Source organism: Bartonella vinsonii subsp. arupensis OK-94-513 (genome assembly GCF_000278235.1).
GTDB lineage: Bacteria > Pseudomonadota > Alphaproteobacteria > Rhizobiales > Rhizobiaceae > Bartonella > Bartonella arupensis.
The window spans coordinates 80,130-137,800 of the sequence record NZ_JH725039.1; the positions used below are offsets into that span (position 1 = coordinate 80,130).

Sequence of the window (57,671 nt, forward strand, 5' to 3'; positions counted from 1 at the left end):
GCATTAATCAACGCGCGCAATCCAGTATTTCAGTACTGAACCTTAATGATAGTTCTATCATATTTCATGAACCCAATGCGCTCACCCAATACCGTTATCAAACCTTGCATGTAGGAAAACAACCAAAAGCTGAAGAGCCTCAACCGCTGGAAAATCAAGGTTCTAATGGGGGATCTAATGGGGCAGCAGTCTACACTGCAACAGGAAAGGCAGAGATCCATTTGAATAGCAAATGGAGTGATGGAGAAGAAACTGCTGATCAAAAAACTGACCGTCTTCTCGTTCATGGTAATGTATCAGGCACGACAACAATCCATTTTAACAGCCTTTTAAACAGTCGAAATACACAAACTGAAGGTTCCATTCCCTTAAACACACGTGGACTCTCGCTCGTTCAAGTTTCTGGTAAAGCAGAAGAAAGTTCCTTCAAACTTGCAAATGGCTACACTACAATGGGGGGCATGCCTTACAAATATACGCTAAATGCCTATGGACCAACAGCAAGCCGTGGAAAGGCAAATAGCGCACAAAACCTCTTAGGAGAAAATGAGAATTTTTGGGATTTCCGTTTGCAGAGTGCTACCCTTGATCCTGAAGCAAAAATCAGGGCTCTCGTACCACAAGTGGCAAACTATTTGGTCATGCCTAGCGCTCTCTTCTCCGCTGGGTTCGCTGATGTGAACAATCAAAATATATTGTTAGACAATATGCGAACATCAGCAGTCGAACTAGAAATGAGTAAAAATAAAGGTATCTTCTTCTCTTCTTATGGCAAAAAGAGCACATTCTCTTCTAGCCGCAAGCCATTGCAATATGGTTATGGAGCTAATATTCGCTATGCTGCCTTGCAAACAGGCGTAACATTAGCAGCAATAGAAGAGCAAGATATCGTTACAAATTTTGGTCTTTTGGGCACATATGGAAAACTTGGCTTTACTCCAAAGGATATGGAAGGCTCTAAAGAAAGTACACTGGATAAATTTTCCCTTGCCGCCTATGGGAGCCTCCACCATGACAGTGGCATATATGTCAATGCACTCTTCTCCTATGGAGCTCTGAAGGGAAATATTACCACAGCTCTCATTGGAAACACTGCAAACATAGATCATACAAAAACATGGGGCGCATCTGCTACCATTGGACAGAGATTGGCAACCGGTGTTGAAGGACTGGTCTTTGAACCACAAGCACAGCTTGTTTATCAACGTCTCATGCTTGGTAGTTTCTCAGATGTCGACGGCTTTGAGGTGAATATGGGCAATCCTCATCAATGGTTAGGACGTGTCGGTGGACGTTTAACACAAATGCTAATACCTGCTGACAAAGACTATGCTCTCTCGCTCTATGGGAAACTGAATGTCATGAAAGCTTTTGGGGATAAGGGCAAAATACAAATTGGTGATACTTTCCATCTAGATTCTACAGAATCTTCCATTGAAGGTGGATTTGGTGTGAATGCACAATTGTCTCAAAATATCGCTCTTCATGGCGATGTGAGTTATCAACAAAAACTCCAAAGAGCTGGACTCTCTGGAATAAATGTTTCCGGTGGAATTCGTTATAGTTTTTAAAAATCTTTGATTTCTATTTTTAAAACATATAAGCGGCGCTGAAAAACAAACAGCGCCGCTTAGCTTTTCTGAATTACAAAAAATGTAAGGTATAACAGACACTTTCAATGTAAAGGTGGCGCATTGCACTAGCTTTACATGTTAAAATCTGAATTTCTTCATCAAAACTTTCTTGCCTCTTTTATCAATAAAAAAGAAAAGCAGTAAAAAAGCTTGGAGCAGTAATGGACAACCCAATCCTAATGTTAAACGTGTAGAGAACACCACTTCCTCTACACCAAAAGTAACCCCTAACACATCACCAGAAGCACAGGTAAATTTACCCTCAAAAATTGATACGACGAGCCAAACTTCCGCTGATAGTAAAAAACCATCTAAACTTACGGATAATAAAAAAATGTAACTCTCTCTCATGCCCCTATTAATCCTGAAGAAAAAACCAAAATGCTCATGCCACAAATGGCAAGCTTTTTACTATCTTTTTGCTGTTGGATTTTCTGATATAAACAATCAAAACATAGTATTAGACAATATGCATATAACAATGTTTGAACCAAAAGAGTATTCGATAAATGGTCACTCACAGCATATGGAAACGTCCAACATGATAGTGGAATATACGCAAATATGTTCCTCTCTTACGGAATTTTCAAAGAAAATATCAGCACCACTCTCATAAGAAATACTAACAATAACCCAAAAACAGTAAGTGCCTCTGCCACCGTTGGTCAGAAATTACCCCTCAATTTTGAAGGGCTCATCCTTGAACCCCAAGCACAACTTTCCTATCAATATATCATGCTTGGCATCCTCCCAGATACCGATAGCTTCAAAACTAATATGAGCAATCTTCATCAAGGAATGCAGCGTATTGGTGGTCGTTTAACACAAAACAAAGGTCATGCTGTTTCCTTCTACAGCAAATTATACGTTGTCGAGACTTTTGGTCATAAGAGTGCCATAGAAATGGGTAAGAGTTTCCAATTTGCTTCTATGGGAACTGCAATTGAAGGTGGTTTTGGCGTTCATGCACACTTATCACAAAAAATTGCGCTTCATGGTGATGTTAGTTATCAACATAAACTCAGAAAAGCTGAACTCTCTGGAATGAACGTTTCCGCGGGAATGCGCTACCGTTTTTAAAATAATTTAATTCACATCTTGAAATATAGACAGCGCTACATATGTTTCTTTTTGTAATTTAAAAAAGAAACATAATGAGTTAAAAAATTTATTTTTTTAAGAGAGGGGGGAGCAGATATTTAGGAATATATCTCATGAAAAAAAGCTTCTTGCTCTGCACACTTTCTGGAATTCTTTTTTGCTCTTCCAGCCTAACCTATGCCCTCTCTGTAACGACTTCACCATCAATTGTAAGATATCTTTCTACATACTCTCCTTCTAATAGCTCAATCACTCCATCTGAAGTGGATGGATATCCAATCACAACACCTTCAATGACAAAACCTGCAGTTACTATTACAACTACTGTAATACCTAACCCTACAGGAACCGGAACTTCAAGGAATGGACCAGCAGAATTAGGGCACAGTACAATATCTACATATGGAGGAGAAACAACAAATCCTCCAACTTTACCAAACACATCTGAAACGCTTACAAACTCTGAACCATCCGCAGTTTCTTCTAGAGGGCGTGGAAGGATTTCACCTCAAGATCATAAAGAAGAAACCTCACCTAAAAATACAGAAACTGATAGGGCTCCTAGCACTGGACCAGAGCTTCAATTTGCTCGGATAGGTACAGAAAGTTCAAATACTGAATCTAACTCCAGAGAAAATGTAGAACACTATCCACCTGAAAATCCTGTACTCTCAGGAAATGAGAGAGAAACTGCAGAGGCAGGACCAGCGAAATCTAGAAGACGCCAAGGTGCCTCTTCTTCTTCCACAGGTCCTGTCACTGGAGAGAAACCACCAAGTCCTTCTATGCCTCCACAATCAAGACCTGAAGAACCAGTGCTTGCACAGCCAGAATCTGCAAAACCAGCACCCGAGAAACCGATATCTGCACAGGAAATGCCTAAAAAACCTGAGCTTGAAAAACCAGTACAAGGTGAGGATAAACGATCTGGTATTGTGGTTGAAGATGGTGAAACTGTAACTCTGCGTGATGTTAACGTTTATGATAAATATTTTGCTGTCTATGTAACGGGGGAAAATTCAGTAGCTGAAATACGAGGAGGAACAGTTACAGCAGATTTTGTTGCACTGAGTACAACAGATGGGGGAACTATTGATGCTTCCAATATTGTTGCGACAGCAGAAACAGCTGGTTTGGTAAGCAGCGATGGTACAATAAAGCTTAAAGATTCGACCGTATATGTTACGGGACTTTATAAAGCTAATGGTATCGTTCTCAAAGATACTCTCTCTTACGTGTTAGAAAACCAAGATATACGCAATGTTGAAGGAAAAGCTGATGCTGCCCCAAAAGAGCAAAACATTGCGAACAGAATAATATTGGATAATACGAAGCTTTCCGTTGAAAATGGCATTGGCATTGGTGTTTATGGGACACACATAAACAACGAAATCGACCTCAAAAATTCAGAAATTCGTGCTGATGTTTTACTAAAAAGTGAAACTGCCACTTCCCTTCTGTTAACGGCAAATCATTCTCTTTTAGAAGGGCGGGTAAGAATATCAGAAGAGAGCAAAATAGTTTTTGATCTCACAAACGGCTCAAAATGGCTTTTAAAAGCGAATAAAAACGCGATGAATGATGATAAAGAGCCTGCTGATTATGCACAGTTTGGCAGTGATAGAAAGTCACACTCTAACCTTTCTACACTCAAGCTCACAGACAGTATGGTTGTGTTTGAAAAGCCAACAGAGGGAAAATACCAGACTTTGTTGATAGGTTCTCTCCCGCAACAAGGAGATGAAGATTCCAATGCACCAGTAGTTTATAGTGCAAAAGGTGTTCCAGAGATTTATTTGAACTCTGAATGGAGTAATTCTTCTCCAATAGCAGAACAAAAAACTGATCGCGTTATAATTCATGGTGATGTTGAGGGGAATACCATGGTTCATATTAACCTTTTGAAAAAGGAGAAAAAAATAACCGAGAGCAGTTCTGCTTGGGGAGAACACATGGTTTCTCTTCCTTTAGAGACGCATGGGGTTTCACTCATTCAAGTTTCGGGGAAAGCGGATGAAAACTCCTTTAAGTTAGCGGGGGACTATATGACGATGGATGGTTTGCCTTATAAGTACGTACTCACTGCCTATGCACCAGGAACGTCTCATGAGAACCAAAATCTTTTGGGGAAGAATGATCGGAATTTCTGGGATTTCCGATTGCAGAATGCCTACCTTGATAAGGATAAGAAAGTGAGGGCACTTTTACCACAGGTAGCAAATTATTTGGTCATGCCCAATGCGTTGTTTTCTGCTGGATTTGCTGATGTAAATAATCAAAATGTGCTGTTAGATAATATGCGTACAGCAGTGTTTGAAGAAGAGAAGAATAAAAAGAACGGCATCTTCTTGTCCTCCTATGGTGAAAAAGTAACCTTATCTTCCAACCGTGATCCCCTACACTATGGCTATGGTGCTGATGTAAACTATACTGGGCTGCAACTCGGTGTAGTATTGGCCACACTAGAAGGTGAAGATATCAGTACGCATTTTGGACTTTTAGGAACATACGGAAAACTTGCCTTTACTCCAAAGGATATGGAAGATTCTGAAAAGACAACACTGGATAAATGGTCACTCACGGCTTATAGCGGCATCCAACACAGCAATGGTCTCTATGTAAATGCACTTCTTTCCTACGGAACACTAAAAGGAAATATTACCACAGCTCTTGTGGGAAATGCTGCGAAATTGGATGGTACTGAAACATTAAACATATCTGCTACCGTTGGTCAAAAAATAACAACCGGTACAAAGGGGCTAATGTTTGAGCCACAAGCGCAATTCATTTATCAAAATCTTATCTTCGATGTCCTGTCAGATGCCAATGGTTTAAAAGTTGATATGGGCAATCCACGTCAATGGTTGCTCCGTATGGGTGGACGTTTGACACAAACTCTCACCAGCGAAGAAGAAGCCAATGCTTTTTCCGTTTATGGCAAGTTGAACATACTCAAAGCTTTTGCTGATGCTGAAACGATAAAAATTGCTGACACATTCTATCTTGATCCTACCGGCTCTGCAATTGAAGGAGGTATTGGTGTGAATGCCACCCTCTCCCAAAATATTGCACTCCATGGTGATATTAGCTATCGGCATAAACTCCAAAAAGCTGGTGTCTCTGGAACCAATTTTTCTGGTGGAATAAGTTATCGTTTTTAAACAAAACGAGTGTTAATTTAAAAAAGGCAGCACACTGTGCTGCTTTTTTTTGATTAAATTCTCTTTTTCAAAAAAATCTTATAAAAATCAGGGGGAAATCCTCAAACAACAAAAATGAAATTACACACTCTCTCTGTAAAATCATTCTTTCAATAGACAAGATATTGATTTACAGTGATAATTTATTGTTTTATCTGTTGAATGAGAATCCAAAACACTGTAAGATTCTCTCCTTTCAATCATGTTTATGTTAAATCAATCAACACACCATCCAGCTTGCGCGTTACAATCGGAAATAGCGTGTGAATAAGAATTATAAAAAAGAGTAAAAATGCTTCTTATGAATTGTCTAAACGCAAGTGCTTCCCCAACATTGAGTACTAGGAAAGAGAGTAAAGAATAGGTTTTTTATATTGGACCAATCCCAAAATACATCAATTCCCAATTGCATCAATTATTGTGAAAATAAAAGAAACCGAATGTAAAATACCTAATAAAGATTAAAACATACACCTGCTTAACAAAAGCATACATCACATCATTATTTTAACCACCCTAAATCTATGGAATTGATTAAAACTCGATCAAGGGGTTTCTTTTGTACGAGCAGCACCCCCCTGCATAGATTGCGAAAGATCGTTGACTGCATCCAAATGCGTTTGAAGCAATTCGCTATTACGATGTAATTTTTCCTGCAAATCCGACAACAAGCTTTCAACCTCATTCTCAATATCTTCATTCATGTAGCGTTTTATATCGCTTATAGCTTTATTAAGGTCACGCAAGCCACGTATTTTACATAAATTTATTTCTTCATAATCTGGAACACTACTGCTCTCTAGCATATTGCTTTCATAATCGACCACTTGTGCCAATCCTTTAACAGCAGCTACAAATTTTGTCATCGCCCAATCACGATCAATAAGATTATTATCAAAGACGTTTGCTCTTGATGCAAAACTATCATCACCATATTGCACTACAGACATTCTTATATTCCCCTTCAATCATATTGTTCAATCTTGCTCACAAATAAGGGAGATTAAACAGCTTTTCTTTAACGCTGATACACTCAATTGAGTTCATTGTGCAAAATTTCTCCGACAAAAAGCACGATAATCCTTAAAAGCGCATACCACTTCAATTTTCAACGCATTCTACGAAATGTTTTTTCTTTGCTCCAAAACCACCATTAGCACGATATCAATTTGTTAAAACACTGCACATCCTCAACCAAATTGGTGAATATCAGAAGTCTCTAAATTTATTGCACCTTTTTTTGATGAACAACGACAATGCCTTAATATAGACAAAATTTGGTGTATATAATGAAATGAGATATTTGAAAATTTCAATATTTTATCCTCCATAGTCTTTGACTTTGCTGAGGTGTTATGCTTTTTATTTTTACATAAAATTAGCACACATTTGCCCAGCAAAGATTTAATTTTTACGTGCTGTGCTACTCATACCCACAGCATCTTGCACAAAATGCAAGAAAAACACCTTCTGAACATAACCATGCGATAATATCAAAAAGATAACTTACAATAATCAATGATTACCCTTTTTTAATTATCATTCGCTTTTCTTTGCTGTAAGTGACTATATAGGATTTTCTTAACCCTTTCAAGAGTTTCTAAAACGCACCATTTTATAATCTTTTAACCCCAACACCCCCTTAAAATAGCCCTATACTGACACTTTCAGTATTTTATTTACAATGCTCTTTCTTGTAAATCATTTCGCTCAATAACACATTGCGTGCTTATGTACACCACTGCTGTACACTCACTTAATACCTAAAAGAAAAAGCATAGATTCCCTTTGCAAAATAAAGATTCTGCTGTGAACTCTCCATTTATTCTCGACACTTAAGATGAAACTATATTGTTGTTCTTCTCTTTTACTGATCATATTTGATCTTTTCTTCATAAAAAGCAGCTTTAGCTGATCTCGTTACGGTGCAACATCACTCACAAAGCTTGTATAAAAGAGTTTTTGCCACACGAAACCAGCACATAAAAAAACAAATGAATACACAACAAAGAAACATTGTTTCACGCCTCACGGTGCTAGAACACCTCAAATGCTTATAAAACATAAGAAGACTTTTATCATCTTCCACTCTTGTTTAAAGAGCAGAACACTCTCCTAAACTTTGTTGACTTTTAATGAGGTGTATGCGTGTAAGGAGCTTGTACTGATATTTCAAATGCAAAGCGGTTTTCTTGTATAAGAACTATCCTCTTACATCTCAAAGAAAGAAAACCTCCGCAAAAGTAGGAGGTTTTCCATTTATTGAAATAAACGTTCTTTGTGTTCAAGCCCAAATTTACTCTTTCTTGAAAGAGAGCAAAAAATACGATTGTCACAATTGCTTTTGTTTATGCACTGCTTTCCTGTACTTTTTCTAACTTAAGAGATCTTAAACAAGAGTCTTTTAACCTCCCAAAAGAAGCTGTCTCCCCGCTCTTACTGCATTCTCACAATTTTGAGATGTATGCATAGATGTCCCACCTAAGTAACACTTCTTTTCCCATTCGAGGCGTAATTTTTTATCTTTCTTAAATTCTTTTTCTCTACAGTTCTCCGCTACCAAAACTAATAAGACCGGTACAAAGAAGAAAGTTACCATACATAAATATTTTTTTATAATTTAATTATTCTTTTGTTGTTTCTGAGCTTCATCATCCTTTTTAATATTTTCACGAAGTTCTTTTGCAAGATTTTTATAATGTTCTTGAAAAAGTTCCATATCGGCTTGCACAACGTTTTGACAATTTTTGGATGTCTCTAGAGAAGATAGTCCCATCTTCTCACATTTTTTCCCCCATTCTTCCATCAATTTTTTATCTTTTTTAAATTCTGCTACGCTATAGGTTTTTTCGCAACCAGCAGCAACAATTCCAGTACAAAGAAGCAATGCTGTTATAACGGCTTTTTTCATAAATAATTTCCCCTTCTGTTTTTCAGATTTAAAAAATTTGAGTACTGTTTTGAGTACCTCATTAAAAGTTCCCTAAGAACTTGTTCAGTGTTTTTACAATTTTGAAAATGAATTTTATGGATTTCCCCCTGCTTGGCGCATAATTTTCCATCTTTCTTCAATTCCAGCTATAGTTTCTTCACCACCAGAAACAATAAGTCTAGCGCTAAGAGTGATGCTATTATAATGGCTTTGTGAGAGAATAAATTTTGGAAAATAGGCTTCCCATAAACGGATTGCTTATTTTTAGCACGGAAATTCCCCCCTATATTTTATTCAATTTCATAGAATAAATCCGCTACATAGCTGAAAAAAAACATACGCGCTAGTGTTTAATTGCAATATTTTCTTTTTTTAGAGTGAAATAAACAAAAATAATCTCTTACTTAAGATCCTTATCAACAAAATTCTATAAAGCAAATCGGTCTACCTGTTCAGGTGCTATACAACGAACAAGCCGTGCTCCTTTAAAAAAGTATAACAACTTTAGAGAAATGCTGGAGAAGAACACGATTCATATCCAATTGTATAATATTGAACCCTGTAAAACAGGGCAATTTGTCTCACGTAATGAAATAAATCTTGCAAATCAAAGGAGAAAGATCAATCAAAGCAAAAGAAACGTATTATCGTATATCATTTTTTACATTTTTCCGTATTTCTGTGAAAGCAATTCACGCACCTCGTCTGCTATTTTTGTTCCACGACTTGCACAACTCATCTTGATCGAACGATGCAGACTTTCCGGCACATCAATAGTGAGACGTTTCATACCTTCCTCCATGCTTCCTTTGCGGCTTTCTACCCATGCATCAGCTGTTAAAGGAATTGATTGATTGGTTGGTTTTGTGCCAATCTTAATTTTTTTATTCCCAGTCTTAATTATTTCGTTCATTTTGCTAACTCCTTGACTTCCGCTGCAACAGCTTCAATCTCTGCTGCTGCGGGTCCTTGCTTATCGACTTCATAAACGGCCTTTCCCTGTGCCACGGCTTCTGCAAAAATCACACGCTGCGCAACGCTAGAAGAAAGGACATGCACTGGATACCCTCCAAGGGCTTCGCCCACATCACGCCCTATCGCTGTGTTGACTATCCTACGATTAATAACAAAAGCAGATTTCAGATTTTCTTTATAGACGCGTGCTTCATCAATAAGCTTTACAATTCCATCAGCCGCCCAAATATCATATGGACTAGGCTGCACCGGAATAAGCACAAAATCTGAAGCCATAAGAGCACTACGAGCAAGATCAGTTACACGTGGAGGACCATCGATAACAATATGATCATAAGTATGACCAATCTGTGTAATCTCCTTGTGAATCGTTGCACGCGGCAAACCGACTACTGAAAACAAAGGGGCATCTTCACGAGCAGCCGCCCAATCCAATGCACTCCCTTGTGGATCACCATCAATAAGCAATACACGTGCTCCAGCTCGTGCAAAACTAGCCGCAAGATTCACGCTTAACGTAGTTTTTCCAACCCCACCCTTTTGATTCAAGAGTCCAATGATCATTATTTACGCCTTTCAGCTTTAACGTTTTCACGATTATACAGAAAGTAACAAAGCAGGCAAGTATCTGGCACATTTAAAACATTCCCCTCTTCTCTTTTGCAGCTATAAAAGCGACAGCCATATACCAAAAATTTACAGCACTCTTACCCTTTTCCATACCACTCCTATTGATCAAAAAGAAAAAGAGAATATTTGCTTGAGAATCTATAGTTTTAAATCCACGGCACCGCATTGTTCAAAAATACCGTTCATGGAAAACCTAGCTGCTATAGCACAATCCCAAAAAGTTGAAAAAAACTTTAGCGCCCCTTCTTTTGTTTCAACAAGAGCATCAGAAAAATCCATTTTTCCCAAAAAACAGTCCTCCTCAAAGAGGATTATGCAACAGGTCAACACCATAATCAGAACAAAAGATCCATCATAAAAGCAATGAATATATTCTTAAAGATAGAGATGTCTTGCAAACTTAAGTCATTTTTTCTAGCGAGGTCTATTTTTCTCGACAGCAGCAGCATTTCTGTTAAGTATTGACTCAAAAAATCTCATCCTCATCATGCCCTTTTGGAAATCAAACATGAGAACATCATGAAAATACCTGATCGGAGATAAACAAAGATGAATTTGCAAGAAATTGAAAACTTACAGCAAATTGCCCCTGATATTTTTATCAGCGCCCAAATCACTATTGAAAACATTAAAACATTAGTACAAGCTGGTTTTAAAACGATTATTTGTAATCGCCCCGATCAAGAAGACCCCAATCAACCTGATTTTTCCATCATTAAAGCAGCAGCACACCAATATGGTATAAAAGCCTATCATATTCCTATCGTGCCACCGACCATAAAAAAATCAGAGATTGAAACCATGAAAACAATCTTAAAGACGGACTCTACACCTCTTCTCGCCTATTGCCGCCATGGAACACGTTCCATACATCTTTATCGTTTAGCCTGTCTCTCATCATGAGTCTTAACGGATCATAAAGAAATAAGCAGTATTTTTTGAATGATAAAGCCATTTTAATTTTATAAGCTTACGAAAAAGACAATGCTTAAATCCGATCATCAGATATTTGATTCTCCCTCCCAACAACGAAAAATGCATATATTCCATGATGTCTTAGAGTATATTTTTTTAATCACAGTCAGTTTAAGTGCCACTTTTGCTGCTCTCCTATCCTTTTCAGATAAACTTAGAGCGTATTTTTAAAAGTCAGTATCTTGTCTAACTGCGAACATGGTTGTACTGCCGCTAAAATTTCTTTTGCTGCTTTTTCATCACGTTGCATTTGTGCAATCAAAGCTTCAAGTCCATCAAATTTCTCTTGCCCTCGCAAGAACTTTACGAAAGAAACAGTGCAGCTTTCTCCATAAAGGTCACCGTTAAAATCAAACAAATAAGTTTCCAGAAGCGGCGCGCCATTTTTCACAACTGTTGGGCGACAACCAAAGCTTGCAACTCCGTCATACAAAACACCATTAGCACGACGCAATCGTACCGCATAAACACCATGCGCCAAACCGGCTTGAGGAGGTAAGATCTGATTAGCGGTAGGAAAGCCCAAAAGGCGGCCAAGTTTTTCACCCTCAACAATATTGGAGCGCACCCGATAATGATAGCCTAACAAATGGGCTGCCATTTCCACCTGACCTTGTGAAAGCAGGTTACGAATAGCGCTAGAGGAAATAATCAACTGTTGTTGATCTTGTCTGCTAGAGATGCAAGGAATTTGCACAACCTCAAATCCGTATTTTTTTCCCCTTTGACAAAGAAGGTGTGAATTTCCACTTTTCTGATGACCAAATTGAAAATTTTCGCCCGTTACCACGACCGAAACATCAAAGGCTTGTTTTAAAATCACATGAATAAATTCATCTGCTAAAAGAGCAGAAAAATCTGCATCAAACGGTTGTTCAATCACCCCATTAAAGCCAAGGATTTTAAAAATTTCAGCTTTTTCATGAGCTTCTGTCAAACGATCAACGGGAGCAGAAGGGCAAAAAAAACTCCTTGGATGCGGTTCAAAGGTTAAAACAACAGCGGGTTTATTTTTTACACGCGCCAAATCAAGCGCTTTTTGGAGCACGACCTGATGTCCACAATGAACACCATCAAAATTTCCAAGTGCCAATACGGCTCCCCGCCAAGCCAAAGGAAACATATTTGTCCCCTGAAGACGCAAAAAATCAGACATTACTGAAGAGCCCACATAATTGCTTGTGGCTGATAGCCATGACGTTCAATAAAAGAGTGCAAAGCCTGTTTATCCACCATACCGTTTTGCATATAGTCATAACGGTGAATACCGCCCATGATATAAAGCACATCAAGACCAAAATGGACAGCACCTTTAACATCGGTCAAAAGACCGTCGCCAATAGCTAAAATCTGACTTTTTTTCATTGTTCCACGTATTTTTTGAAGTTTTTCAAAGGCACATTCATAAATGGGCGCATGGGGTTTTCCGGCAATACGTACCTCCCCTCCCAATTGTTGATAAAGACGTGCCAATGCACCAGCGCACCAAAATTCCTGATTTCCATAATGGACAATCACATCAGGATTGGCACAAATGAAAGGCAAATTCCGCGCACGCATACGATGAAGCATCTCCTCATAAGCAGAAGGTTCTTCCTCAAGATCCTCAAGAAAGCCACTGCAAACCACAGCAGAAGCTTCCCATTCTTCAACGAGTTCACAGTCTAATCCTTCAAATAACACCGCATCGCGTTGTTGACCAATAAAAAAAATTTTACGTGGTGCAGCACGAATAAGATCGCGTGTCACATCTCCTGAAGTAATAATGGCATCATAATAATCGCTATGAACATTCATGCTTTGCAATTGAGCAACAACATCTTCCCACCGTCGAGGTGAATTGGTCAAAAGAATGACATTTTTTCCCATCTGTCGAATTTTGTGCAACACTTTCAATGCTGGTTCAAATGCGTGCACACCATTGTGCACAACACCCCAAACATCGCAAAAAACAGCATCGTAACGCGCTATAATAGTATCAATATGGGTAAGTTCGTTCATGTCGCACCTGCTTATACGTTTGTCATTTATCAAACTGTCTTTTACTTAAAAACGACTTATCGAAAAACTATTCTTCTGTCATCTGCTTTCTCAACACTGTATTTTTCCCACATTAAACTTTGCATCGCATCTATAGATCATGAGAAATGATAAAATAAAGAACTTATCGTTAAATGATGCAAAATTCTTAAAATTTCTCAGCATAAAAGACTATAGTTCTACTACACTCTTTCTTTGAGTAAAAACTTGAATTCTAAAAATTATTCTATTGATACAGTTTCTTCTCTGAAACACGCGAGTTTTTAAAAATGAACAAAGAAATATTGGAATGAAAAAACTGTTCAAAAGAAAAAGTTCCACATCTCTAAGTGCAAACACACTTAAGCGCACACCGAACAGACAATATATGTCATTGCTTATAATACGTCATTGCTTATACAATGCGTGGGCTTTAAAGCCTAAAAGCATGCTATAGATTGCATGGAAAGCATTTCATATTTTAGGTTTCATGATATTCTTATGAAATAGCCAAAAATGTTTAAAGCACAAATCTTTCTTTGTATTTTAAAGAGTTGAGGCCTCGTTTGCTTTCTTAGTTTTTTCATAATCTTTAAAAATCAAGTGGATTATGAACGCCCTTTTTTCTTCTCCACTCTTGTGAGAAATCAAATTGGTGAAATTACAATCTTCGTTTTACTTTTTGGCTTGCAAATTGTAAGTTTGTGTAATCTGCTAAAGAAAAAGAACGCAAATAAAGCATCCCCTGCTCTTCATTGTACTCCTTCACTAAAAAATAACAGTTGCATGTTTTGTTTTTGTTATATAGTTGAAAACGTGCTTTCATATCAAAAAACTATGCACATTGCGTTGAGGAATGAGGGGGGGGGAACGAATGGGTGACTTAATTGCTCATCGTGATAATGAAGAAAAAATTTCAAATGAAGCACAAGAAACCCTACCCACTACGCGCACTCAAAAATATGGAGTATTGAAATACGGGCTCTTCATTTTTCTGTTGGATATTCGTGGTCTGGTTAAAGGCATATTAAGAATCATAAAAAAAATAAGTTTTTTCATGCTATTTTGGGGCCTTATAGTTTACTTAGCATTCTTTCCCCCAGAGTTTAAAGTATTAGAAGCTAAAATAGCGTTCACAATCTTATCAATTATATGGACCATTCTAGGTTTTGGCGCTATGTTTCTCAGTTTTTTTTATGACAGACTCTTACTGCATTTAGCACCACCTGATATTGACCTGACGCTCTTTGAGTAATGTTCGCAAGAGAGTGCCCATCTCCACAGAGCTTATGCATAACACGGTTAACTAAAAAGCGGTTAGCCATGTTGACATTTCACTTGCTTTCTTGATTTTCTCATAATCTTTAAGGATCAAGTGGATTATGAACACCCTTTTTTCTCCACTCTTGTGAGAAATCAAATTGGTGAGATTACAGTCTACGTAAAATAAATTGCCATGTTTTACCGGACACAACAATCTATAAGCGGATATTCTGAACAATCTTCTTTCTTGTATCCCCCCAACTATGGGGATGTGATCATTTTAAAAACACGATCCTCTTGTTCTCCACAGCTGAATAGACTGGTTTTCCTCATAGATTTGTGTCAACAATGGCTCTTTGTTTCAACAATAGCCCTAGAAATAATTCTAAACGCAAAGTTGTTTTGAGAATGGAAATATCTTGAAAGGGATATGCAATCCGTTTACCTCTCTGAAAAACAGAGATAAAAATTCACATACCTTCTTTCTATTTGCCCTTTGATTCATTTCAATTCGCTTTATAAAATTCTCGAGACAAATATCAGGGTAATATCTTCATAAATCTAATCAAAAGTTAGCAAAGGGATTGTAAGATCCATTGTCCCGCCTCCATTGTGAAGGTTCGGTGAATTCACTCGACCAAAGTCCAATTTTGTTATTGCGTGCTGTTTCTTCAGCAATACGATACTGTATAGGAAGGGGATTCTTATTCTCTTTTGAAAGCACAAACATACCCTCTGCAAGACCTACTTCAGCGAGATCAACTCCTTCGATAAAACATTGTGCATAAGAAATACTATTGTGCATAAGAGCCTGCTTACAGGATAAATTCTGACCAAGTGTTTTAGTGACCAGCCAAGCTGTTGTAACTGCACCACAAGGCCATTCTTGATCGTTCAATTTTGCTTTTTGACGCGGTGCACAAGTATCCACACCATATAAGTGAACAATACGCGTGATATGTTTACGCCAAGACTGTGCAACAGGAGTGAACAACTTAAATGTAACACCACTGGTAACCAACACCTTACCCTGAAAAACAGCCCCATTGTTTAGTAGAACATTCTTTTGCAAATGAAGAGCCGGTTCACTTTTTGTTAAATGCTGCTTGTTGAGAGCTTCCATCGGTTTTTTTTCTTCCAAATGCGCATCAACAATATCTTGCCCAGATATTACTGGACCAGTAATATCTGACCCAGTAATATCTGACATTGTAAATATTTTGAGAATGCTCAAATCTACTTTATCTTTATATTGATTTATCCCCCATAATAGAGAACCGATAATGTAAACAACAACGATGAATTGAAAGCGCACGCGCTTAATATACTCGCTCAAAAAATTCATCATTTCTCTGCCCTTTCATACTTTTACCAATAACCTTCTTCATTCTTGAATGAGAAATTTTAAAGAAGGCCTGTTGCAAATTAACTATGCCAAGATATGCAACTTAAAATTGCCATTTTTATGTAGAACAATCTTAAGATGAAAATATCTCTTAAGAAAAGCATGTTGAGAGTGTGTAGGAACCACTTTCAAAGCTTTTAGAAAGGAGGAGCGAAGTGATTGAGGTTGTCAGCCGTAAAATAATGAGGCTCTTCGGAAGAGATGGAAGTCTGTAGATAAAGAATTCTTTTAAAGAGAGGCAAAATGACAAACAATATATCCAAGAACATAGTGTTTATCGCCATTATGGTGCTCTTAACAGCGCTCGTTGTAACAAATCCTGCTTATGCCGCTACTGCGAGCGGTCTAGGAAAACTTGAGGGTGTTTTAGATGCTATTGTTACGATGATGACGGGAAAAACAGCAAAGCTTATTGCCATTATATGTGTTGCTGCTGTGGGCATTGGTTGGATGTACGGCTTTATTGATTTGCGTAAAGCAGCTTATTGTATTCTCGGCATTGGGATTGTTTTTGGGGCGCCCGCTCTCGTTGGTCAATTAACGGGCATAACCAATTAACAGGTACAACAGAAATGAACGAAGATACTCTTTTCCTTGCCTGTACACGCCCCGCTATGTTTGCAGGTGTCACAATGGAAGCGATGGCTCTCAATATCATGGCGACAACTATTCTCTTCATTTTGACGAGTAGTTTTTCCATGATGGGTCTAGGTTTTGGAATGCATTTTGTTTTGCGTGAAGTAACAAAATATGACCACAACCAATTTCGCGTATTATTTTCTTGGTTGAATACCCGAGGGAAACAAAAAAACCTTAAAAGATGGGGAGGAGGATCGACTTCCCCCTTGCGCCTTATCCGTACTTATAAGGAACTCATGCAGTGAAACAGACGTCAATCATGAAACGGGAAACTTTTGTTGAAGACTATATTCCCTATATACGCCATGTTAACCAGTATGTCATTGCATTAAATTCGCGTTGTTTAATGACAGTGATCGCTGTTGAGGGGGTAAATTTTGACACTGTAGATATTGATCAATTAAATTCCTTACATAATCAATTAAACACGCTCTTAAAAAATATTGCCGACGAACGTGTTGCTTTGTATTCTCACATCATTCGTCGTCGCGAAACGATCTATCCAAAAGGTCACTTTCTTTCATCTTTTGCAGCAACATTAGATGAAAAATACAAAAAGAAAATGGTTTCGCAAGAGCTTTATAGAAATGATCTGTTTGTTTCACTGCTCTGGAATCCGGCATCAGATAAGACAGAACAATTGTCTTCATTTTTCCAGCGCTTGAGCAAAGCGAAGAAAACACAATCTGAACCGGATGAGGAAGCCATTCGTAAAATCGAAGAATTAAGTCAAGATTTTATACAAGGTTTGGAAATTTACGGCGCACGCCTTTTGTCAATTTATGAACATGAGGGCATTTTATTTTCTGAACAAAGTGAATTTCTACACCAGCTGGTGGGAGGAAGACGTGAACGTATCCCTCTCACATTTGGGACCATTGCCTCAACGATTTACTCAGATCGTGTGATTTTTGGGAGAGAAATTATCGAAATTCGCCATGAAAGTAATGAGCGCTTTGTTGGCATATTTGGGTGGAAAGAATATCCCTCTAAAACACGTCCTGGTATGACCGATGAATTGCTTACAGCACCATTCGAATTCATATTAACACAATCCTTTGTCTTTAAGAGTAAAGCGGCAGCCGGTACCATTATGAGCCGCAAACAAAATCAAATGATTAATGCAGCAGATCGTGCTAGCTCACAAATTGATGCCCTTGATGAAGCACTTGATGACTTAGAGTCAAATCGTTTTGTTTTAGGTGAGCATCATCTCTCTCTCGCTGTTTTTGCCGATCATCCTAAAATATTATCTGACAATCTTTCAAAAGCCCGTTCGCTTTTAACCAATGGTGGTGCAGTAATTGCCAGAGAAGATTTAGGATTGGAAGCGGCATGGTGGGCACAATTGCCCGGAAATTTTAGCTATCGTGCACGTTCTGGAGCCATTACCAGTAGAAATTTTGCAGCTTTATCGCCCTTCCATTCCTTTCCGATTGGTAAACGTGAAGGCAATGTTTGGGGATCTGCTGTCGCATTGTTAAAAACGCAAGCCAGTTCCCCCTATTATTTTAATTTTCATTATGGTGACCTTGGCAACACCTTCGTTTGTGGTCCATCGGGATCTGGTAAAACGGTCATTGTTAATTTTCTTCTCGCCCAATTACAAAAACACAATCCCACCATGGTCTTTTTCGACAAAGATCAGGGCGCAGAGATTTTTGTGCGGGCTGGAGGTGGAAAATATAAACCTTTAAAAAATGGATCCCCTACTGGCATTTCTCCTTTAAAAGGCATGGAATACACTGAAAAAAATAAAGTCTTTCTTCGTAATTGGGTCTTGAAGCTTGTTACAACTGAAGGGCAAAGTGTGACAGAACAAGAGCGACAAGATATTGCCAAAGCCATTGATTCCTTAGAAAGTTTGCCCCTTGCACAACGCTCTCTTGGCGCTCTTCAACTGTTTTTTGATAACACATCAAAAGAGGGGATTGCCATACGCCTACAACCTTGGATTAAAGGCAATGCCTTAGGCTGGGTTTTTGATAATGATCAAGATGATCTTAATTTAGACGCACAATTTATTGGTTATGACATGACCGATTTCTTAGACAATGAAGAAATTCGGCGTCCCTTGATGATGTATCTTTTTCACCGCATTCTTGATCTGATTGATGGACGGCGCATTATTATTGTCATTGATGAATTCTGGAAAGCGTTGGAAGACGATTCATTCAAAGCGTTTGCGCAAGACCGTCTCAAAACAATCCGGAAACAAAATGGCATGATGCTGTTCGCAACACAAAGTCCGAAAGATGCTTTAAACTCAACAATCGCACATACGATTATTGAGCAATGCCCTACCCAAATATTTTTTCCAAATCAAAAAGCAAATTACAACGATTATGTTGAAGATTTCAAACTAACTGAACGAGAATTTGAACTGATACAATCGGAATTAAGCAGAGAATCCCGTCGTTTTCTTATCAAACAAGGACAAAATTCTGTTGTTACAGAACTTAACTTACGTGGAATGGACGATGAGATCGCCGTCTTAAGCGGCACCACCAAGAATATTGAACTCATGAACCAAATTATCAACGAATATGGAACAGACCCCGATACGTGGCTGCCCATCTTTTATCAAAGGAGAGAAAATCAATGAAAAAATATAGCCTCGTCACATTGTTATCTTTGTCTTTTATCTCTCATGCAATGGCAGAAACTGTAGATGCTGTAGATACTGTAGATGCTGATGAATATTATAAACAAGCATTAGAGAGCACACAAAAATTAAACACTGTCAGATCAGAAACAGCCGGAACTATTCTTGATCATGCAACGAAAACTACAAAAAAAATTCAGGAAATAAATAATAAACTTACACAAGAAAAAGAAAAAGAAAAACCTGATCCAGAAAAATTGCAAACTCTTCAAATAGAATTAACTATGCTTCAGGCACAACTTCAAGCGGACTCTTTAAAACTCCAATCCTTGAACATGATTCAAGCAAAAGATAGCAAAACACAAGACGAAGTCCGTGAAGAACAGATAAAAAAGGAGCACGAAGAAATTGCAAAAAAATTAAAAGAACAACTTGGGAAATCTAATGTCCCATCATTACTTGGAACGCTTAATGACTGATTTTAGTTCTGCCCCCTTTGAAAGTGTTTCTGGATATATTTTAAAACCACTCAACCAGGCAATGGACATGACCGTGGATAATTTGTCTGCTGCTATTTCAGCACCGCTGAATCTTGCCTCGATCATTTTCATCTTTCTCTATGGCTATAATGTCATGACGGGTCGTGTTGCCCTTTCCACGCATAGTCTTCTCAACAATGTGGTTAAAATTGTCATTGTAACGACAATGGCAACGAATGCAAATACATTTAATATCTATGTTAAAGATATTTTTTTCGATAATTTAGCAAACGCCATTGGCAATGCATTCAACGACAATAAGACTGGCTCTAATGTCTTTGATTATATTTTGTTACAAGCAGCTTCTCGTTATCAAGAAGTCTTAGCTAAAGCGTGGTTCCTCGAGAAAATTTTGGTTGGCATTCTTGGCTTTTTAATGATTTGCGCTGTTATTGTCTTTTGTATAGGCGGTTTCATTGTCCAAATGTTTGCAAAAGTTGCACTTGTGATGATTATAGGTCTCGGGCCACTCTTTATTAGTTTGTATTTATTCAATGCAACCCGAAAATTTACCGATGCATGGATTACAACGCTCGTTAATTTTACCATTTTGCAAGTTCTGGTGATCATGTTGGGAACGATTATGTGCAAAATTATTGTGCACGTTCTCAGTGGATCCTATGCTTCCATCTATATTCTTTTTCCCCCTGTCGTTGTCATCTCGATAATAGGTGCCATTCTCTTCCGCGCACTTCCTGGTATTGCCTCTGCACTTGCTTCTGGAGGCCCATACTTTAACGCTGGGATGTCGTCAGGTGGTCAGATTATCACAATGCTTTCCGGTGGAGCGAAAGCTGGTGGGAATGCTGCTAAAAGTGCTGCTTCAAAACTCTCTGGTGCAGCAAATGTAGCAAGTGCAGCAGCCAAAACCGCAAGAACGGGAGTTCAAGGCCGTGGTCGATTTTAACGTGAGACACTTTTTAAAAAGAACAAAAAATTTTATTTTTACCTTGCGCGCGTATCGAAGCGCGCGCACGCCACGCATATTGCGTAAAAACTCTAACCTTAGTTGCACAAAACCAACAAAAACTTTTCAGCGCATGCTTTTGTGAGAATGTTCAGAGTAAGAGCGTCAGAGCGTCCATGCGTTGTCTTGCCAAATATTTACGAGTTTAAGAAATGAAACGAAAAATAACTTTTTTTCTAATCTTAACCATTGCCCTTAGCGGCTGTGCTTCTCTGAGTGGTCCTAAAAAACCTCCACGCTGTAATGGGAAACACACCCGCGCTTTAAATAGAGATAAGTGGGATTGGGACAATAAAAGCACACAGCAAGAAAAAATCGTCAAGTCTGTTACCACACCTATCATCCTTAATACCTTGGAAAGTGAAAAAGCAACAGCGGATATCACACCGAATACAGCTTCATTTAATCCCATAAAACATGAACCGCTCTTTGATCAAACTGTGGAGGTTGCGCGTGAACAATGAAGCACTCAAAGAATATATAAAAGAAGCACGCTCATTTGATATTGATCGCATGCATGGTATGCGGGTGCGGATGAAAATTGCCATAGCTCTCACAGTGCTTTTTGGATTAATGACGATCGCCTTAGCTTTGGCTGTAGCAGCATTAACACCCTTAAAAACTGTAGAACCTTTTGTTATTCGTGTTGATAATTCAACAGGCATTGTTGATACGGTAAGTGCACTAAAAGACTCTCCCAACAACTATGACGAAGCAATAACACGTTATTTTGCAGCTAAATATGTCCGTGCACGCGAAGGATTCCAAGCATCCGAAGCAGAAAACAATTTCAGCCTAGTCTCTCTTTTATCTTCCCCAGCAGAACAAAACCGTTTTGCAACATGGTATGCGGGAAACAATCCAGAAAGTCCACAAAACATCTACCAAAATATGATTGTTACGGTCACAATCAAATCAATTTCCTTTTTAAGCAAAGATCTTATTCAAGTGCGTTACTACAAAACGCTTAGAGAACTGAATGGTAAAGAAAATATTTCCCATTGGGTTTCGATCTTAAACTTTTCGTACATTAATGCGCAGATTTCCACGACAGATCGCTTAATCAATCCCCTTGGCTTTCAAGTATCGGAATATAGAACCGATCCAGAGGTGATACAATGAGCCAATTTCCAAAAATAATCTTTTTAGCTTTCGCCATCGCAATAAACTGCTATACAGCCTCCTTATTTGCGGAGACAGCACCCGTGAGTGCGCGCAAAGACAATCGCATTCGATTTGTCAATTATGATCCATACAATGTCACACAAATCATTGGTTCTATTCGTTCTTCGGTCCAACTTGAATTTGCCGATGATGAAGAAGTGACCTATGTGGGAATTGGCAATTCCGTTGCTTGGCAAGTTGCACCAGCTGGTCACTTTGTTTTTCTAAAACCGCGCGAAGTGCAACCCGTCACCAATTTACAAATTGTCACAAGCCGCCAAGACGGAACAAAACGTTCTTATCAGTTTGAACTCCAAGTGCGTGAAGGCGATGTTTCAGCGGGAAATGATACTTATTTCCTAGTAAAGTTTCGCTATCCAGAAGATGAAGCCTTGCGTAAAAAACTAGCCGAAGCAGCAAAAGCCGAACAGCGCGAGGAAGATTTTGTCAATGATGTTTTAAATACCCATGAAGATTTTGGACCGCGCAATTGGGCTTATGAAGCACAAGGTTCCCACCTCATTGAACCAAGCTCTGTCTATGACAACGGAAAAACAACAACTTTCACATTTTTGGGAAATAGCGAAATTCCTGCCATTTATCTTGTATCGCGTGATGGACAAGAATCTCTCGTTCCAAAATCGATTAAAGGCAACAAAGTCATTGTTCATGCGACAGCTGCGCAATTTACTCTGCGCCGTGGCAATGACGTACTTTGTATCTTCAATACAAGGTTCGTGCCGGAAGGGATCAACCCTGAAACTGGGACAACATCACCATCTGTACAACGTAAAGTGCACATAGGAAACAGCCATGAATGACGCAATGGATGAAAAAGGCATCAATGATCGCGATACAATAAAAGACGCTCGAGGTAAAAACCAACATAGCAATATAGGCAAGGCAGTAACTCTTGTTATTCTTTTCAGTGTCTGTCTTTATTTAGCCTATTCAACGCTTGCCACAGACAAAAAGCAACCTGTTGAAGGTCCCAAAGAAGGGGTTATTAAGCAAACAGAACTTTTTCGCCCAGCAGAACCAAAGCCTCTACCTCTTCAACCAACCAGCCCAAATGATACTCCATTGCCAAAGGTTGAACTACCAACGCCGACAATAAATCAAGTAGCATCCGATGATAAACTTCTAGAAGCGGCACAACGTGCTCCTGTGTTAGCTTATGCGAATACACAGCAAGACAAAGCCCTAACAAATAATGACTTGTTGTTGAATCAACTTGAAAACAAGCCTGATGAAACAGCACAACACTTTAACAATCTTCTCAAGCCAACAACCCTTGCGGGTATTCGCGCCTCAACACTTGGCAATCGCAACTACATCATCGCAATGGGTGCTTCCATTCCCTGTATTTTAGAAACGGCAATCAGCAGTGACCAACAAGGATTTACCAGTTGTATTATCTCTAGAGATATCTTGTCAGACAATGGCCGCGTTGTTCTTCTTGATAAAGGCACACAGATTGTTGGTGAATATCGCGCCGGTTTGAAAAAAGGGCAAAATCGCCTCTTTGTGCTCTGGAATAGAGCCAAAACACCAAGTGGTGTCATTATCGCATTAGCTTCACCGGCTACAGATTCCTTAGGGCGTTCTGGTATGGATGGAGATATTGACAATCATTGGTTGGAACGCATTGGATCTGCGCTTCTTGTATCGATTGTCAAAGATGGAACAAACTATGCAAGAAACCGCTTATTACAAGGCCAAGAAGAGAAGAAAGATTCTGAAACAGTCTCTTCAGGAAAAAATATTGCCAATATTATCACAGAAAACTACGCCAATATTCCTCCCACCTTGACCAAAAATCAAGGGGAAATGGTGAATGTTTTTGTTGCCCGTGATTTAGATTTTTCCAGTGTTTATAAATTGAAAGTCATTGAAAACAAAAAACAGATTGTCCATCGCGCCCTTTCAAGAAACTTTTATAAAAACCCTACGGTGACGTTGAAATGAACCAAAACGCACACCAATTGAACGATGAAACCGTAGCAATTGTTTTAACAAAACTTGAACCCATCCGCCCTTTTTTGAAGGATGAAAGTCTTTTTGAAATTGTCATCAATCGTCCCTATCAAGTGATGACTGAAGGAATTGAGGGTTGGAAAACAATAGAAGCTCCAGCCCTTTCATTTGATGAGCTTATGGGGATTGCTAAAGTTGTTGCTTCCTATTCTAAGCAAAATATATCGGATAAAAATCCAATCTTATCCGCTACTCTACCAGAGAATGAGCGTATTCAAATTGTCATTCCTCCAGCGGTAGAAAAAGACACAATCAGTATGACAATTCGCAAACCATCATCACGCAATTTTTCCCTCGAAGATCTCGCAGAAAAGGGGCTTTTTTCTGTATGTGAACAGGTGTCATTCACATCTTTAAGTGATTATAAATCGCGTTTTCATGAACTCAAAAGCGTTGAACATGACTTAATAACCGCTTACTGCAATAAGGACTTCGTCTCCTTTTTAAATCAGGCGGTAAAATACCAAAAAAATATTTTGATTGCGGGAAAAACCGGTTCGGGGAAGACAACATTATCAAAGGCACTCATTGCCAAAATTCCTCATAATGAGCGTATTATCACCATTGAAGATACACAAGAACTGATTGTACCACAACCCAACCATGTTTCTATGATCTATTCCAAAGACGGGCAAGGTTTAGCCTCTATTGGCCCCAAAGAATTGCTTGAATCTTCTCTGCGCATGCGTCCTGACCGCATTCTTTTACAAGAGCTTAGAGATGGGACAGCCTTTTATTATATCCGCAATGTGAATTCAGGCCATCCAGGTTCGATTACAACAGTTCATGCCTCAACAGCACTTGCTGCCTTTGAACAAATGACCCTTTTGGTCAAAGAAAGTGAAGGCGGAAGTGATTTAGAGCGGGATGATATTCGAGGCCTGTTAATCTCAATGATTGATATCATCATCCAATGTAAACGGGTTGAAGGAAAATTTAAGGTCACAGAAATCTATTATGATCCGTTCAAACAACGAAACATCTTTGGAGGGTAACGCGAGGAAGAAAACATCTGCTGTAAAAAACTTTTAAAGCAACTGTTGAAAAACGCTAAAGGGAAAATAAATGAAAACAAAGAGAACAAAAAATCTTTCATCTCACACAGCGGAAGAATTAAAAAAACGCCGCGAAGCTGTTGATGCCGCCATCAACAGCCATGAAATTGAAGGATTAACACTTCATCCCAAAACACTGGAAATTTTAGAAAGATACGCCAAGGGGAATATTTCATTGGAGGAATTTAACACTCTTATGGACAACACTCTCTTATAAGGAGGTAATGATATGCCAAAAGCAAAGTCAAAAACAAGAGGAACCCCTTCTCCCCATCATTATATCTATCCTGGTACCCAAATACTCAAAAACAAATATGGAGAAACAGATTTACAACGCTTTCTGGAAAAATGTTCCTCTGATAGAGAAGCGGCGATAAAGGCGCTGCGTGAAGAATCACTACCAGAATATTTTGATTGTGCTTATCTATGCCATCTCCATCAGCAATTGTTTAGACACACATTTGAATGGGCGGGACAGCTCCGTAGTAGCCCTTTCACATTTGAAGATGGTACCACTGGCGCCATGCCAGAAATGCACCACGCGGAAAGGGGTGATGCTTTTGTAAGCGGTGAGGAAATCCTCGAAAGCTTACAAAGATTTGAGGAAACGCTTGCTGAAAAAGGCTATTTGCGATGCTTAACGCGCCAAGAATTTATCTCTCAAGCCGTAGAGCTGTTTGTTTTTCTCAAAAATATACATCCCTTCATAGATGGCAATGAATACACAGAAGAACTCTTTTTTGAAAAGCTCGCCCAAGCAGCAGGACACAAACTTGATTTTTCGCTTGCAACAAAAACACGCATGATGGCGGCCTATAGCGAAGCAGCACAACATGGCAATCCACAACGGATGGAAGATCTTTTTGAAGATATCTCCAATCCAGAAAAAATGCTTCTTTTAGAGAAATTCATGAACAACATGGAAGAACTTGGGCACAATGTTCATGATCGTCTTGTTATGGTTGCACAAGAAGGCGTAACGTACTTAGGAACCTATGAAGGTGGCAATTTTGGTGGCTTTATGCTCAATACACAAGGGATTTACATCATTGGTAACAATGAGCATCTCACGCCAGAACAAAAAAAATCATTAAAACCTGGGGATATCATTACCTTTACAGCCCTAACGACGCAAGAGTTTGAAAACACACTCATTCCCAAAGAAACGCTCGCACCTCTCACATCAAGTGAATTTGCCGAAAGAGTTGCCGGAGGTGCCCGTGTCCAAACAGCGCGAGACCAAGTTCAACATTTGTCAAAAATTATTTATGGTAGCTCAAAAGCATTAAACGAAAAGATGGAAGAAATTTTTAGAAATCCAGACTTAGGCCAACGGTTTGCTGGCCAAATTCAAGACACGCCTCACTCTGTTGCTCCTCTTAGAGGTTTTAACCTCCTTTTCTACAAAACTGTAGCGCGTACAAATGCTGAAAGTCATATTAATCTGCTCTGTGGCGCAATTGTTAATTATGCGGAGGCAGTAACACAGACGCGTTTTGCCACCACCCAAGAACATCAAATCGAACAAGAACGCTGCGGAAGAGCGGTAGAGAAGCCCAGTCAAAACTTGCAAAATCTCTTTTGTTTATCACCAGAAAAACAACAAGAAGCTTTATCTCAATCTCCTTCATTATACAGAGAACTCCGCGCTTTTATATGCAGTATAGAGTGTCGTCTCTCATCAAACGAGTCGAGTGCGATCAAAAGAAATGATCATGAAGCTCTCGCTCAAAGCCTTGGTGTCTCAGAACAAAAAGCACAAGAAATTACCAACACTGTTCAAAAAGCCAAAGAAACACATAAGCAAGCCTGCAGCCGCACACTCAATCGTTCAAATGTGCTTGCTATGGCCAGCTAAAAACTCAGCCAAAAACGATGAGATTCTGCCTCTTTCATGTGAACACCCATAAGCTGAAAGATGTTTTAACGCTCTCTCCCTCGTGAGAAAAGGAGACAGACTTCTTTTAAAACGCTGGAAATCTTAGAGAAAGCCGCAAGGAGCGATATTTCATTCGAAAAATTTAACGCTCTTAGAGACAACGCTTACAATATTAAGGAGATAACAATGCCGCAAAAAAAAGAAACAGCTGCACAATCCACTATCCCATCACCCTATTGTTATCTCTATCCCAATAGCAATACGCTAAAAAATAAATATGAAATAACGGACCCTGATGAATTTAATGCGAAATTTAAGCATGAGACAGCAAACGCAATGGCTCATTTGCGCCAAACTCCTCTCCCAGAATGCTTGAATAGCTCCTATCTAAAACATCTTCACAAATGCTTGTTTGAAAATATGTTTGAATGGGCTGGTCATACCCGTGATGAAGCCTTTACATTTGCAGATGGCACCACTGCCACCATGCCAAAGGTCAGACAAACAGGCTTCGACATTGTTTTTTCTAGCGGTGACAAAATCCAAAAAGACTTAGAAGAACTAGATAAAACACTTGAATCAAAGAACAATTTACAAGACTTAACACGTGAAGAATTTACCCATGAAGTAGTAAAACTGTTTGTCTCTCTCGAGAAAATACATCCTTTCAGAGAGGGCAATGAACAGGTATTGCAAATATTTTTTGAAAAACTTGGGCAAGCAGCAGGCCATTCGCTTGACTTCTCAGTTGTGACAAGAGAACGCATAATGACAGCCAGTATTGCGGCGATGCAAAATGGTAATTTAAAACCCATGCATTGCCTCTTTGAAGATATCTCTCATCCAGAAAAAATAAGTGTTTTAAAAGAATTCATGGACAACATGACAAACACCACAGGCGATGACATTAACGACCATATTGTTATGACGGCAATAGAAGGCGTAACCTATACGGGCATCTACAAAGACATAAGTTTAAAAAGCTTTCTGATCGATGTACAAGGAGCCTTCATTATCGGCAACAAAGAGCACCTCACACCAGAACAACTGAAAACATTACAATCCGGTGAGATGTTCTCCTTTACAGTCCCAACGACGCAAGACCTTGAAAAAATTCTCATCCCAGAAGAGACATTGGCCCCTTTAACCAAAAGTGAACTTTCTGCAAAGATTGCAGAAGATGCCCGTGTCCACACATGCCGAAAACAAATCCAATGTTTATCAAAAACTATTTATGGCAATTCAAAAACATTAGAAGGAAAGATGGTGGAGATTATTCAAAGTCCAGAACTTGGGCAACAGCTTTCGGATCAGATTGACAGATCTCCTAGTTCTGTTGCTAATCTTGTAGGTCTTGACCTCCTTTGCTTCAAAACTTCAGCGCGCGCAAATGCTGAAGAGCATATTGAAACACTCTGTTGTGCCGTTGCAAATTTTGCCGATGCTGTAAGACATGCCGAAAAGGAAATTACACAAGAGCATCAAACAGAACAAAACCGTCGCGGACAAAAAGTAACAATGCCAAGTAAAGGTTTGCAAGATCTTCTCACCTTACCAAAAGAAGTGCAGAAAGACATGTTAGAAAACAATCCTTCCCTTCAAAAAGAGCTCAGTACTCTTTTAAAAAATATCAAGGACCGTCTCTCATCAGCCGAGCATAAAGCCATTAAGAATGGTAATCATGAGACACTCGCGAAAAGCCTTGGTGTCTCAGAACGTAAAGCGCAGGACATTACAACAATCGCCAAGCAAGCCAGAGAAGCACACCAACAAGTGCAAACACGCACGACATATCGCTCAAAAGCGCTTGCTATGGCGAGCTAAACCGTTTGAACCCTGTTTCCTTCATTCGAACCCCCATAGCTAGGAGATGTTCTGACATTCTCCCAGCTCCTGAAAAAAGAAAGTTAATGAACGTCCATCCACTGATTTTGAAACGATCCTTTCCGGCATACCCCGTAATTTTACATTATATCTCGATAAAGACTGGATAAGACACCAATGAAATATACCAAAATGCAGCTTGTACTTATTTTAGCCCCAATCGCTTTAGGGGCTTTAACGCTATTCCTTGTTCCTCATTTTTTGTTATTTATCATCAATGGTCTGAAGGACAATCAAGTCTATTGGTATCTTCGCTCAGAACCCTTATTAATGCTCGTGCTCATTGCTGCCGTTTCATTATTTTATAACTTATCGCAAAAACTGCATCTGCGCAAAGCAATCACGCTGGTCTCAGCTGTCTTTTTTGGAATCGTTGCTTTTTCTTACATTTGGAGTGAAATAAAACGCTTAAGTCCCTATGTTGGTCAACAAGGGATAACTTGGAGTTATGCCCTCAGATTCATGGATCCCATGGTTGTCTTTGGCATTATTTGCGGCGTTGCTCTGTTAGCCATTCAAATCATGACTTTCTCTCCACGCACAAGCAAGATCAAGCGTGCAAAAAAAGGCGTTTTTGGAGATGCCTCATGGATGCATTTAAGAGATGCAGGCAAAATTTTTCCTGCCAATGGCCAAATTGTTGTTGGCGAGAGATACCGCGTTGATCAAGATAGTGTGTGCAAAATTCCTTTTGCTCCTGGCGATAAAACAACATGGGGGAAAGGGGGAAAAGTGCCTTTGCTCACTTTTAATCTTGATTTTGGTTCAACACACATGATCTTTTTCGCTGGTTCTGGTGGATATAAAACCACAAGTACAGTAATTCCAACATGTTTAACGTATCCAGGTTCCATTGTGTGTCTTGACCCATCAACCGAAGTTGCCCCAATCGTCAGATTTGCACGAAAAAAGATGGGCAACAGAAATGTTATTGTTCTTGATCCCAATTCCATCTTAACAAAAAATTTTAATGTGCTCGATTGGCTTTTAGACGACAGCGTACCGCGTACTCAACGTGAAGCCAATATTGTGGGTTTTTCCAAATTGCTTCTTACGGATAAAAAATCAGAGAATTCTTCGGCAGAATATTTTTCGACACAAGCCCATAATCTTTTAACTGCTCTTCTTGCACATGTTATATTTTCTGATGAATATGAAGACAGTGAACGCAATTTAAAAACATTACGTGGCATTTTATCACAGTCAGAAACGGCGGTTGTCAATCAATTACGAATGATTCAAGAAACAACCCCTTCTCCTTTTATTCGTGAAATGGTTGGTATTTTCACAGAAATGGCAGAACAAACCTTTTCAGGGGTCTATACAACTGCCTCAAAGGATACCCAATGGCTTTCTTTGTCAAACTACGCTAATCTGGTCTGTGGAGATGATTTTGCATCCTCAGATATTACAAACGGCAATACCGATATTTTTCTCAATCTCCCTGCAAGCATTTTAAACAGTTATCCAGCAATTGGGCGGGTAATTATTGGTGCCTTTTTAAATGCAATGATTACAGCTGATGGAAACTACAAAAAGCGTGTTTTGTTTGTCTTGGATGAAGTCGATCTTCTTGGTTATATGAACATTTTAGAAGAAGCACGCGATCGTGGTCGTAAATATGGCACATCCCTCATGCTTTTTTATCAATCCACTGGTCAGTTAGTCAATCACTTTGGAGAAGCAGGAGCGCGCTCATGGTTTGAAAGCTGCTCCTTTGTGAGTTATGCCGCCATTAAAGACCTCCAAACAGCCAAAGACATTTCAGAGCGCTGTGGTCAAATGACTGTTGAAGTAGCCGGAACAAGCAAATCGAGAGGTTTATCTTTGGGAAAGAGCTCTTACAACATCAATTATCAACAAAGAGCACTCATTTTACCACATGAAATCATCCAAGAGATGCGTCAAGACGAACAAATTATTCTTATGCAAGGACATCCCCCTTTACGATGTGGCCGAGCGATCTATTTTAGAAGAAAAGAAATGTTAGCAGCTGCTGAAAAAAACCGTTTTGCCCCACAAGCAAAGAAAAACTGAAAAACACCCTCTGGTCATGCATCTCAGGGACACAACAACAGTATAAGAGAAAAAAACAGATATCTCCGAAAAGCCCCTTAAAAAGGAATTTCTGTATGGTCCAACAAAAAAACAATGATGAAGCAGAATTCTTGATCACTGCTTTTGTGCGTGTGACCACCAACACCAACATACATTATGACAGCGTTCATTATGAAAAGTCCCCCAAACACCCAATGACGATCACGTCCACCCTATCTCTTCTTCAACCCCCTCTCAAAGAGTTTTTGAAGAAAGCAGCTTTGAGGGAAATGTTCTTGCTGAAAAAAATAAACAACAAGAAAAGAGATATCAAAGAAACTCTCCACACGCACATGAAAAAAGCAACGTGTGTGCAAACAATGCGAACAAACTGTCAATTCTTCTGCCAAAAGAATGACAAAAAAACCATAAAACCGTTGATACAACCAGCAGCACCGATACGGCGCTTTAGAGTTGAGGGATTAAACCTCTTCTCCAAAAGGCTTGGAATCTCAAAAGAATACGCGAAGGGGGAATTTATCCACGTAGCGTTTAGCACGCTCATCCACCACCCACCCCCTTACTTAAGGAATAAAAAAGATGTTGGAGCAAAATTACCTGTATAAAAATGGCAAAGCACTAAAAAATAAATATGGTATCATGGATCCACAAAGACTGTATGCGCGCTGTGCCCATGATGTAGCCAAAGCAGCTGTAAATTTTCGCCTTGAATCACCCCCACGAAAATTTGATGCATCCTATCTGAAATTAATCCACTGGAGCCTTTTCTACAAAACTTTTGAATGGGCCGGACAAACCCGCGATACTTCCTTTACCTTTGCAGATGGATCCACTGCTCGTATGCCCGCTATGCGACCAAAAGGTTATGAAAGACCCTTTGCTATCGGTTCACAGATTCAAAAAGAACTGAAACAATTAGAGAAAAGGCTTAGCGCAAAAAACAATTTACGCGGTTTATCACGCCAACAATTTTCTGAAGAAGCCGCTGAAGTTTTTATGATCCTCAATCACGCGCATCCTTTCAGAAAAGGCAATGGACGTGTCAGTCGTATGTTTATGGAAAAGCTTGGACAAGTAGCAGGCCATAAGATTGACTTTTCTGTTGTGACGCAACAACGCATGACTACTGCCTGTGTTGAAGCAATGCAACATAACAATCCACAAGCGATGAGAGAACTTTTTGAAGATATCACCCATCCACAAAAAGCACTTCTTTTAAAAGAATTCATCTCCCAAATGAGAAATTCTGGACTCCCTGAAATCAATAATCGTGTTGTTGTCGCAGCAAAAGAAGGTGTGACCTATGAAGGCACCTATAGAGGTCATTCCGCAGAAGGTTTTGTCATGGAAGTGAATGGTGTTTTCGTCATCGGCCACAAAGATGATCTAACACCAGAGCAAGTAAAAACATTACAAAATGGCGCCCAAATCTGTTTTGAAAAAACCAACGTTCAAAACTTAAGAGAAACTCTGATCCCAAAAGAAACCTTAGCACCACTCACGAATGATGCGTTGTTTGCAAGGGTTGCAAATAATCCTTTTGTCGAAGCAGGTCGAAAAGAAGTCGAGAGTTTAGTAAAGGCTGTTTATAGAAACCCAAGAGTCTTAAATAGAGAGCTGGATATGATAGCAACAGATCCAAGCTTGGGCGAACAGATTGCGGACCAAATAACACAAAATCCAAAATCCATTTGTAAGCTTGCAGGAAGAAAAATGCTTGGTATAAAAAGCCCCTCTCGCAGACAGGCTGAAGAAAAACTTTCAAATTTGAGTGAAGCATTTAGAAATTATTCTACAATGGCACAGCAAACAAAAGAGGAAGTTCTAGAACAGCATACAAGAGAACAAAGTCGTTTGAACCAACCTGTCGAAAAACCTACGAGAGACTTACAAAACCTTTTTGCGTTACCCCTCGAACAACAAAGAGAAGTCTTATCGCATTCTGCCGCACTCCAACAACAACTCCATGTTTTTTCGCGCCAATTACACATGCGTTTATCATCAGAGGAGCGTCAAGCCATACAACAAAAGGATTGTACAAGACTTGCTTGCCTGCTTGGTACCTCAGAAAGTAAAGCAAAAGAAATTACTAAAGTCATGAAACACACCAAAGAAGCACAGTGCCAAGTGCGATCTCTCAAAGTCAGTCGTTCCTCATCATTGGCTCTGACCAGTTGAACATGGGCTGTCATTTTGTTTTCCTTAATCCTCTCTTGGCGCATATCATTTTCTCTCCATTGCGCCAAGAAGTGTTCTGGGATGTTACAAAAAAGTTGTCTAAAAAGAGCCCCCGTAATTTTATATAACTTATTGATAAAATTTCACAAAAAAACTCTATAAAAGACACAAACATCAATTACTCTGGAGGAGAATAGCGCATAATCTTTGGAGCTCATTCAAATGAACACCTTATCTTTGTATAAAAGCTATCGAAGTATAAAGGTGGAGCATGCACCAAAGAGGTTTTCTAAATTTTGAAAGGAAACATGCATGAAAAAACATCAACCCTCCCATTCTCCACAATTTAACCCTGAAGGGCTCTACGCTCAGGTTAATAAATCGAAAAAGGATCAACGTTCAAAATCAGTACCAGAAGAAGTCCTCTACGCTCAGGTTAAGCAACCGGGTAGAGAGCAGCGTTCACGCTCACAACCAGAAACTAATCCCTATGCCCCCCAAAAACCATTAAACCTAGAGGCTGCCTATGCGGTACCGCGTGGTGGACCAAAACCCACGCCATTAGTAGACCCCTATAAAGTGACTGATCTAAAGGAGCTAGAAGGGAAGCCAGATCCTTACCGCCTAGAAAATCCCCTCTATGACGGCAATAGTGGGCGGCATCACCCACGCCCAAGATCAGAGCATATCTATGCAGAGCTTAAATTTGATCAAGATGATGGGCGAGGCCCCCAAAAAACCATAGAAACTGTCTATGCAGAGCTTGGTATGGGAAATGGTGGACCAGACGCTGACTATCAAGAAAATACCATCTACCAGGGAGTGGAGACAGGAAGAAGAACGCCTCCCCCCAGAACCACGCAAGATCTAGTGACTTCAAAGCTTGCACAAAACCCAGATTTCCAATATGGTGTATTTGAGATCCAAGAGCGGTGTCAAGTTGTTTATGGTAGCCGACATGCTTTGAATGGCGATCTTGCTAAGATTCTTGAAAATCCTCAGAAAGGAGAAGAGATCTTACAAAAGCTTTTAGAAAATCCTGAACACCCTGGTAAGCTTGCCGGTCAAAAAGCGTTTGGCATAAAAAGCCCCGCCCGCAAAGGCGCGGAAGATGATTTTAAACCTCTTTGTGATGCTCTTGAAAGGCATGTGCATACTGCACAAAAGCTACACAAAGCTCTAACAAAAGACGTTGAGAGGGGACAGAAAAGTCCAGAAAGACAAGAACAAAAACCTCACCACCACCATCGCCACCACCATAACGAAAGAGGAAGAGAACAGAGCGCTCAACAGCAAGAACAACAACGCAGCAGAACGCCTTCCCCAAAAGGAATGGCTTTTGCGATGTAAATGCGCACTATAAAAACACATAAAATCTTTCCTGTTATATGATCATTTGTTATTTTATCACTTTTTTTATCTTATCTCTTGGCGCAATCGGAATAAAGCGATTGCGCCAAGAATTGTTATGAAATATGACAAAAAAGTTTCATCAAAGAATTCAGTAATTTTATATAAGTTATTGATACAATTTCACAAAAAAACTCTATTAAAGACACAAACATCAAATACGATGGAGAAGAATAGCGCATAATCTTTGGAGCTCATTCAAATGAACACCTTATCTTTGTATAAAAGCTATCGAAGTATAAAGGTGGAGCATGCACCAAAGAGGTTTTCTAAATTTTGAAAGGAAACATGCATGAAAAAACATCAACCCTCCCATTCTCCACAATTTAACCCTGAAGGGCTCTACGCTCAGGTTAATAGACCAGGCAGAGGACAGCAGCAACAACCAGTGGAGCAAAAAGAAGTTACCTACGCAGATCTTGACTTTACTACAAGGGGCGGGGAAAAAATACCAGAAGAAATTGTCTACGCAGATCTTGACTTTGACACAGGTCGTGGACAGCAATCCCGAAAACCAGCGCAACCCGTAGAATCTGTCTACTCAGATGTTAGCTTTGGCGCAGGTGGTGGCCAACACCTCCAAAGACCAAAAAAACCAGAAGAATCTGTCTATGCAACAGTTAGCACAGGAAGTGGTGGAGCGAGTTCTCACCCCCGAAAAGGAAGAGAACCGTCACCTCCTAAAACTACGCAAGATCTACTGGTTTCAGGGCTTGCACAAAACCCCGATTTCCAATCTAGTCTAGAAGAAATACATCTGTTGTGCAAAACTGTTTATGGTACCCCGTATGCCCTGAATGCCCAGCTTTCTACGCTTCTTCAAAGTCCTAACAAAGGAGACAATATCTTACGAGACCTTTTAGAAAATCCTGAAGGATCTGCTAAGCTTGCGGGAACAAAAGTGCTTGGCGTAAAAAGCCATGCCCGCAAAGAAGCAGAAAATGGATTTCTTTCCCTTTGTGACGCTTTTGAAAAGCATGTGAAGATAGCACAAAAAGTACACCTGTGTCTTGTACGTGACCTCGCACAAAAACACACTTCTGAAAGAGGGCCAGACAGTCCAGAACATCACCACCACCACCATCATCACCACCATCATCATCAACAACATCACGAAAGAGGAAGAGAACAGAGCACTCAACAGCAAGCGCAACAACGCAAATCTCCCTCAAAAGGAGGACCAGCAGCTTATGCAATGTAAGTGTGCACGATAACAACACATAAAATCTTTCCTGTTATGTGATCTCTTGTTATTTTATCACTTTTTTATCTTATCTCTTGGCGCAATCGAAATAAAGCGATTGCGCCAAGAATTGTTATAAAATGTAACAAAAAAGTTATCTCAAAAAAATTCCGTAATTTTATATAACTTACTGATAAAATTTCACAAAAAAACTCTATAAAAGACACAAACATCTATTACGATGGTGACGAATAGCGCAAGTCTTTGGAAGCCCTTCAAATTGATATCCCCTTCAAATTGATCCTTTGTATAAAAGTTTCAAACGATAAAGGTGAAGAGTGCGCCAAAGAGGTTTTCTCAAACAATGATGAAAAGGAAACATGCATGAAAAAAAAACAACCCCCTCCTCTACAGCTTTCAGTACAAGAACTCATAAAACGCTATGAACAAACCGCAGCAGACCACACTTCCTCAGAAATCCTCTCCCCAAAATCTGCCCCACAAAGCAAACCGTCTCCTGCCTTAAAAGAAAACCAGCAAAGACACTCTGTAAGAAGCACGACAGAGCAAAATGAAGAGGAACCCCTCTACGCAACAATAGCTTTACAAACAACAACAAAAGTTCTCTCAGAAGCACAAATCATGAAGCTTCTTCCACACAGCCAATTGGTGCGTACATATCAAGAGAAAATCCAAAATTTGTGCCAAATTGTTTATGCCAACAAAAATCTTTTACAAGCAGAAATGGAGGCAATTCAAAAAAATCCTACTCTGGGAGAAAGCCTCTCATGGCAAATTTCAGCACATCCGGAGAGTTTTTCTAAACTTGCCGGTCTTAATCTCTGTGGCATGAAAAACAACGCACGCAAAAACGCAGAAGAAAATCTTTCTACCCTTTGTGGCGCTGTTGCTGGTTACGCAGAAGCCGTACAATATGCAAAAGAAGACTTGTTGATAACCCCAGAAGCAGTCCTCACATATTATGAACAATCAATGGGCTGTGAGGCTGTAGCCCAAATCCTGCAAAGTTCAGACCAAACTGAAAGGGAGAATGCAGAAATTTCTACCATGGTTCAACAAAATCCAGCGGTTAAAAGATATCAAGCACAAGTTAAACACTGGTGCCATGTTGTTTTTAGCAAATCGAATATTTTGGCAAGCGAAATGACAGAAATTCTCCAAAATCCTGCTAGGGCAGAGGAATTGACATGGCAACTTTCCGCATATCCGCAGTCTTTTCATCCCTATGCTGGTGTAAGCATGTGTGGCTTTAAAAATAGTGCCCGCAGACATGCTGAAGCAGGCCTTCCTTCCCTGATTGACACCATTGACAATTATGCAACTGTCGTCCATTTGCTAAAAGAAAACCTTGTGCAACAATCCCAACAACTACAACAAAAAACCTGTGATCCCTCTGTTAAACTGGCTAAAGACTTAACTAAGTCTTCTAAACTTCCTGAATATTTGTCATCCGCCGCACATCATGAGACGAGAAAAACCTCTCAACAGACGCACGAAAGAACACAGGACATTTCCCGCAAAGTATCAGCACCCAAAACGATGGCTTTTGCCAGCTAAGCGGATATAAGCTTTAGTTTTTCATCTTGTTCTTGGCGCAATTTCCGCAAAGGAGTTTGCGCCAAGTGCCATAAGCATTGTAAGGGAGAAGCTTTACCAGAATTTCCCCATTATTTGACATAACCTATTCATAAACCTGCATATTGATAATGATCCGTATAAAGAACACAAAATCTTTTAAAAGTATTTTTAGCGTCCTCCATAAAAAATGATGAAAAAGCATCACAAAATGGAGAGAACAGCGAAGGGGGATTGAAAAACAAAGAGTGTAAAAGTTTGAAAGGAAACATGCATGAAAAAAAGACAACCCTCCCCTTTTGTAGCGGGCATGATGGAAAAATTTCAAGGACAGGATGAACACTCTACCGCAAAGCCTATCCCCCCCAAAACTCCCCCCAAAGAGCAAAAACCATTTCACCACAAACCCTCGGAAGAAACCCTAAGCACAACAATTTCTCCACAAAGACCACCACGCGCAAAAGACAAGCAGCAAAACAATATAACCCCACAAGACAGTGAAACAACAAACTTAAACGTTGCTCCACAAAGACCACCACGTGCAAAAGACAGACAGCAAAACAATATAACCCCACAAGACAGTGGAACAACAAACTTAAACGTTGCTCCACAAAGACCACCGCGTGCAAGAGACAAGCAACAAAGCGACACAATCGCACAACAAAGTACAGGCATCTATCCAAAGGTTATTTTACAAAAACCACCACATACGAGAGGCATGCAAAAAAACAGCTCTTCATCCCAAGAAAGTGAAGGCCTTTACGCATCGCCTACTCCATCTGCTCCACAAAAACCACCACGTGCAAGAAGCATGCAGACAAGCAGTACCTCATCACAAGAAAGTGCAAATCTTTACGCACCACCTGCTCCACCTACTCCACCTAAAATGCAGCACAGGAGAGGCATGCAAAAAAACAGCTCTTCATCCCAAGAAAGTGAAGGCCTTTACGCATCGCCTACTCCATCTGCTCCACCAAAACCACCACGTGCAAGAAGCATGCAGACAAGCAGTACCTCATCACAAGAAAGTGCAAATCTCTACGCACCGCCTACTCCACCTGCTCCACCTACTCCACCTAAAATGCGACACAGGAGAGGCATGCAAGCAAGCAATACTTCCTCCCAAGAAAGCGGAAGCCTCTACGCGTCGCCCGCTTCATCTGCTCCACCAAAACCACCACGTGCAAGAAGCATGCAAACAAGCAGTACTTCTTCCCAAGAAAATGAAAATCTCTACGCATCGCCTGCCCCACCAAAACCACCGCGCACGAGAAAGCCATTGGTTAATACAATGGAAAAAGAACTCTTGATCGAAGCTCATAAAGAAGAAATCCGATATTTTTGCAAAATTGTTTATGGTGACAGGCTTGTCTTGGAAGAACGAATGGAAGACGTTCGAAATAACTGGACACTGGGAGAAAAGTTATCATGGGAGGTTACAACACATCCGGAGTCTCTTTCTAAGTTTGCTGGTAAAAAAGTTCTTGGCGTGAAAACGCATGCGCGCAAAGAAGCTGAAAAAAGTGTTGCATCCTTATATTCTGCCATTAATGATTATGTGTATACTGTAAAATACGCACAAGAAAGAAATTTGCTTGTTTCTCATAAAAAACAAAGAAGCCATGAACAAACAACTGAGAGCATGCAAATAGCTGAAAGCCTACAACATCCGCTTCCTCTTCAAAAGGAAGTAGAACCTCTCTCCAATCAGGAAATTGCTAAAAGAGTTCAAAAAGATCCAGCGGTTCGGTATGCTCGATCAGAAATCCAATTTTGGTGCAAGACTGTTTATGGCAACCCTTTTGTTTTGCAATATCAAACCGAGGATATTCAAAAAATTCCTTCTATGGGAGAAGAGCTTTCACTGCAAGTTGCAAACAAGCCTACTTTTTTTGCACCATTGGCAGGTCGTCAAACGCTTGGCATAAAAAATGAGGCACGCAAACAAGCTGAAATAAATCTTCCCACCTTGTGTACCGCTATTAAAGATTATGCAGACGTTGTCAAAAAAGTAAGAGAAGACATTGTGCTAACCCACCAAGCACAACAGTATGAACACCCCATAAGAGAAACAGAAAAAAAACAGCAAGTCTTACCAAAATCTCCAAAACAACTCGAGCGCTCATCAGAAAATATACATCAAAAAGTTAGTGAAACCTCTCAGAAAACAGACCAAAAGTCCCCAGACATGCGACCACGAAGATCTGAAACACAAAAAACAATGGCTTTTACCAGATAAACCGCTTTATTTTCTCTGTTCCTTTGGTGCAATAAACGCAAAATCATTGCACCAAAGTCTCTGTTGCTGTTACGGAAAATATAAAATACCCCCGTCGTTTCATCGGTAAGTTTCTACAACTTCATTACAATATCTTCTTTACACTTGCAAAGGACAGGATTGTTTTTATGCCAACCATAAGAAAGAACTTATAACACTTTTTGCCTCTGGCAAAAAAATATAGGAGGGACTTTAAAAATGAAATAAAAAGCTCGCTGAAAAGAATAACTTGCAAAGCTTAACGCGAGAAGAACGCATTAAACATATGACTGAAATAATGATACATTTTCATGACATGCATCCCTTCAAAGAAGAGAAAAAGCATATAAAACAAATCTTTATTGAGAAACGCACCAAAGCAGAAGACCAAAAGTTCAATTTTTCTCTTGTGACAAAAAAACGCAAAATATTTGTCCGCACAACAGCGCTGTACCATGGCGATCAAGAGCCAATCAAACATTCGCTTGAGAATATTTCCAATCCAGAAGAATTGCTTGTTTTAAAGGAATTATACGCATGCCATGAGGGGATTTAATGATAAGAGGATTTAATGAAAAAAATATCGTTTTACAATGATAGCACAAGAAAACCGTATAATCATAGCTCCTATGAAGATTATAGACATGGATTCATGATGGATATTCATAAGACTAACATCATAGGAAATAAAAAACATCTTGCACCAGAGCAACAAACAATATTGACAATGGATGCTCCCTCTTCTTTTACAGCGCCACAGACAAAAAATCTGCAAAACACACTTCTTCCCAAAGAAAAAACAGTTCCTCTCGAAACACAGCCTCCCTCTTTGAAAAATCAAGAAAAGAAGATATCACCGCGTCATTTTATGTATCCAAACAGTGTCACACTGAAAAATAAATATGGCATAACAGATTATGGTAAATTCCAAATGCAGTGTGCCCATGATTCAGCAAAAGCAATCATTAATCTGCGCCAAGAAGCACCACCACAAAAGCTAACATCAGCCTATCTCCTCTATATTCATCACACTTTATTTAAAAATACTTTTGAATGGGCTGGAAAAACGCGCGAGAAACCCTTTACCTTTAAAGATGGCACCGTTGCCTGTATGTCAGAAATGAAAAAAGCGAATATTTCTTTTGCATCAGGAAACAAGATACAAGAGGGCCTTGAAAATTTAGATAGAACATTGGCCGAGAAGAATTATTTAAAAGGCTTAACCCGCGAAGCATTTGTTGAAAATGCAGCGGAAATAATGATACAGCTGAACTATACGCATCCTTTCAGAGAAGGCAATGGACGCACGCAAAGGATGTTTTTTGAAAAACTTGCTGAAATTGCAAGTCACAAGTTAGACTTTTCTCTAGTAACAGAAGAACGCATGAATCTTGCCAGTATTGCATCACTGCAATCTGGTGATTCAGAACCGATGAAGCATCTGTTTGACGATATCTCCAATCCAGAAAAAACGCTCATTTTAAAGGAATTCATGGACCACATGAAAAAGATCGGGGTTAAGAATATGAAAGAGCGTCTTGTTCTAACAGCTAAAGAAGAGGAAACTCATACAGGCTTCTATAGAGGTGGTGGCGCAAATGGCTTTATGATCGATGTTAAGGGCACTTTTATCATAGGGGATAAGAAACATCTTGCACCAGAGCAATTGAAGACACTAAAAATTGGTGATGCCATTACCTTTACAGTGCCCAAAGTTCAAGACTTACAACAAATACTCATCCCAAAAGAAAAAATAGCGCCCCTCACAAAAGAAAAAATAATTGAAAGGATTAAAGAACACCCATCAATCCAAGCAAGGAAACAAACAATCGAATCTTTGTGCAAGACTGTTTATGGTAATCCGTATATTTTGGAGGAAAAATTTGAAAAGATTCATGAAGATCCGCTTGAGGGGGAAAAACTTGCATGCCAAATTATAGAATGCCCTAAATCTATTTCTAAACTTGCTGGTATCAAAATAGGTAGCATAATTAATAACGCGCGCGCACGTGCTGAAGACAATATTTTATCCCTGTGTATCGCGATTGACCGTTACGCAGATACTTTTAAAGAAGTAAAACAGGACATTCTGCAGAACCATTTTGCAGAACAAAGGCGCTGTGAACAGTTGGTAGAAGTCCCTGGAGAATGGATGAAAGATCTCTGCTCCCTCTCAAAAGAACAACAGCAAGAAGCCTTATCACAATCTCGTGAACTGAGAGCGGAAATAAGAGCTTATAGCGCAAAAATCAATACGCGCTTATCAGCAAGCGAGCATGAAGCAATAAAAGAAAATAATTACGAAAAGCTTGCTAAGACTATTGGCACATCGTTAAGCAAAGCACAAGAAATTACAAAAATCGTCCAATCTGTAAAAGAGATACGACAGAGCATCCCCGATAGAGAATTTTCTTGTCATACATTTGACGAGCAATCAGCACAAAATCTGCTTCAATCCATAAAAGAAAACAGTTACGAAAAATACATAAAAATTTTAAACCCAACAGCAATGAAAACAGAGAAAACAACAGAAATCGTCATGCATAAAAAAACGATACAACAGCTCATTCAACCACGTAAAACTGAGCATACAAGGGCAATGTCTATCTAAATGCACGTATAAGCTTTAATTTTTTTCATTCTGTCTCACGCTGGATTATCGCTTTAAGATGGCTCTTTTCCATTGGTGATTTTCTTTCATCAAGAAATAAAGAGCCTAATCATGATTTGAGAAAGCAAAACAGAAAGCTTGAGAAGAAAAAATGCCATATGGATAATATCCAGAACAAATAAAACAAAACAGCAACGAAGAGAAAAATCAGTTTTACCCACTTTCTCTGCGACTTTTTTTTATTTGTTACAGTGCTCCATATATTCGGCTTGAGAGAAAGAATTTTTTATGTTTTATGCGTGCTCTCAAAGCTTTAGTACAAAGGCAACAAGCACAATTTAAAACAGCTTCATGTAGTTTTGTTGACAGAAAGAGAAACACCAGCGTAAAACGGTTTAAAAGAATATTTATTAACACTCTTACATTAACATGTTGATCAGATTTTTATGATCTGATGCGTTGTATTCATTTTTTACCACCTGTCTTTCATAACACACCTGATATATCTTTATGATCCTGATTAAAAAATTTGCTACTGTTGCTTCTGGAACCCTGATGAGCCGCATTTTTGGCTTTATACGCGAAATGTTGATGGCAGCAGCCTTGGGAACTGGTCCTGTTTCCGATGCCTTCAATGCGGCTTTTCGTTTTCCCAATACATTCCGCCGTTTTTTTGCTGAAGGCGCTTTTAATGCTGCTTTTGTTCCTCTTTTTTCAAAAAAAATTACCGAAGATGGTGGAGAAGCCGCCTGTAAATTTGCCGAAGAAGTGTTTGGCGTTCTCTTTTCGTTGCTGTTACTTTTAACCATTGCCATGGAATTAAGTATGCCTTTTTTGGTCCGAACGATCATTGCTCCAGGCTTTACAGAAGACGCTACAAAATTTAACGCCACGATTCATTTTACCGCAATTATGTTTCCCTATTTAACCTGTATGTCTTTAGCAGCAATGATGGGAGGGATGTTGAATGCCTTGCGGCGCTATTTTATCGCAGCTATAGCTCCCCTCTTTTTAAATATTATTCTCATATGTATCCTTGCCTATGCTTGGATTTATCGGCTCGATGCTTGGCATATCGGATTAAATCTTTCTTGGGGTGTGTTAGCTGCGGGAATTCTTCAACTCACTTTAATCGCTGTTGCTTTGCGTCGAAGTGGAATGAAAATTTTCCTCCGCCGTCCTCATTTTAGCCCCAATGTTCGTAAGCTTTTAACTTTAGCATTCCCTGCTGCCATCACGGGAGGCATCACGCAAATTAATTTGCTAATCAATACCAACATTGCTTCCAGCCAATCAGGTGCGGTATCCTCTTTAATGTATGCTGATCGTCTTTATCAATTACCATTAGGCGTGATAGCAATCGCCATTGCAACCGTTCTTTTACCAGAGTTAACAAGAGCGCTACGCAGCAAAAACCACGAAGAAACGCACGATTTGCAAAACCGTTCTATTGAACTCACCCTCCTGTTAACTTTACCGGCATCCATTGCCTTTTTGCTGCTCTCCACACCCATTGTCAGTTTACTTTTTGAGCGTGGACAATTTACCAGTGAATCAACACACCATGTTGCACAACTCCTTGGACTTTACGGATTAGGACTTCCAGCATTTGTTTTAATTAAGGTGTTTATTCCTAATTTCTTTGCGCATGAAGATACAAAAACACCGATGATAGTCACGGGCATTTGCGTTTTCATCAATATCAGTCTTGCTTTAACATTATTCCCCATTTTATCAGCACGCGGTATTGTTATTGCCGAAATCACCTCTGGATGGGTTAACACATTGTTGCTTTGTGGGGTTCTCCTCAAACGTGGCTATTGGAAAGTTGATGCACAACTGATAAAACGCATTGCCTGTCTGATGATTATCACTATTTTAAGCGCGATAACCTTTCATTATCTGTTTCATGTACTTGGCTTTTTGTCTTTCCCTTTATCCTCACACGCATCCTTTTTCTTGCGTGCCGGTACACTAGCAGGAATCATGTTTGCCCTCTTTTTGGTATATTTAAGTGCCTATTTTTTAATTGACACCCGATCCTTTTTCCTCACCCTTAAAAATTTCAAAAAACGCCTCTAAATATTTTATCTTGCTTTCAGAAAGACGTTTTGACACAAAACACAAAAGGAATAATTTTATTTAAGAAAGAACGCTTCTATGGACACTTTCACACCGCTTGTTTTTTCCGGCGTACAACCGAGTGGTAACCTACATCTTGGCAATTATCTTGGAGCCATCAAGCAGTGGGTTGAGCTGCAAACATCCTATCACTGTCTCTATTGCGTTGTCGACATGCATGCACTCACAGTGAATCCTGATCCCCTTACTTTGACTGAATCAACCAGAACCGTGACAGCAGCCTTTTTAGCTGCCGGTATTGATCCTCAAAAACACATTATTTTCAACCAATCTCGGGTTTTTCAACATGCTGAACTTGCATGGATTTTAAATTGTATCGCCCGTATTGGTTGGCTCCAACGCATGACACAATTTAAAGATAAAGCAGGAAAAGATCGTGAAAAAGCATCCCTTGGGCTTTTTGCGTATCCAAGTCTGATGGCTGCTGATATTTTGCTCTATCGTGCCACACATGTTCCGGTAGGAGAAGATCAAAAACAGCATGTTGAACTCACACGTGATATTGCGCAAAAATTCAATAACGACTATGCTGAGCGCATTGCAGATTTAAATTTCGCTGTTTCGATGCAAATGGGGGAAGAAAAAAGACAAGGCTTTTTCCCCATGCCAGAAGCGCTGATAGGGAAAACAGCCATGCGTATTATGTCGTTGCGCGATGGTACAAAAAAAATGTCCAAATCAGATCCTTCAGATTTTTCGCGCATTAATCTCACCGATGATGCTGATCTTATTGCCAAAAAAATCCGCAAAGCAAAAACGGACTCCGCCCCTCTTCCCGATACACTAACAGAGCTAGAAGGACGACCAGAAATCGACAATCTGCTTGGTATTTATGCGGCCTTTGCAAAAGTAAGCAAAGAAAAAGCGCTTTTAGAGTTTTCAGGCAAACAATTTTCGCTTTTCAAAACAGCCCTAGCGGACCTTGCTGTCCATACGCTTGCACCCATAACAGAGGAACTGCGTAGATTGTATAAAGAAAGCGCTTATATTGATTCTGTTTTGCATGATGGCGCACAGCGTGCCGGTGCATTAGCAGAAGAAAATATGAAAAAAGTCCGTGAAATTGTTGGTTTTTTGCACGATACATGAAACAATAAGATTTTAATCGTAAAGAGTAAAAGAGAGAGAAAATGCATGGCTTCCAAGCAAAAAACTCTGAAAAACAAACATAAGAAAAAAATTTTGGTCATTATCGATGAAACACCAGAATGTCGGCGTGCCGTTGCTTTTGCTGCAAAACATGCTCACAAGACCAACAGAACATTGGTTTTGCTTTGTGTTGTTGACAGTATAGAATTTCAACATTTTCTGGGTGTTAACAATGTTATGCGTACGGAATCAACGCAAAATGCCCATAAAGTGCTGGGAGAACTTGCCCATGATATACGCACCACCCATGCTCTTGACACAGAAATCATTATACGTGAAGGTGAAAAGATTGATGAAATTTCCAAACTGCTTGATGAAGATAAAGAGATTGCACTGATTGTTTTAGCCGCCAGTGAACACACAGAGGGACCAGGACCGCTGATTCAACTCATTGGCAATCGAGGAGCAGCTTTTTCAATTCCTGTCACCGTTATTCCGAGCAATCTTGCGGATGAAGATATTGAATCCATTGCCTAAAAACAATAAGAGGCATCATTGTCTTCCTCATCCCTCATTATCAAGGAGAGTCTATGTTTATTCAAACTGAAACCACACCAAACCCTGCAACACTTAAATTTCTGCCAGGTCGTGTGGTCCTTTCCGAGGGGGTGTTAGAATTTCGTGACCGCGAAGAAGCTGCTCAAAATTCACCTTTAGCTGCGAAACTGTTTAATATTCCCAATGTTAATGGTGTTTTTTTAGGCTATGACTTCATCACCGTAAGCAAAAAAGAGGGTGAATGGCAGCATCTTAAACCAGTCATTTTAGGCACAATTATGGAGCATTTTCTCTCTGGTGACCCAGTTATTACCACCAATGCTTCTGCACAAGCACAGACCCATGCCCTTAACGAAGAATTTTATGATGAGAAAGATGCTGATATTGTTTTAACAATTAAAGAACTCCTTGAAACACGTGTTCGTCCAGCCGTTGCCAATGATGGAGGAGATATTACTTTTCGCGGATTTGAAAATGGTATTGTTTATCTTAATATGCGTGGTGCCTGCGCCGGATGCCCCTCTTCAACGGCAACACTAAAACATGGGATTGAAAATCTTTTACGGCATTTTATTCCAGAAGTTTTAGGTGTGGAAGCTATGCCGCAATAAAAAAACCGATCAAAACAGCGATAATCAAAGTCATCCGTGAGAAGAGTACTTCTACACTATCATAAAACCAAATCCCCCAACCACATCACACCATTCCTACAAACAAGGAAAACTTTAAACTCTTAATCCTTTCTCTCTATAAAATCAAAGAAAAGAGCAAGATAACTTATGCTCCAAAAGCATCATACAGAGTAAATTCCAATACATGCTATTGCAATAATAAATTGATTTATAATGATAATTTAGTGTTTCGCATGTTAAAGAAGAGTCCCAAATACTGTTAAGATTTTCTCATCTCTATCTCCTTTATATTGAATCAAACAAAACCATTCCCTTGCACATCACAAGCAGGATAGATGCATGGATAAAAATCGTTTGAGAAAGGCATGAAAATACCTTTTCATAAATCGTTTTCATGCAAGAGCTATTGTAACATTGAGAGCGAGCAAAGAGAATGAGAGTGCCGGCTTAACAAAAAGTGGCACAGTTCCCTCTTTACTCGTGTTAACTTTATCCATTTTTAATGCAAAAAGAATTATAAAAGAATAAATCTACCATTTTATAAATGTTAAGAACAATATCGCACGCATGTGAAAAAAGTGAGCTCTTTATTGTACGCATATGGCAGATTTTGATCTAATAGTTTTTATCTTCTTGTCTTTTTAAAAGGTAACGAAGAGAGAAAAATAATGATATTTCTCAATATTGGTCTAAATGCTTACATCAAGCATACTTATGTCTTTAAACATTTTCCACTAATATATTAAGTAATTTATGAGAATATAGGATTTCTTTGAAGTTCATATCACCAATTTTATGAAAAGTCGTATAACTTTAAGTGTAGAAAAGTTTAATATCGGATGATTGATATGAATTTATTTTTAAAAAAGAGTCCATTGTCTCTTTTTCTTTCGCTCTTTATTTCCAAAGTTGGTGATTATGCCTATGAAGTTATTTTTGTTTTACTTGTCTTAGAATTAACAGATACCTACCTTTTTACAGGTCTTGTGTATTTTTTTCGATTTATTCCTTTTCTCTTTTTTGGCCCTATAGGAGGTTGGTTAGCAGATAATTTTTCTTTAAAGAAAAATATGATCTTCAGTGAATTTGTGAGATTATTAGCCTCATTATTCGTTTTTATAACCTATATAACAGGTACTGCACATATTATTGTTCTTATTTTTGCGGCAATATGTACAACGATAGGAAGAAGTATTTTTCAACCAAGTTTTCAAGCTGCTCTTCCGAGAATATTTTCAATAAATGACCTTACAAAGGCAAATAGCATTTCACAAATTATAGAAGAAACTGCATCCGTAATTGGCCCTTTAGTTTGTTCGGTACTGCTTTTTTTCGCCAATAAATCGACAGTACTCATTTTTGATTTTTTTACCTATTTTATATCTCTTATAGTGTTATTCAATCTCATGAATTTAAATTCAAGTGCGAATAAATCATTCAATTTTATAAAAATTTATCGAGAAACAGCTTCTTATCTTAAATATATTTCTACAGAAAATAATAATTTATTTATTACGCTCGTTGGCTCATCATTTGCTATTCTCTTTACTGGTGCAATTTTAAGATTTTTAATTCCAGCTTTTGTTCTTTCTCAGGGTGGAGAGGAAAGCTTTGTAAGTTATCTATTTTCTCTCATTGCTATGGGAACTATTGTAGGTGGTTTTCTATACAGTAAAATTATATTCAATATTACATCGTTGAAGCTCATGGTATTTTGGCTTCTCTATGGAATTATCATGTTTGTTATGCCTTTAGCTGCGGTATTTTCTTTAAAACTCCTTCTCGTGTTAGCCTTTGTTTTAGGATTTATTGGTGCATTTGTCGATATTAGTTTAGTCTCATCTCTTCAATTGTACTCTCGTCGTGAAGATTTGGGTAAGAGTTTTGGAACATTTTCAACTTTAGCGAACTCTGCTGAAGCAGTGTCTGGTTTTATTGCTGGAATTTTTGCACTTGTGGGATTAGTGAGCTCTTTTTTAGCTATGTCTACACTCATTATTTCCACTGGAATGATTGGAGTTATAAAACTAAAGAAAAAGAAAGAGAGAACACCCCTTAACACTATAGGTGATAACGATCATTGATATATTTGATATCTCCATGCCATTTCTTTTGTCTGATGGCTAGTTAATAATATTTGAAAACTTTAAAAGAATAGAAGGAATTCTCTCCCCCTATATCTTCATCTCAAGCAAATACGCTTTAACAAGCAAGAAAGTGCTTTAGAAGCTTTATGCCCACTAAATTTTTTTAACAAATTCCGACTTTAAGCCAATCTGACCAATACCAGGAATCTTACAGTCAATATTATGATCCCCATCCACGAGGCGAATATTCTTCACCTTTGTACCACTCTTGAGAACCGATGCTGCGCCTTTTACTTTAAGATCTTTCACCACCATAATGCTATCCCCATTCGTCAAAACCTGACCATTGGCATCATAAACGATATCGGAAGGCGGTTCTTCACTCTTTTGGGGCCACTCATGTGCACATTCAGGACACACAAAATTTTCACCCTCTTCATAAGTATAAAGACCACCACAGTGAGAACATTTAGGGTTTTGGCTCATAAGATTCCCTCTTTGATTCAAGAAACATCATCTCTATAAAGCTCAATAGAGCAAGACGTGCCCATTGTCTATTGCTAAAGCAAAACACGAACATGGCATTTTCTCTTCAGAATTCTTAAAGGTTAAAGTTATCCCAGCAAAAACAAGAGAGAAATTTTATAAAACACCGGCACAAACATTCTCAAAGCAAATCATCCCCCCACAAAACACTTCTTAAGAAAAATAATGCTCAATGAAGTGTAAACGCTATTGGCACAAGAAAGAAGGAAACATTGCAATTTCTCCACGAGACCACATAAAGTGCCTTTCTTTAGTATTTAGCGAGCATTGTTTTAGTCATAAGACAAGTGAGCAACTGAAGCAGCATTCTGGAGAGCAGCACACACAACCGTTTACGAAATCAACAATTCCCAAAGCAACCAACGCACCAAATTCACTGGACATATTTCTAAATAATAAAACCCTCTGAAATGAAAAAAAGCATTAAAAAAAACGGGCCCATTGGACCCGTCCTTTTTCTCTTTATAAAAGGGCTTAGAAATCCATTCCGCCCATTCCACCCATTCCACCACCTGGCATTGGAGGCATTGGGGTATCTTTCTTTGGTGTTTCAGCAACCATAGCTTCTGTTGTGATAAGAAGGCTAGCAATTGAAGCAGCATTCTGAAGAGCAGAACGCACAACCTTCACAGGATCAACGATTCCCAAAGCAATCAAATCACCAAACTGACCAGTTGCAGTGTTGTAACCATAGGTATCTGCATTGTTTTCCAATACCTTACCCACAATAATTGCTGCTTCTTCACCTGCATTGGTAGCAATTTGTCGTGCTGGTGCTTGGAGTGCACGACGCACGATATTAATACCAGCTTCTTGGTCAGGATTGCTTCCTTTAACGGTGAGCGCATTTGCTGCACGCAACAAAGCAGTTCCACCACCAGCAACAATACCTTCTTCTACAGCAGCACGTGTTGCATTCAAGGCATCATCAACGCGATCTTTCTTTTCTTTCACTTCAACTTCTGTAGCACCACCAACACGGATAACGGCAACACCACCAGCAAGTTTAGCAAGTCTTTCTTGCAATTTTTCACGATCATAGTCAGAAGTTGTTTCTTCAATCTGCGCTTTGATTTGATTGACGCGTGCATTAATTTCAGCTTTTTGTCCAGCACCATCAATAATCGTGGTATTTTCTTTAGAAATATTCACTTTCTTTGCACGACCAAGCATATCCAAAGTGACATTTTCAAGTTTAATGCCCACATCTTCAGAAATAACCTGCCCCGATGTCAAGATGGCAATATCTTCGAGCATTGCTTTACGGCGATCACCAAATCCTGGTGCTTTTACAGCAGCAATTTTCAAACCACCACGCAATTTGTTAACAACGAGTGTTGCCAAAGCTTCACCTTCCACATCTTCAGCGATAATAAGAAGTGGTTTGCCAGACTGAACAACAGCTTCAAGCACTGGAAGCAGAGATTGTAGATTAGACAACTTCTTTTCGTGAATAAGAATGTAAGGATCATCAAGATCAGCCACCATTTTCTCAGCATTTGTGACAAAATATGGGGAAAGATATCCACGATCAAATTGCATACCTTCAACGACTTCCAATTCTGTTTCAGCCGTTTTTGCTTCTTCTACAGTAATAACGCCTTCATTACCGACTTTTTCCATAGCATCAGCAATCATTTTACCGATTTCTGCAGCACCATTAGCGGAAATTGTTCCCACTTGTGCAATTTCTGCTGAGGTTTGGATTTTCTTGGCTTTTTTGAAAAGGTTTGCCACCACTTCATCAACAGCAGCATCAATCCCACGCTTAAGATCCATTGGGTTCATGCCAGCAGCAACGGCTTTTACGCCTTCTTGTACAATAGCTTGTCCCAAAACGGTTGCGGTTGTTGTTCCATCACCAGCAATATCATTGGTTTTGGAAGCTACTTCGCGCAACATTTGCGCACCCATATTTTCGAACTTATCTTCAAGTTCGATTTCCTTTGCAACGGATACACCATCTTTTGTGATGCGAGGCGCACCAAATGATTTATCGATCACCACATTGCGCCCTTTAGGTCCCAGCGTTACCTTAACAGCGTTAGCAAGGATATCAACACCGCGCAACAAACGCTCACGCGCTTCACGGCCAAATTTGACTTCTTTAGCAGCCATTTAATTTCTCCTTGGAGTTATCTCAAATAGTAAAAAACGAAAAAAATTGAGAGTCTGGATTAGCCCAGAATTCCCATAATGTCAGATTCTTTCATGATGAGGAGGTCTTCCCCATTAATCTTCACTTCAGTTCCAGACCATTTTCCAAAGAGGATACGGTCTCCTGCTTTCACTTCGAGGGGCACACGCTTTCCATTGTCATCGAGAGCGCCATTGCCAACAGCAATAATTTCACCTTCTTGAGGTTTTTCTTTTGCTGTATCAGGGATGATAATCCCACCAGCAGTTTTATTTTCAGATTCAACCCGACGAACAACGACACGATCGTGAAGTGGGCGGAATTGTATATTAGCCATGTTTAAAATCCTTGAAAACTTAATATAATTGATAACATTGAATTAATCTTAAGTTCTTGCTAGCACTCTCATACTCCGAGTGCTAACACTGGTTAAGATATAAAATTGCTTCTTCTCAATGTCAAGGATTCGGGATAAAATAATTTCCCTTAAAAGGCTTCAAAGCCTTGCCTCTTTTTTCTATTTCGCGTTATCTAGCTTTTTATTACACCTTGTGAACAAAAAGGATCTTATCATGGTTGAAACACGTCAGGAAACGGATAGCTTTGGAACGATTGCGGTACGACAAGATCGTTATTGGGGTGCGCAAACTGAACGTTCTCTGCATAACTTTAATATTGGCAGTGAAAAACAGCCCCTCACTGTCATTTATGCTTTAAGCCTTATCAAAAAAGCGGCAGCCATTGTGAATATGGAAAAAGGAAAGCTTTCGCAAAAGATTGGCAAAGCAATCATTACAGCAGCTGACGAAGTGCTTGCCGGAGCGTTTGACACACATTTTCCCCTATCGGTTTGGCAAACGGGTTCTGGTACACAAAGCAATATGAACGTCAATGAAGTGATTGCCAACCATGCCAACATGCTTTTGGGAGGAAAATTAGGGAGCAAAGCACCTGTTCACCCCAATGACCATGTCAATATGAGCCAATCATCAAACGATTCCTTTCCCACAGCGCTTCACATTGCTACCACACTGCAAACACGCCAACATTTATTTCCTATTCTTGAAGCCCTTATTACCACTTTAAAGAAAAAGGAAGAAGAATTTGCCGACATCATCAAAATCGGCCGAACCCATACCCAAGATGCAACGCCCTTAACTCTAGCGCAAGAATTTTCGGGCTATCGTGCTGCATTAGAAGCCAATCTTCAACGCATTGAAAATGCTCTTCGCGATGTGCAAATGCTTGCCCAAGGGGGCACAGCCGTTGGAACAGGGCTCAATGCACCGCAAGGTTTTGATGTTGCTTTTGCTGAAACAGTGAGTAATCTTACAGGGATCCCTTTCAAGACTGCAGACAATAAATTTGAAGCTCTCGCCCATCATGGAGCCCTTGCACATTTCCATGGCAGTCTGAATGCCTTAGCAGCCGATTTATTCAAAATTGCTAATGACATCCGGTTTTTAGGCTCTGGTCCCCGCTCAGGATTGGGAGAATTAAACTTGCCTGAAAATGAACCGGGATCTTCTATCATGCCAGGCAAGGTCAATCCCACCCAATGTGAAGCAATGACGATGGTTGCCTGCCAAGTCTTTGGCAATCATACCAGTGTGACATTTGCTGCCAGTCAGGGGCATTTTGAATTAAATGTTTATAAGCCTGTTATTGGCTATAATGTTTTACAGTCGATTACGCTTCTTGGTGATTGTATGCGCTCCTTTGATCTGCACTGCATGCAAGGATTACGTGCCAATCGTGTCCATATTCACTCGCTCATGGAACGCTCTTTGATGCTCGTGACAGCTCTTGCCCCAGAAATTGGCTATGAAAAAGCTGCCGAAATTGCCAAATCAGCGCATAAAAATGATACAACTTTGCGCGTTGAAGCCCTAAAAGCAGGTGTTTCCGGAGAAGATTATGACCGGCTGGTAGATCCCAAAAAAATGATTCACCCACAATAAAAAACGAGAAAAGTCTTCTCTCATATTCTTGTGAGAACATCGAACCGCGAATGGTTCGATGTTCTTATATGCTTCACAATTTCAATATCACCTGTTGCAACAATCTAGAAAATCTTTGCGCATAAGAACGATAGAGCTTTATATACTATAGCTACAAAATGAGGGGATATAGAAATGATTATGACCAAAATCCCCAAAATCATACAAAAATAAATATAAACTTTCTTGATTAATAATTCACGTCTTTATGTGATAATATCGGGATGTTCGCGCCTCAATTGTTGTATATTCAACAATTTCAACGCTGCTTGTTGCAAAGGCTCGAGCACTTTTTGCGGATCTTGAAAATGTTTACAGGGATCACCTTCATACTGCTCAAAATAAAGCCGCAAAGTTGCACCCACTGTTCCCGTTCCCGATAAACGCACCACCAACCGTGCTCCATTCTTGAAAAAAATACGGATACCTTGCTTGCTGCTCACGCTCTGATCAACGGGATCATGATAGGTAAAATCATCTGCTTTTTCAACGAGGAGCCCAGCAATTTCTGTTCCAGATTGTGGTAGATGCGTACGCAATTGCTCTATGAGAGCATAGGCTTTCTCTGCTTCCACTTCCTCATAATCATGACGTAAAGAATAAAAGCGCCCATAGGTGTTCCAATGGTGTTGAACAATTTGTGCAACTGTTTTTCCTGTCACAGCGAGGAGATTTAACCAAAACAACACAGCCCATAAACCATCCTTTTCGCGGATATGATGAGAGCCCGTTCCAAAGCTTTCTTCACCACAAAAGGTCACTTTTCCCGCATCCAAAAGCGTGCCAAAAAACTTCCAACCGGTTGGTGTTTCAAAACAATTCAACTGTTTTTTTTCGGCAACCAGATCAGCAGCACGCGTTGCTGGCATAGAACGCGCAATCCCTACAATGCCTTGGCGATAACCTTTAATGAGATGTGCATGTTCAGCCATAATAGCCAAGGAATCAGAAGGCGTGACAAATTGCTTACGTCCAATAATAAGATTACGATCCCCATCACCATCGGAAGCCGCTCCAAGATCAGGTGCGTGCTCCGACATCAAAAAATCATAAAGCCCCTTGGCATAAATCAAATTGGGATCTGGATGCCCTCCTCCAAAATCTGGTAAAGGAATACCATTAACCACCGTTCCTTTTGGAAAACCTAAACATTTTTCAAAAATTTCATGTGCATAAGGCCCTGTTACCGCATGCATAGCATCAAAGCGCAAAGTAAGCCCTTTTGCAACGGCTTTAGCAATGCAGTCAAAGTCGAAAATCTTCTGCATCAAAGCAACATAATCTGCCACAGGATCAATGATATCAACCCGCATAGAACCTAGAAAAGTTGTACCTTCTCTCTCTAAATCAACGTCTGGTGCCTCAAAAATTTTATAAAAAGAAAGACACCTAGATGCAGTAAAAATGGCTTCACACAAGGAATCAGGAGCAGGACCACCATTAGAAATATTGTATTTGATGCCACAATCTCCCTGTAAACCACCAGGATTATGGCTTGCAGAGAGAATAAACCCACCATGGGCATGATATTTGCGAATAAGATGCGAAACAGCTGGTGTGGAAAGAAGCCCTCCTTTTCCTACTTTTACACAAGCAACACCATGCGCTGCTGCCATTTTCAGCACAATTTGCAGAAGGGTGTGGTTAAAATAGCGTCCATCCCCCCCAAGAATAAAGAGTTTCCCCTCAACATCTCCAATGCTGTTAAAAAGAGACTGTATAAAATTTTCAACATAATGGGGTTGTTGAAAAACCGATACCTTTTTACGCAAACCAGATGTTCCCGGTTTTTGATCATCAAAAGCCGTTGTCAAAACTGTCGCTATCATCGTAAAGGCGCCTTCATACTCTTCCCCTTAATTTTAAAGTGAATATCACTTAAAGTCGACCATTAATTCCACTTGACGGAACAAAGAAATACTTGCACACTTATTAGTAATGAGGATTTTGTACACCTTCTTAAACATGCTTTTAAAGACGAAAGCTGTTTTGAAACATAATTTTCAAGAATGAAACACAATTTTCAATAAAAAAGACAGGAGCTTAACCCATGATGAGAAAAACCGTTCCCAACGTCACCTTTCATACACGTGTCCGCGATGAATCCGTTGGTGGAGATAACCCTTATCGATGGCAAGAAGTTAACAGTGATGCGTACTTTAAAGGAAAACGGGTTATTCTTTTTTCTCTTCCCGGAGCCTTTACCCCTACTTGCTCAACCTTTCAGCTACCTGACTTCGAAAAACTTTATGATGAATTTAAAAAAGTAGGCATTGATGAAATTTACTGTCTTTCTGTTAATGATGCTTTTGTTATGAATGCTTGGGGGAAAACACAAGGGATCAAAAACGTGAAATTAATTCCTGATGGTGCTGGCGAATTCACCCGCAAAATGGGTATGCTGGTTGCCAAAGACAATATCGGTTTTGGCATGCGTTCATGGCGCTATGCTGCTGTTATTAACGATGGTGTCATTGAACAATGGTTCGAAGAAAAAGGTCTTTCAGACAATTGCACCACAGATCCTTATGAAGTTTCTTCACCACAAAATGTTTTGAAAGCGCTGCAAAGCTAATTGCGATTCAAAATCGCCTTTTTAAATTTAAAGAGCACAGACTTAACGGCATAAGTTCCTTCACAAAGAGAAATTTGTGCCGTTTGTTTTTTATAAATTTTTCATTGCCCCCTTACCAGCCTGTTTCACCATAAAAACCTGCAAGTAGCCCATCACAGCGCCCGCCTGACAGACAAGCAAAAGACACTTTTTCTATTCCTCATAGAGAATATCAAAGCGTATACCGTCTTAACAGTTCTCCTGTTGCACTCTCCACATCATCAGCGCATTTAAAGCAATTCTGATAACCCCTTAAACTTATTGCCCAAGAATGTTCTCCTCAAAATATAAGGTTATTATTTACAGCCTGAAAACTTTTGTGCATCTTGGGCCGCTAAAATACCTTGCACGGTTTTGACGAGTTCTTCTTCATCAACCATCACCTGCGCTGGTCGACTTTCACGCCATGTTTGGTTATCCTTAATTTCCTGAGACAAGCGCGCCCCTTCAATCAAATCTTTGATCTGTATTTTTCCGCTCTCACGTTCTTGCGACCCTTGGATGACCACACAAGGTGCTTGACGCCGATCTGCATATTTCATCTGCGCTTTCATCCCCGCTGCTCCCAAATAGAGTTCAGCACGAATTCCCGCACCACGCAATTGCATGACCATTTTTTGAGAGCGAGCAATCGCCTCTGGCTCTTTATCCATCATCAAAACCACAACAGGTCCAGTCTTTTCTTTCACGGGCAATTTTCCAAGATTTTGCAAAGCAGCGATCAAGCGTGAAACCCCTATGGAAAAACCCGTTGCCGGAATATTTTCCCCACGAAAACGAGCAACCAATCCATCATAGCGCCCGCCTCCACCAACAGAGCCAAAGACAACCTTTTGTCCATCATCATTGAGAACATCAAAAAGCAAAGCAGCCTCAAAAACAGGTCCGGTATAATATTCTAAGCCACGCACCACTGAGGGATCAATTTTAATGCGGTTTTGCATGCCATTTGCAGCAAAGATTGTCTGCATTTCCTCAAGCTCACGAAGACCTTCAAGTCCTTGAGCACTCTGACCAACGACTTTTCTCAAGGCATCAAGTGTTTGTTCTGCTGTTTCCGCTTCTGCTGAGAGTAAAGCAAGGATACAATCAATGTCTTTGTCCTTGAGTTCTGCCCCTTTTGTAAAATCACCACTTTCATCCAAACGCCCCTTGCCCAACAGCAACCGCACACCTTCAAGACCAAATTTATCAAGTTTATCAATTGCTCTCAAAACAGTTAAACGCTTAACAGCCTTCTCATTGCCCCCCAAACCAATCAATTCTAATACACTCTCCAGAATTTTTCGGTTATTAAGACGAATGACATAATCCTGATGCTGAAACCCTAATTTTTCCAAACTCTCTGCTGCCATCATGCAAATTTCAGCATCTGCTGCCACTGTTGGTGACCCAACAATATCGGCATCAAACTGCATAAATTGCCGAAACCGCCCTGGTCCTGGTTTTTCATTACGGAAAACAAAGCCAAGACGATAACTGCGATAAGGCTTTGGCAAAGTTTCAAAATTCTCTGCAAAATAACGAGCAAGAGGAGCTGTGAGATCATAGCGCAAAGACATCCACTGCTCATCATCATCTTGGAGTGAAAATACCCCTGCATTTGGGCGATCTTCATCAGGTAAAAACTTACCCAACACATCCGTATATTCAAAAATCGGTGTTTCAAG

Annotated in this window: 48 protein-coding genes (1 of these 48 only partly in view); 34 read left to right on the top strand and 14 right to left on the bottom strand. The window is 39.6% G+C overall.

Features of this window, described 5'->3' with window-relative positions; genetic code table 11:
- Positions 1-1,571 (top strand): autotransporter outer membrane beta-barrel domain-containing protein (locus ME1_RS07370; protein ID WP_035011825.1); only part of this gene is annotated, 1,571 nt, incomplete at its 5' end.
- Between the two features lie 141 nt (positions 1,572-1,712).
- Here the strand turns inward: ME1_RS07370 and ME1_RS07375 are convergent.
- On the bottom strand, positions 1,713-1,985 hold the full coding sequence (locus ME1_RS07375) for a hypothetical protein (protein WP_004865012.1): 273 nt from the start codon (positions 1,983-1,985) through the stop codon (positions 1,713-1,715).
- A gap of 213 nt (positions 1,986-2,198) precedes the next feature.
- Between ME1_RS07375 and ME1_RS07380 the strand changes: the two genes are divergently transcribed.
- Positions 2,199-2,714, top strand: a complete 516-nt coding sequence (locus tag ME1_RS07380; RefSeq protein ID WP_004865013.1) for an autotransporter outer membrane beta-barrel domain-containing protein — start codon at positions 2,199-2,201, stop codon at positions 2,712-2,714.
- A 134-nt stretch (positions 2,715-2,848) separates the two neighbouring features.
- Positions 2,849-5,896 (top strand): autotransporter outer membrane beta-barrel domain-containing protein, encoded by a 3,048-nt coding sequence (locus ME1_RS07385; protein ID WP_004865014.1) that lies wholly within the window; start codon positions 2,849-2,851, stop codon positions 5,894-5,896.
- A gap of 584 nt (positions 5,897-6,480) precedes the next feature.
- On the opposite strand, the gene ME1_RS07390 is transcribed toward ME1_RS07385, so the two are convergent.
- From ME1_RS07390 to ME1_RS08015, 5 genes are all read right to left on the bottom strand, one after another.
- Positions 6,481-6,885, bottom strand: coding sequence for a hypothetical protein (locus ME1_RS07390; protein WP_004865015.1), 405 nt, complete (start codon positions 6,883-6,885; stop codon positions 6,481-6,483).
- A gap of 1,670 nt (positions 6,886-8,555) precedes the next feature.
- The gene (locus tag ME1_RS07400) at positions 8,556-8,846 is read right to left on the bottom strand and encodes an EexN family lipoprotein (protein ID WP_004865017.1); all 291 of its coding nucleotides are present in this window, start codon (positions 8,844-8,846) and stop codon (positions 8,556-8,558) included.
- Positions 8,847-9,528: 682 nt separating this feature from the next.
- Positions 9,529-9,780 (bottom strand): hypothetical protein, encoded by a 252-nt coding sequence (locus ME1_RS07405; RefSeq protein WP_004865018.1) that lies wholly within the window; start codon positions 9,778-9,780, stop codon positions 9,529-9,531.
- The gene (gene parA, locus ME1_RS07410; protein ID WP_004865019.1) at positions 9,777-10,406 is read right to left on the bottom strand and encodes a ParA family partition ATPase; all 630 of its coding nucleotides are present in this window, start codon (positions 10,404-10,406) and stop codon (positions 9,777-9,779) included. Before parA ends, ME1_RS07405 begins: the two co-directional genes overlap by 4 nt.
- A 204-nt stretch (positions 10,407-10,610) precedes the next feature.
- On the bottom strand, positions 10,611-10,760 hold the full coding sequence (locus ME1_RS08015; RefSeq protein ID WP_155815163.1) for a hypothetical protein: 150 nt from the start codon (positions 10,758-10,760) through the stop codon (positions 10,611-10,613).
- A gap of 261 nt (positions 10,761-11,021) precedes the next feature.
- Here ME1_RS08015 and ME1_RS07415 point away from each other — a divergent pair, with 261 nt between their 5' ends.
- Positions 11,022-11,375, top strand: a complete 354-nt coding sequence (locus ME1_RS07415; protein ID WP_004865020.1) for a protein tyrosine phosphatase family protein — start codon at positions 11,022-11,024, stop codon at positions 11,373-11,375.
- A 226-nt stretch (positions 11,376-11,601) separates the two neighbouring features.
- Here the strand turns inward: ME1_RS07415 and ME1_RS07420 are convergent, their stop codons facing one another.
- Positions 11,602-12,603, bottom strand: a complete 1,002-nt coding sequence (locus tag ME1_RS07420) for a bifunctional riboflavin kinase/FAD synthetase (RefSeq protein ID WP_004865021.1) — start codon at positions 12,601-12,603, stop codon at positions 11,602-11,604.
- On the bottom strand, positions 12,603-13,448 hold the full coding sequence (locus tag ME1_RS07425; protein WP_004865022.1) for a TIGR01459 family HAD-type hydrolase: 846 nt from the start codon (positions 13,446-13,448) through the stop codon (positions 12,603-12,605). Before ME1_RS07425 ends, ME1_RS07420 begins: the two co-directional genes overlap by 1 nt.
- A gap of 892 nt (positions 13,449-14,340) precedes the next feature.
- Here ME1_RS07425 and ME1_RS07430 point away from each other — a divergent pair.
- Positions 14,341-14,721, top strand: coding sequence for a hypothetical protein (locus ME1_RS07430; protein WP_004865023.1), 381 nt, complete (start codon positions 14,341-14,343; stop codon positions 14,719-14,721).
- A gap of 573 nt (positions 14,722-15,294) precedes the next feature.
- Here ME1_RS07430 and ME1_RS07435 read toward each other — a convergent pair.
- Complete coding sequence (locus tag ME1_RS07435; RefSeq protein ID WP_035011840.1) at positions 15,295-16,074, bottom strand: hypothetical protein; 780 nt, start codon at positions 16,072-16,074, stop codon at positions 15,295-15,297.
- Positions 16,075-16,377: 303 nt separating this feature from the next.
- On the opposite strand from ME1_RS07435, the gene ME1_RS07440 reads away from it, so the two are divergent.
- From ME1_RS07440 to ME1_RS07570, 27 genes are all read left to right on the top strand, one after another.
- Entirely contained in the window at positions 16,378-16,692 is a 315-nt protein-coding gene (locus ME1_RS07440) for a TrbC/VirB2 family protein (RefSeq protein WP_004865025.1), read from the top strand.
- Positions 16,693-16,706: 14 nt separating this feature from the next.
- A complete protein-coding gene (locus tag ME1_RS07445) occupies positions 16,707-17,018 on the top strand; it encodes a VirB3 family type IV secretion system protein (RefSeq protein ID WP_004865026.1) in 312 nt (103 codons plus the stop codon).
- A gap of 14 nt (positions 17,019-17,032) precedes the next feature.
- Complete coding sequence (locus tag ME1_RS07450) at positions 17,033-19,378, top strand: VirB4 family type IV secretion/conjugal transfer ATPase (RefSeq protein WP_196793140.1); 2,346 nt, start codon at positions 17,033-17,035, stop codon at positions 19,376-19,378.
- On the top strand, positions 19,375-19,857 hold the full coding sequence (locus ME1_RS07455; protein ID WP_004865028.1) for a hypothetical protein: 483 nt from the start codon (positions 19,375-19,377) through the stop codon (positions 19,855-19,857). Before ME1_RS07450 ends, ME1_RS07455 begins: the two co-directional genes overlap by 4 nt.
- Entirely contained in the window at positions 19,850-20,824 is a 975-nt protein-coding gene (locus tag ME1_RS07460) for a TrbL/VirB6 family protein (protein ID WP_035011828.1), read from the top strand. Before ME1_RS07455 ends, ME1_RS07460 begins: the two co-directional genes overlap by 8 nt.
- Before the next feature lie 212 nt (positions 20,825-21,036).
- Positions 21,037-21,348, top strand: a complete 312-nt coding sequence (locus ME1_RS07465; protein ID WP_004865030.1) for a hypothetical protein — start codon at positions 21,037-21,039, stop codon at positions 21,346-21,348.
- Positions 21,302-22,006: a VirB8 family type IV secretion system protein gene (locus ME1_RS07470; RefSeq protein WP_196793139.1), complete on the top strand. Its 705-nt coding sequence runs from the start codon at positions 21,302-21,304 to the stop codon at positions 22,004-22,006. The genes ME1_RS07465 and ME1_RS07470 overlap by 47 nt, the downstream gene beginning before the upstream one ends.
- A complete protein-coding gene (virB9, locus tag ME1_RS07475; RefSeq protein WP_004865032.1) occupies positions 22,003-22,869 on the top strand; it encodes a P-type conjugative transfer protein VirB9 in 867 nt (288 codons plus the stop codon). The genes ME1_RS07470 and virB9 overlap by 4 nt, the downstream gene beginning before the upstream one ends.
- Positions 22,862-24,016: a type IV secretion system protein VirB10 gene (gene virB10 / locus ME1_RS07480; protein WP_004865033.1), complete on the top strand. Its 1,155-nt coding sequence runs from the start codon at positions 22,862-22,864 to the stop codon at positions 24,014-24,016. The genes virB9 and virB10 overlap by 8 nt, the downstream gene beginning before the upstream one ends.
- Positions 24,013-25,080 carry a P-type DNA transfer ATPase VirB11 gene (gene virB11 / locus ME1_RS07485; protein ID WP_004865034.1) on the top strand — a complete coding sequence of 356 codons (1,068 nt, stop codon included), beginning with the start codon at positions 24,013-24,015 and terminating at the stop codon, positions 25,078-25,080. Before virB10 ends, virB11 begins: the two co-directional genes overlap by 4 nt.
- Positions 25,081-25,150: 70 nt before the next feature.
- Positions 25,151-25,357, top strand: coding sequence for an antitoxin VbhA family protein (locus ME1_RS07490; protein ID WP_004865035.1), 207 nt, complete (start codon positions 25,151-25,153; stop codon positions 25,355-25,357).
- Positions 25,358-25,369: 12 nt separating this feature from the next.
- Positions 25,370-26,998, top strand: coding sequence for a BID domain-containing T4SS effector (locus ME1_RS07495; RefSeq protein ID WP_004865036.1), 1,629 nt, complete (start codon positions 25,370-25,372; stop codon positions 26,996-26,998).
- Between the two features lie 207 nt (positions 26,999-27,205).
- The gene (locus ME1_RS07500; protein WP_004865037.1) at positions 27,206-28,843 is read left to right on the top strand and encodes a BID domain-containing T4SS effector; all 1,638 of its coding nucleotides are present in this window, start codon (positions 27,206-27,208) and stop codon (positions 28,841-28,843) included.
- Between the two features lie 177 nt (positions 28,844-29,020).
- Positions 29,021-30,940, top strand: a complete 1,920-nt coding sequence (gene traG / locus ME1_RS07505) for a Ti-type conjugative transfer system protein TraG (protein ID WP_004865038.1) — start codon at positions 29,021-29,023, stop codon at positions 30,938-30,940.
- A gap of 266 nt (positions 30,941-31,206) precedes the next feature.
- Positions 31,207-31,566 (top strand): hypothetical protein, encoded by a 360-nt coding sequence (locus ME1_RS07510; RefSeq protein WP_245256304.1) that lies wholly within the window; start codon positions 31,207-31,209, stop codon positions 31,564-31,566.
- On the top strand, positions 31,541-33,139 hold the full coding sequence (locus tag ME1_RS07515; protein ID WP_004865040.1) for a BID domain-containing T4SS effector: 1,599 nt from the start codon (positions 31,541-31,543) through the stop codon (positions 33,137-33,139). The genes ME1_RS07510 and ME1_RS07515 overlap by 26 nt, the downstream gene beginning before the upstream one ends.
- 312 nt (positions 33,140-33,451) lie before the next feature.
- Entirely contained in the window at positions 33,452-34,489 is a 1,038-nt protein-coding gene (locus ME1_RS07520; RefSeq protein WP_004865041.1) for a BID domain-containing T4SS effector, read from the top strand.
- A 352-nt stretch (positions 34,490-34,841) separates the two neighbouring features.
- Complete coding sequence (locus ME1_RS07525; RefSeq protein WP_004865042.1) at positions 34,842-35,750, top strand: BID domain-containing T4SS effector; 909 nt, start codon at positions 34,842-34,844, stop codon at positions 35,748-35,750.
- A gap of 366 nt (positions 35,751-36,116) precedes the next feature.
- Complete coding sequence (locus ME1_RS07530; protein WP_004865043.1) at positions 36,117-37,310, top strand: BID domain-containing T4SS effector; 1,194 nt, start codon at positions 36,117-36,119, stop codon at positions 37,308-37,310.
- A 292-nt stretch (positions 37,311-37,602) separates the two neighbouring features.
- Positions 37,603-39,567: a BID domain-containing T4SS effector gene (locus ME1_RS07535; protein ID WP_004865044.1), complete on the top strand. Its 1,965-nt coding sequence runs from the start codon at positions 37,603-37,605 to the stop codon at positions 39,565-39,567.
- A gap of 304 nt (positions 39,568-39,871) precedes the next feature.
- Complete coding sequence (locus tag ME1_RS07540) at positions 39,872-40,141, top strand: hypothetical protein (RefSeq protein WP_155815162.1); 270 nt, start codon at positions 39,872-39,874, stop codon at positions 40,139-40,141.
- A 15-nt stretch (positions 40,142-40,156) separates the two neighbouring features.
- Positions 40,157-42,196 (top strand): BID domain-containing T4SS effector, encoded by a 2,040-nt coding sequence (locus ME1_RS07545; protein WP_004865045.1) that lies wholly within the window; start codon positions 40,157-40,159, stop codon positions 42,194-42,196.
- Positions 42,197-42,706: 510 nt separating this feature from the next.
- Positions 42,707-44,278 (top strand): murein biosynthesis integral membrane protein MurJ, encoded by a 1,572-nt coding sequence (murJ, locus tag ME1_RS07550; RefSeq protein ID WP_035009172.1) that lies wholly within the window; start codon positions 42,707-42,709, stop codon positions 44,276-44,278.
- Positions 44,279-44,356: 78 nt separating this feature from the next.
- A complete protein-coding gene (trpS, locus tag ME1_RS07555) occupies positions 44,357-45,427 on the top strand; it encodes a tryptophan--tRNA ligase (protein WP_004865047.1) in 1,071 nt (356 codons plus the stop codon).
- Between the two features lie 45 nt (positions 45,428-45,472).
- A complete protein-coding gene (locus tag ME1_RS07560; RefSeq protein WP_004865048.1) occupies positions 45,473-45,964 on the top strand; it encodes a universal stress protein in 492 nt (163 codons plus the stop codon).
- Positions 45,965-46,017: 53 nt separating this feature from the next.
- Positions 46,018-46,596: a NifU family protein gene (locus tag ME1_RS07565; RefSeq protein ID WP_004865049.1), complete on the top strand. Its 579-nt coding sequence runs from the start codon at positions 46,018-46,020 to the stop codon at positions 46,594-46,596.
- 869 nt (positions 46,597-47,465) lie between these two features.
- Positions 47,466-48,701, top strand: coding sequence for an MFS transporter (locus tag ME1_RS07570; RefSeq protein ID WP_004865050.1), 1,236 nt, complete (start codon positions 47,466-47,468; stop codon positions 48,699-48,701).
- A 156-nt stretch (positions 48,702-48,857) separates the two neighbouring features.
- On the opposite strand, the gene ME1_RS07575 is transcribed toward ME1_RS07570, so the two are convergent.
- The 3 genes from ME1_RS07575 to groES form a co-directional block, all read right to left on the bottom strand.
- Positions 48,858-49,190, bottom strand: a complete 333-nt coding sequence (locus ME1_RS07575) for a zinc ribbon domain-containing protein YjdM (protein ID WP_004865051.1) — start codon at positions 49,188-49,190, stop codon at positions 48,858-48,860.
- Positions 49,191-49,724: 534 nt separating this feature from the next.
- Positions 49,725-51,368 carry a chaperonin GroEL gene (groL, locus tag ME1_RS07585; protein ID WP_004865052.1) on the bottom strand — a complete coding sequence of 548 codons (1,644 nt, stop codon included), beginning with the start codon at positions 51,366-51,368 and terminating at the stop codon, positions 49,725-49,727.
- Between the two features lie 59 nt (positions 51,369-51,427).
- Positions 51,428-51,724, bottom strand: a complete 297-nt coding sequence (gene groES / locus ME1_RS07590; RefSeq protein ID WP_004865053.1) for a co-chaperone GroES — start codon at positions 51,722-51,724, stop codon at positions 51,428-51,430.
- A 235-nt stretch (positions 51,725-51,959) separates the two neighbouring features.
- On the opposite strand from groES, the gene fumC reads away from it, so the two are divergent.
- Complete coding sequence (gene fumC, locus ME1_RS07595; protein WP_004865054.1) at positions 51,960-53,348, top strand: class II fumarate hydratase; 1,389 nt, start codon at positions 51,960-51,962, stop codon at positions 53,346-53,348.
- Positions 53,349-53,593: 245 nt separating this feature from the next.
- On the opposite strand, the gene ME1_RS07600 is transcribed toward fumC, so the two are convergent.
- On the bottom strand, positions 53,594-55,216 hold the full coding sequence (locus ME1_RS07600; RefSeq protein WP_004865055.1) for an alpha-D-glucose phosphate-specific phosphoglucomutase: 1,623 nt from the start codon (positions 55,214-55,216) through the stop codon (positions 53,594-53,596).
- Positions 55,217-55,437: 221 nt separating this feature from the next.
- Here ME1_RS07600 and ME1_RS07605 point away from each other — a divergent pair, with 221 nt between their 5' ends.
- The gene (locus ME1_RS07605; protein WP_004865056.1) at positions 55,438-55,962 is read left to right on the top strand and encodes a peroxiredoxin; all 525 of its coding nucleotides are present in this window, start codon (positions 55,438-55,440) and stop codon (positions 55,960-55,962) included.
- Between the two features lie 335 nt (positions 55,963-56,297).
- Here ME1_RS07605 and hisS read toward each other — a convergent pair whose 3' ends face one another.
- Positions 56,298-57,671 carry the 3' portion of a histidine--tRNA ligase gene (gene hisS / locus ME1_RS07610; protein WP_004865057.1) on the bottom strand. 135 nt of this gene lie beyond the right edge of the window, so the window shows 1,374 of its 1,509 coding nt (coding positions 136-1,509); its start codon lies beyond the right edge, outside the window — the gene reads right to left on this strand; its stop codon occupies positions 56,298-56,300.

Coding starts and splice junctions, on each gene's coding strand:
- ME1_RS07465 (WP_004865030.1), top strand. CDS start 21,037: ATGAAACGAAAAATAACTTTTTTTCTAATCTTAACCATTGCCCTTAGC.
- ME1_RS07535 (WP_004865044.1), top strand. CDS start 37,603: ATGAAAAAAAGACAACCCTCCCCTTTTGTAGCGGGCATGATGGAAAAA.
- fumC (WP_004865054.1), top strand. CDS start 51,960: ATGGTTGAAACACGTCAGGAAACGGATAGCTTTGGAACGATTGCGGTA.
- ME1_RS07400 (WP_004865017.1), bottom strand. CDS start 8,846: ATGAAAAAAGCCGTTATAACAGCATTGCTTCTTTGTACTGGAATTGTT.
- ME1_RS07575 (WP_004865051.1), bottom strand. CDS start 49,190: ATGAGCCAAAACCCTAAATGTTCTCACTGTGGTGGTCTTTATACTTAT.
- ME1_RS07490 (WP_004865035.1), top strand. CDS start 25,151: ATGAAAACAAAGAGAACAAAAAATCTTTCATCTCACACAGCGGAAGAA.
- traG (WP_004865038.1), top strand. CDS start 29,021: ATGAAATATACCAAAATGCAGCTTGTACTTATTTTAGCCCCAATCGCT.
- ME1_RS07415 (WP_004865020.1), top strand. CDS start 11,022: ATGAATTTGCAAGAAATTGAAAACTTACAGCAAATTGCCCCTGATATT.
- murJ (WP_035009172.1), top strand. CDS start 42,707: ATGATCCTGATTAAAAAATTTGCTACTGTTGCTTCTGGAACCCTGATG.
- ME1_RS07430 (WP_004865023.1), top strand. CDS start 14,341: ATGGGTGACTTAATTGCTCATCGTGATAATGAAGAAAAAATTTCAAAT.
- ME1_RS07525 (WP_004865042.1), top strand. CDS start 34,842: ATGAAAAAACATCAACCCTCCCATTCTCCACAATTTAACCCTGAAGGG.
- ME1_RS07500 (WP_004865037.1), top strand. CDS start 27,206: ATGCCGCAAAAAAAAGAAACAGCTGCACAATCCACTATCCCATCACCC.
- ME1_RS07545 (WP_004865045.1), top strand. CDS start 40,157: ATGAAAAAAATATCGTTTTACAATGATAGCACAAGAAAACCGTATAAT.
- parA (WP_004865019.1), bottom strand. CDS start 10,406: ATGATCATTGGACTCTTGAATCAAAAGGGTGGGGTTGGAAAAACTACG.
- ME1_RS07445 (WP_004865026.1), top strand. CDS start 16,707: ATGAACGAAGATACTCTTTTCCTTGCCTGTACACGCCCCGCTATGTTT.
- ME1_RS07530 (WP_004865043.1), top strand. CDS start 36,117: ATGAAAAAAAAACAACCCCCTCCTCTACAGCTTTCAGTACAAGAACTC.
- ME1_RS07375 (WP_004865012.1), bottom strand. CDS start 1,985: ATGAGAGAGAGTTACATTTTTTTATTATCCGTAAGTTTAGATGGTTTT.
- ME1_RS07520 (WP_004865041.1), top strand. CDS start 33,452: ATGAAAAAACATCAACCCTCCCATTCTCCACAATTTAACCCTGAAGGG.
- ME1_RS07570 (WP_004865050.1), top strand. CDS start 47,466: ATGAATTTATTTTTAAAAAAGAGTCCATTGTCTCTTTTTCTTTCGCTC.
- virB10 (WP_004865033.1), top strand. CDS start 22,862: ATGAATGACGCAATGGATGAAAAAGGCATCAATGATCGCGATACAATA.
- ME1_RS07560 (WP_004865048.1), top strand. CDS start 45,473: ATGGCTTCCAAGCAAAAAACTCTGAAAAACAAACATAAGAAAAAAATT.
- ME1_RS07600 (WP_004865055.1), bottom strand. CDS start 55,216: ATGATAGCGACAGTTTTGACAACGGCTTTTGATGATCAAAAACCGGGA.
- ME1_RS07460 (WP_035011828.1), top strand. CDS start 19,850: ATGACTGATTTTAGTTCTGCCCCCTTTGAAAGTGTTTCTGGATATATT.
- ME1_RS07495 (WP_004865036.1), top strand. CDS start 25,370: ATGCCAAAAGCAAAGTCAAAAACAAGAGGAACCCCTTCTCCCCATCAT.
- ME1_RS07540 (WP_155815162.1), top strand. CDS start 39,872: ATGACTGAAATAATGATACATTTTCATGACATGCATCCCTTCAAAGAA.
- virB9 (WP_004865032.1), top strand. CDS start 22,003: ATGAGCCAATTTCCAAAAATAATCTTTTTAGCTTTCGCCATCGCAATA.
- ME1_RS07380 (WP_004865013.1), top strand. CDS start 2,199: ATGTTCCTCTCTTACGGAATTTTCAAAGAAAATATCAGCACCACTCTC.
- ME1_RS07390 (WP_004865015.1), bottom strand. CDS start 6,885: ATGTCTGTAGTGCAATATGGTGATGATAGTTTTGCATCAAGAGCAAAC.
- ME1_RS07450 (WP_196793140.1), top strand. CDS start 17,033: ATGAAACGGGAAACTTTTGTTGAAGACTATATTCCCTATATACGCCAT.
- ME1_RS07425 (WP_004865022.1), bottom strand. CDS start 13,448: ATGAACGAACTTACCCATATTGATACTATTATAGCGCGTTACGATGCT.
- ME1_RS07565 (WP_004865049.1), top strand. CDS start 46,018: ATGTTTATTCAAACTGAAACCACACCAAACCCTGCAACACTTAAATTT.
- ME1_RS07605 (WP_004865056.1), top strand. CDS start 55,438: ATGATGAGAAAAACCGTTCCCAACGTCACCTTTCATACACGTGTCCGC.
- ME1_RS07455 (WP_004865028.1), top strand. CDS start 19,375: ATGAAAAAATATAGCCTCGTCACATTGTTATCTTTGTCTTTTATCTCT.
- ME1_RS07470 (WP_196793139.1), top strand. CDS start 21,302: ATGAACCGCTCTTTGATCAAACTGTGGAGGTTGCGCGTGAACAATGAA.
- ME1_RS07435 (WP_035011840.1), bottom strand. CDS start 16,074: ATGAATTTTTTGAGCGAGTATATTAAGCGCGTGCGCTTTCAATTCATC.
- ME1_RS07420 (WP_004865021.1), bottom strand. CDS start 12,603: ATGTCTGATTTTTTGCGTCTTCAGGGGACAAATATGTTTCCTTTGGCT.
- virB11 (WP_004865034.1), top strand. CDS start 24,013: ATGAACCAAAACGCACACCAATTGAACGATGAAACCGTAGCAATTGTT.
- groES (WP_004865053.1), bottom strand. CDS start 51,724: ATGGCTAATATACAATTCCGCCCACTTCACGATCGTGTCGTTGTTCGT.
- groL (WP_004865052.1), bottom strand. CDS start 51,368: ATGGCTGCTAAAGAAGTCAAATTTGGCCGTGAAGCGCGTGAGCGTTTG.
- trpS (WP_004865047.1), top strand. CDS start 44,357: ATGGACACTTTCACACCGCTTGTTTTTTCCGGCGTACAACCGAGTGGT.
- ME1_RS07440 (WP_004865025.1), top strand. CDS start 16,378: ATGACAAACAATATATCCAAGAACATAGTGTTTATCGCCATTATGGTG.
- ME1_RS07405 (WP_004865018.1), bottom strand. CDS start 9,780: ATGAACGAAATAATTAAGACTGGGAATAAAAAAATTAAGATTGGCACA.
- ME1_RS07385 (WP_004865014.1), top strand. CDS start 2,849: ATGAAAAAAAGCTTCTTGCTCTGCACACTTTCTGGAATTCTTTTTTGC.
- ME1_RS07515 (WP_004865040.1), top strand. CDS start 31,541: ATGTTGGAGCAAAATTACCTGTATAAAAATGGCAAAGCACTAAAAAAT.